Raw genomic sequence first — 52,702 nt, 5'->3', positions numbered from 1 at the left:
AAGCCCGAGAAGGCCGGTGCCGGCAGCGAAATGCCCGACATGGGCGGAATGATGTGAACGGCGGCGTCCCGCGGGCAGGAGCCCCCGGACACCAATCCACGGTGTTAATGAAAACAAACACCGAGCAGTGCTTCAGAAAAAATCGGAACCAGGAGGAATCGGATTGTCCAAAGGTGACAAGCAACGCGGCAACCGTGAAGCGAAGAAGCCCAAGAAGGTGAAGGAAAAGGTCGTTGCAACAGCCGACTTCACGAAGGGCAAAGCCCTGACCAATCTTGGCGAGCAAAGGAAGAAATAGGTGGTGGTAGAATCCTATTCTGTGAACTGAAAGGACGTGACGCAGAGTTGCCCTTTGTCAGCTTTTCTTCACCGCAGCCGCTATCGCATCTCGGGCCGAGCAAGGTAGAATGTCGCTCGGCTGCGGATGAACCATCCTGTCGTGGCAAGCGCGACCTAGCACGAAACAACGCGATCGAAACATGAACATGTGCTGCACACGGGACCATTTAAGCTTCTGAAATTTCAGAGAAATCTCCACCTTCCATCACGGGAGCGTCAATCGCTTCCGGCTTTACCCACCCAACCGCTTCGCCCTCTCCGCTATCCTGATCACTTGCGCGCTAGCGGCCGTTGCTGCGCTCCGCACAGCTGCGGTTGCCTGCACCGCCCCCCGCCCAATAGCTTCTCCTGTTGTCATCGCCCCGATCCTCGCCCTTCCCTGCACGCCGGACGTGTTCACCAAGCCCCGCAGCACCCCTGCTGACCCGCTGACAATCGCAGGTGCCGCAGCCACCATCAGATTCCCCGATATCCCCCGCACGATCAGGGGCGTTGCCGCCACGAAGCCCTTGGCCAGAAACACCATGACGAAGAACGGCACCAGCGAGCCGATGTTGGTCGCGGAGTTCGGGTCGCCGAGCTGCGCCAGAAGCGAATTCGCCATGCCGACGACGGTCGAGAACATGGCGGCGATGACGATGGGGTAGAAGGCGTAGCTGATCGTCGTCGAGACCCATCTGTGGAAGAAATCCTTGGTCGCATCGAAGAGCGACAGCGCAATCATGATCGGCGCAAGGCCAAGCATCAGGGTCAGCATCATCTTGGCGAAGATGAGGACGATGCCGGTCATGAAGCCAAGGAGGCTTAGGAGCACGAGGCCGATGCCGCCGAGGATCGCGCCGGTCATCCAGTTCAGGTTGCTTCCGATGGCATTCAGGTACTGGCTGAACTTTTCGATCAGAATGTCGAATTCTCCCGCGAAATGCGTGGCTCCCGCACCGCCTCCACCGACCGATGACACCAGAGAGCCAGCAATATAGTCGAGGCCGCCGACAATGGCGCTCGCAACGGTGTTGAAGTTCGCCCAGTTAAAGGCAAACAACCCAATCAGGACGAGCTTTATGAGGTACCAGAAGAAGCTGGCCCCATCCATGCTGCGGAACTGGAAGGCCATGTTGATGCAGACGCCGATCAGCGAAAGCGTGACCATCAGCAGGACGATCGTGCCGGTATTGCTCGCCACAGCCCCGAACTGCGACTCGGCGGCATCGGCCAGGAAGCCGTCCGCTGTCCCGACCATCCAGCTGACAACACCCATTACCAGTTGCCTTGTGCTTCGCAGATTTCCCGGACCGGGCTCTCAAGCTGCTTGCGCGTTTCAATCAACTCGCGACGAAGCGCGGAGTGTTCGGCTTGGCTGAGCCCCGCATAGCTTTGTTGGTACTCGGTATTGCTGGCGTCCCAAGACGGGAATCTCACATCGCAGCCACAGTCGCCACTCTCCGTAATCGCTTCCCAAGCGCGGATCTCATAGAGCTCCATCACTGTGTTTGCCTTGTAGGCCTCACGCGGATGGACCTCATCCATCCAGGTCGGCCGTGCGGGCCGGTCGTTGCAGATCCGGTATTGCTGGGGCGACATGGTTACGGTGAGATCATTCGTGACCGGAGGCGAGGTCTGGGCCGCGAGCGGCGCGGCCAGCAGGGCGACAGCTGTGGCGAGGATGGTCTTGCGCATGGAGGTTTCCTTTTGGTTCATTCGGCGGCAACCGCGGGGCGCTTCTTGCCCCCAGTTCCGGCATTGTTCTGATCTGGATGCCTTACCTGTCCCGGCAGGAAGAACTCGGTGATGCCGCGGGCGCCGTCATGGCGGCCTGCCTGGATGATCACGTCGATGGAGCCCTCGATGTAGTCGACCATGTCGGCATAGGTCATCGGCACATCGGTCTTGAGCGCGGCTATGGCGAGACGGCGGACGGCCAGTTGCGGGGTTTCGGCATGCAGCGTTGTGAGCGAGCCGCCGTGGCCGGTGTTGATCGCCTCGAGGAAGGTCATGGCCTCGCGGCCGCGAACTTCGCCCAGCACGATCCGGTCCGGCCGCATCCGCAGGGTCGAGGCCAGAAGCACATCGGCGCTGCGGGCCTCCGTGTCGCGATCAGCAATCAGCGTCACGGCATTCGGCTGCTCGGGCCGCAATTCTGCAGCCTCCTCGATGGTGATGATCCGCTCCTCGGGCGGGATCAGCGAGAGGATCTTGCGCGCCGCGACTGTCTTGCCGGTGGATGTGCCGCCCGAGACGATCATGTTGAGCTTGTTCTCGACGCAGAACCGCAGGGCGGCATCGATGTCGCCGGAGGCCACCACATCGCGCAGCGCGGCGTTCCGTTCGCGCCGCAGCCCTTCGAGACTGCGCTCCTTGCCATAGAGGAACCCGAGCTTGATCGCCTCCAGCGGCAGGGAGGAGAAGAACCGCAGCGAGATCGAGAACCCGCCTTCGACGGCTGGGGGCTGGATGACCTGCGCCCGGATCGGACGATCCCGGTAGAGGATCGAGACCGAGACGATGGGCTTCTTGGTGCTGAGCGTGGTCGAGGCGGCCGAGGCGATCTGATTGCCGAGGTCCTTGATCTCGGTCTGGGTGAGCGGCGTGCCGAGGCCCCGCATGAAATGATCGCCCTGGAACTCGCCCCAGACCTGCCCGTCGGGGTTGATGCAAATCTCGATCGTGTCGTCGCGTTGTGCAGGCGCGCCCAGCCGGTCGAGCGAGGCTTCGAGATAGCTCGCCGCCATGTCAGAAAATCTCCAGGTCGCGGTCGACCATGACCGTGATCCGCGCGCCCTGATCCACATGGATCACCGGGCGGATCGCGAGATAGTCCTGCATGACGCTTTGGGTGCTGTCGCGCAGGTCCGTGCCCACGTCACTCGCGATGTCGGCCGCAGCCTCATCCTCGATTTGTCCGGCGGCGGCCGCAGGCAAGGCCCCGATCAGTGAGATCAGCGCCGCGGAGCCGAAGCGCTGCGCGAAGCGGGTGTCGACAAAGCCGGTGGTGCCGGTGCGACCCAGCTCGTCTCCGCCGAAGGCGCTGATCTCCACAGTCTGATTGTCGGGCAGGATGATGCGATCCCAGGCCACCATGACCCGCGATTGCGCGAGCGCCACATCGGAGCGGTAGCGCCCCACGAGACGCGCGCCGCGCGGGATGAGGACGCGCGTACCGTCGAAGGAATGGACATCCTCCGAGACAATGGCGCGGATTGCCCCCGGCAGCGTGCTGTCGAGGGCCGTCTCGGTCACGGCCTGGATCATCGTGCCCTGCACGACGGTGTTGCCGGGGTTCACGATCATTTCGGCCCGCGTCACGGGTGCGGGCCGCGCACCTGCGCGCACGAAAGCTTCGTCTTCATTCAGGCGCGCAGCCTCGAGGCTGTTCTCTCGGTCGGTCCCTGCCCCCATCCCGGAAAACGCGATCATGGGCGAAGCGATGCGTTCGGCCCGCGCTTCCGCCTCGGCGATCCTGCGGCGTTCAAGTTCGGCGAGTCGCAGCTCTTCCTCGTTCGGTCCGAGGTCCGTGGGAGCCGGTGGGGTCAGCCGCGCAACTTCAAGATCCATGCGCAGCTGGTCAAGCTCGCGGTCGCGTTCGGTCAACTGTCGCTCGAGCGCGCGCTGCGCCTCGGTCGAGGCGGTCTGCAGTGCCGCGATTTGCGCTGTCAGGTCAGCGATGGCCTGGTCTGCCCCGCTATCCGATGCCTCGACGGGCCGCGCGCGCAGGTCTTCGAGTTCCGCGCGCAGCGTGGCGAGGCTCTCCATCAGCGCCAGTTCCGACGCGGTGGGGCTGGTCTCGGCCGGCGGCGGCGGTGCAGGCTCGACCACGGGCATGGGTGCGAGGTCGCCGAAGCCTGATCCTGTGGCCTGGAACTCTTCCGGAGCTGCGGTTGGCAGTGGCGCTTCCGGCGATGGCTGCAGCGCGGCCCAGGCCAGGCCGCCCACGGTCACGATCCCGGCAACGCCAAGGATGGCGGTAAGCGGGGAGGGACGTGCTGCGCCGCGCTTCTTGTCGCCCGTTGCTTCAAGCGCCGCGAGGCGCGCGGCGAGGTCTTCGGTATCCTGGCTCATGATGTGGGCCCACCCATATCCTGAACGCAGACCTCGTCTTCGCCGAGGCGCAGGACCCATTGCCGGTTCACGCCCGAGACCCGAATGATACCATCCTCGAGTGCCGTGCCGTTCACCGCCCGCTCGCCGCCGTTCGCATAGCGGAAGATCGCCGGGACTGGCGCGTTCCGTGCGAAGCGGAAGTAGGTGAATGTGCCATCATCCCAGACGGCAGTCGGTGTGAACTCCTCGCTTGCGCTGACCGCGTAGTTCGCATTCGGCGCATCAGCGGCGACCGCCCGGGTTGGTTGTACGCGGCTTTCGGGATAGCGGAACTGTATGACGTAATGCGGGGTCTCCCGCGCCTCGACCACGTGGAAATAGTAGGAGCGCCGGTTCGTGTAGACCGTGATGTTGGTGGCGACACCAGAGGCGGCAGGCTTGATCGCGAAGGCGCGTCCGCCCGGCACACCGTCGAACTGGAAGCCCACCGTGTCGCCCGCGATGATCGAGCGGATGGTCTCGCCCTCGCCGAATTCGACGGTGGTGACCCGGGTCAGGGTGGTGACGATCCGGTAGACCTGCCCCTCGGTCCAGGTCGCGATCCGGACGCGGTTGTCATGAGCGCCGGGGCGCGGCGTGGTCTCGGCCGAGGCTGCGAGTGAAGTGAGCGCCAGGGCACTGGCGACCAGCAGGGCGTGCACGGAGGTACGGGCGGAAACAGAGGTCATTCGGAACGGTCCGATCGGATGGCATATTGGGTGACGGTGAAGCCGAAGGGGTTTTGCCAAACGTCATCGATCGTGCGGGTCCGTTCGGGTTGGAAGGCGAACATCAGCGTGGCGGTGAAGGATCCGTCCTGCGCCCCTTGCGGGCTGGTCAGGCGCTTTCTGAGGCGGACCTGCGCGCGGTTGTCCCCGATGAGCGTGATCGAGGCGATCTCGACAGCCATCTCTGCCGCGGGGCCATATCGCGTCGGCGGATAGCTGTCCTGCCCGGAGGTCCACATGGCGCGCATGCTGGCCTCGGCAGCACCGCTGGATTGCGCCAATACACGGCGCACGCGAAGATCGTTGTCGAGCTGGTTGTACGCCTCGCGATCCAGAATGTAGCGATAGATCTGCGCTTCGATGATGGCCGGGCGCTCGGCAAGCGAGACCGTTTCCACCGTGGCGTTCGGCAGAGCGAGACCGGTCGCGGGGTCATAGGGCACAACGACTGGCGGGGGCGTCTCGACCATCAGGGCGACGGCCGCGGCTGCAAGGCAGCCCAGAACGCCGAAACCTGCCCCGCCGAGGCCGATCATCCGCCAGAGCTGCTCCCGGCGCAAAGCGCCATGGATCAGTTCCTCCTCGACCAGTTCCCGCGCACTCATGCCTGCAGTCATGTCCGGTGCCTTGCTCATGGCGCGAGGCTCGGCAGGGTGAAGTCCATGTAGCGGCGCTCTTTGGCGACGGTGGCGGCATCCACCACGCCCGCGTTGCCTGCGCCGAGGGTCTGGATCGCCTCAAGCTCCCACATCCGCGTCATCGCGATGGCCAGTTCCGCCGTAACACGGGTGTTGTGGTCCATCGATGCCTTCAGGTCTTCCATCTCCGGGATCATCGCGACGAGCTGTTCGACCCGTTCGAGGGATTGCGCTGCCTCTGCATGACTGTTCTGGGCCGCCGCCGACATCACGGCACCGGTCGTGGCCCGCGTCGCGACACCTTCCGCGCCGGGATTGCCGCTGGTGGCGATCTCGCGCAGCGAGTCCTCGTCGAATCCGGCACTGGCCAGAGCCTGCTCCATCTGCGTGCGCAGGGGCCCCGCGTTGGGGCCGATCAGGCTCGACCAGTCGCCCGCCTGGATGCCGCGGATCAGACCGGGAATGTCTTCGAAGTTGGCCTGCAGGACGCCATCGAGGTCGCCGCCCATGGCGAGACCGAGGATGCTGCGCGGCCCGGTCAGCGAGGCATACATCTCCTCGAGCTGATCGAACTGCTGCTGCAGGAGGTCAAGCTGCGCCAGCGCATTGTCCAGAAGATCGGTCTGGATCCCGAAATCCTGCAGCATCTGTTGAAGCTGGCGGATTTCCTGAGCAATGTTCTGAGTGTCCACCGTGGGCACACCCTGTGCCGCGACAGGTCCGGTGACATTGAGGGCAAGCGCTAGAGCGATGCTACCGACGAAATGGGAACGGGGCAGGCGCAGGTTCAACGCAAATCCTCCTGACTAAAATCCATGTATTGCCGCTCGGCAGCTTGCGCTGCCGCCAAGGCGATCTGCTCGGCGCTGAGTGGCTCGGTTCGGGCGGCCTTGATCCGTGTGCGGATCGCGACCAGCCGGGCCAGTTCGGCGCGCGCATAGGTGTTGAGCGCGATGGCCTCGTGCAGATCTTCGGTCTCGCCGATGCGGGTGATGATATCCTGCACGCGCAAGGCGGCGGCACGGACCGAGACGAGCGAATAGTCGCCATAGACGCCTGCCCCATGGGCCGAGAGGCTGAAGCTCGCATTCGCCAGAAGGACAGGGTCGATCGTGCCGAGCGCATCGATGCCGCCAACGGCGGCGAGGTAGCTGTTGTACTGCTGCGGGATCACCACGACGTAGTGCTGGGTTTCCGCGAAGGGCGGGACGCCGCCGTAGTCCTGCACGTTGCCCGGGCCTGCGTTGTAAGCGGCGAGCGCGTGGATGATGTTGCCATCGAACATGTTCAGCATCATCGCGAGGTATCGCGCGCCGCCGGTGACCTGCAGGTACGGGTCGTCGTAATAGGCCGGGTTGATGCCAAGATCGCTCGCGGTAGCGGGCATGATCTGCGTCAGCCCGAATGCCCCAACGGGGGAGCGTGCCCCGATCTGGAAACGGCTTTCCTGCCAGATCAGCGCCTGCAGCAGGCAGCGCCACTGCACAAGCGACAGCCCCGCGCGGCTGACGCCCGGCAGACTGTGCGTGTCGCGCGCGGCGCGGATGATCAGTTCCTCGATCCCTTCCCGGGCGTCGCCGAACATCCGGGCTGCGGCCGGGTTGTTGTCTTCGGGTGCATATAGGCTGGCTGCAGCACTCTCGACGTCGCCAACAGCCCCCTGCCCCGCCTCCAGCCCGGCTACTGTGCCTGCGACATCGCCGGAGCCGAGGGACATCGCATCCATCAGCCCCTCGAGCGAGGCGAGTTGCTGTCGTTCGATCTCGGCCAGCTCCTCTTCCCGGGTCAGCCGGTCCTGCTGTAGCGCCAGATCCTGATCGGTCTGATCGAGGATTGCCTGCCGCTCTGCGAAGAGGCGCAGGTCGAAAGTCGGCACGCCTTGGGCGTTGGCTGACCCGGCAGCGGGGCCAGCCAGCGCCAGGCTGACCATCGAGAGGGGGAGCCAGCTCCGCATCGGCTTAGTCGCCCGCCCCCAGCATCACGAAATCGCAGGCCGTATCGCGCCGCGTGACTGTGGCGCCCATGGTCGAAATCGTCGTCGTCGCGGTCGCCGACTGCGCGGGTGCGTCGCGAAAGTTGAAGCAGTTGGCCGCTGCGGGGTTATGCTGCGCACAGGCCGTCAGGGTCAGGCCGAGGCCAAGCAGCACGGCGCTGCGCATGATGGTACGGGTCATGTCACTCTCCAGAAATCAGGGCGGTCACGGTAGTTGGGGCCGACAAGGGCCTCTCCCTTCTCCATGCCGCCAAGGATGGTCACGAGGGGGCCGAGCGCGCCCAGATCGGCATCGATCACCACCGCACCGCGGTCATCGCGCACGAGCGCGAGCCGCGAGGTGGAGCCGACGCCCAGAAGCACGTCGAGTTCTTTCTCGCTGAGGCCCAGCATGGCGTAATCTGTAGCAGAGGCGCGGATGTTGGGCAGGAGCACCTGCGTTGGCACGGCTTCCACGATGGTCTTGCCTGTGCGTGTGCGCTCGAGCTGGCTGGCATATTGGGTCATCATCACGACGACGGCGTTCTGTTTGCGCGCGGTCACCAGCCAGTTCGAGAGCCGCTCCGCGAAATACGCGTTGTCCAGCGCCTTCCAGGCCTCGTCGATGACGATGATCGTGGGCTTGCGGTCCTCGATCACGCGCTCGACCCGGCGGAAGAGGTAGGACAGGACCGCCATGCGCTCCCGCTCGCTCTCGGAATCGAGGATCCCGGTCAGGTCGAAGCCTGCGACGTCAGCGTCGGTGTTGCCCCCGATCTGGAACGTGTCGTCCGCGTTCGCCCCGAAGATCCAGCCATAGCGGCCCTCTGCAGTCCATTCCTGCATCCGCTCGAAGAGATCGCCTTCGTCATCGGTCGAGACGAGGAGCGAGGCGAAGTCCGACCAGTTCCTGAGGCCAGCGTTTCCAGCGCTGGCGTTCTGGCGCACGACTTCCTGCAGGCGGTTGGTCTGCACGGGGGTCAGCGGTCGATCGCGCCGTTCGAGGAGGCTTGCCAGCCAATCGGCCAACCATGCCTGCCCGCGGGCATCGATCTCGGTCTGGAGGGGATTGAGCCCCGTGGGCCGTCCGGCTCGCACGGTCGAATAGCTGCCCCCAAGCGCGCGGACGGCCATTTCCATGCCGGCGCGGTAGTCGAAGACGAATAGCCGTGCGCCTGCGCGCCGCGCCATGGTCATGAGGAAAGCCGCCAGCACGGATTTGCCCGACCCGGGGCGGCCGAGGATCAGCGTGTGCCCGCCTGTGGGCTCACGGTCCGGCGCGCCCTGTTCGTGGAAGTTGAAGAGAAAGCCGCTGCGCTCTGGCGTCGGGAAGAGCGTGATCGGCACGCCCCAGGGCACTTCCCAGCCAGTCTTGCCAAGCGGGGTGCGGTGAAAGGTGGCGAGATCCGCGAAGTTGTGGTTCGTGATCGCGGCCTTGCGGCTACGCGCCCCGGTGTTCCCCGGATGCTGCGCCATGAAATGCGCCCGCGCGCCGAAGGCTTCCGAGATCAGGTTGATGCCGGAGGTGGCGGAGATGTTGCGGACTTCGGCCGCGATGTCGTCGAGGGCAGCTTGGCTGCGCGCATAGACCGCCACTGTCATATGGTGCTCGCCAAAGATCAGGCGTTTGGATTCCAGATCGTCCTGTGCGAATTCCAACTCCTGCGCGAGGCTGACAGCCCCGTCATTGGCGGCTTGCATGAGGCGCAGCTGCCGCTTGATCCGGCCCGCCATCATGTTGGCGTTGATCGGGACGAAAGAATGCGTGACCACCATGTCGACGGGCAGGTTCAACTCGTCGAGCATCAGGCTGTCGGTCTTCGCAGGGTAGTTCTTCACCGCGAAGATTGCGCCGAGTTTGTTGCCGACGGCGCCATCGGACAGCGCGATGGTCGTGCCGCGGAAGGTGACGCGGGTATTCGCCACGTCCTCGGCGATCACGCCCAAGCGCGACCGCGGGTAGAGAGGGTGCTCCTCGCCGGTATTGAGCGAGCCGAGGAAGCCCAATAGCTCGCCAGTGCTGGCCGCAATGAGGCGGGGCTTCAGCTCATCGAAGGACGAGAGAAGAAACCCCACGACTTCATCAAGCTTGCGCAGACGCCTGGTCGTGTCCGCCGCGTGCCTTGTGCGCGACGCCCCCAATCCAAACGGCAGGCGGCTGCCGGTCTCGGGGCGTTTCAGAACCGTCAGGGTCAGCGTCTTGTCGCGCAGGCCCGCTCGACCCAGATGGGCCTGCCAGCGTTGGTCAACGGCGGCGGCGAACCCTGCGCCCGGGATGGGCGGCAGGTTCACATCGACCGCTTTCGATACCTTGTGCAGGTAGAAGGAGAACCCCGTCCCGACCTGCGCAACGATGCCCGCCAAGAGCCCGCCGATCCGGTCGAGATGGGTATCCTCGCTCGTGGTGCTGTTGGCCCCTTCGAGCCTGATGCATTGCATCAGCTCGTTGCCGCGCGTCCGGATCGTCCGGTCGGTCACGAGGCTAACATAGGGCAGCATGGACGAAAGCCGCTTCTCGCCCTTGACCCAGGCGGGCAACGCGGTGAGTGGATTGAGCGCCTCCGCCACGTGATCGGCTACTCCATCACGGGGCATAGCTGTCGCCCCCGTGAAGCTTGCGGTTCGTCGTGGGCGGAGTTTCCTGCAAGGTGATCACCAGGACATCGAGGAAGTTCGGATCCCAGTCCGCAGCTTTCCAGAGCGCAGGCCAGGCCAGCCCCGCGAACACAGCCACCACCCAGCTCTGCACCCAGAGGAACAGCAGCGTCGAGCCGAAGAGCCAGACCATGGCGTACATGATCGGCAAGCCCATCAGCTTGGGCGGCCTCAGAAGGCCGATGAATACGCGGGACTGGTCAGACATCGGTTTTTCTCAGGTCGTCCAGATGGCGGCGACGATGGTGGGCGCCGCAGCGATGCCCGCGATCGCGACCACGACCCAAAGCGCCTGACGGAAATCGAGGATTCCGAAGAGCCAGGACAGGAACACACCGATCAGCGCGAGCGTGCCGATCACGATGCCCAAGGGGCCGGTGATCGCGTCGACGATGCCTTGCAGCAGCGTCTGCACGGGTGACAGGTCAATGCTTTGGGCCAGCGCAGGGCCTGCCATCACGATAAGGGCCATCGCACCGAGCGCGACAAAGGAAGATTTGGACGTCACGAAAGGTCTCCTCTCAGCCGCTGGAACACGGCTGTCACACGGGCCACATGGCCTTGGGTTTCTCGAAAGGGGGGAATGCCGCCATGGCGGGTGACCGCATGGGGACCGGCATTGTACGCCGCAAGCGCCAGCTCGGGATCGCCGAACTGCTCAAGCATCATCAGAAGGTAACGCGCCGAGCCGTCGAGGTTCTGGGCGATGTCATGGGGATCAACGCCGAGATCGCGCGCGGTATCGGGCATCAGCTGGCCGAGTCCGATGGCGCCGACGGGGCTGCGCGCGCCGGGATTGTACGCGCTCTCGACCTCGATATTGGCGCGGTAGAACAGCGCCCAATCAGTGACCGACAGGCCCGCCTGACGCAGGGCGTCATGGCTGCCATAGCGCAGCGCCGTGGTCTCAATGGCGTGGAGGATTTCGGGGGAGGCGCGGACGGCGCGCGGGGCGATCGCTGCGGCAGCTGTCACATCGCTCAGGGGAGCATCATTCCCACGGGACTGCGGTGCTGCAAAGAGAAAGAGACGATCTGGAAGGGGCCCATTCTGGGCATCTTCTTCGCCAGTGAACGAGCGCAAGGTGCTCGCAGTCTCGGCGGTGTCGATCAGTCGGCCATCAGGGCTGACCTGGAAGATGAAACCGTCGGCAAGGGCCAAGGGTGCGGAACAAACACCTGTACCCAGTGCAACGACGAGCGCAAACGCGCGGTCAGTTGTCCTTGACCAGAACCGGGCCGGTCCGCGGCTCGGACGTGCGCCCGGGTGCTGCGTGACGTTCGCGGGCGCCTTCAATGAGCGGGATGCTGGCGGTCGTGCAACCCATGTCGGCAAGGAAGCTGACAAGGCCGACGATGGTCTTGAAATCGCGCAGCTTGAGGACGCTTCGGCTGGTGACCAGCATCTTGTCGTCGCGCCCATCCGGTGCAACGGCCCGGATGACCCACGCGCCGTACCAACTGTTGTGGCGCTTCTCGGCCCCTTCCTTGCAGACCACCTCGATGAGGTAGCCTTCGGCAAGCAGGCCGCGCAGTCCGTCTTCTGTAACCACATTCGGGGCTTCTTCTATCATGGCCATCCGCTTCAGGTCCCTTTTCTGCCTGGATGCAGTCTCGGGCCCACGGAGTCGCAACACCGTGGGCGATACAAGACAACATGAACGATAGCAAGACAATTAAAACGACTTGACGAAGATCGCCTTGCTCCGATAACAGTGATACCTGACAAAATCGTGATCTTAAAGGCGGCAAAGGAGTTTTGCCCTGCACATGACCTGTGCGTGCAACATCCCTCTAGCGCTGCTGATCACCGTGCTCGTGGCGGGTGGTCAGGCTCACGCCTGCACCCCGCCGGAGCGCCCGTTCCTGCCTGCGTCACGCGAAGACATGCGCGCCTACGCGGATCTGATCCGGGGGGATTTTGAGGCCTATATCGCCGACGTGCAGGATTATTTCCGCTGCCTCGATGATGAACGCGCCCGCACATTCATGGAGGCTCGCGAGGTCAGCGATGACTATGCCACGTTCCTGAATGCTGTCGAGTAAATGCGCTCCGCTTCTTTCTGAAAGGCATCCAGATCGACGAGCTTTGGCTACGAGCTCCAACCAAGTTTTGGATTTTGTGGGACATACCAAAGGTCTCGAACCTGTGCATCGTCGCTGTTAGGCGTAGGATTAGCGTCCCGAACTCGGAAGGTCGTTGGGATTTTCACTGCGCTCCCAAAAATCAAAGCATGTTGCTTCGGCAGAGATGGAAGCCGCCTCAGAACAGTCTCAGAAATAAATGGCGTCATCTGCTTGATCTGCGAGAGGTCGTCAGGATTTTGAATTCGATGAATGATGAAGTTGTTGCACTGGGAGAGGACCGTCTTTGAGAGCTCGCTCGGTCGTTGCGAAGCCACAATCAAGAAAGCCCCGTATTTCCGGCCCTCTTTGGCAATCCGCTGAAAGGTTATGCCCGCGTCAATGGCAAAGCGGCTCGGGCGCTCAGAGATGTAGCGGTGCGCTTCTTCAAGGATTAGATGGACAGGCATCTTGTTTCGGGGCGTCGAGCGGCGCATCCGGTCGAAGATCAGCCGTGCAACAACGGCAGAGGCTAGTTCGACGATCTCGTCCGAAGCATCGTTCAGGTCGATGATGCAAAGCTGCCGTTCCTTCCGGTAGTTTTCCCCTTGCCTGGCAATTCCCAAAAGCCGATCCACGAAGTGGGTTGGCTCTATATCGTGATCTTCAAGATTCTCGACTGCCGCCCGCAAAAATTCGAAATCAGGGTTATCGGAAACCGACTTCAAGCGCGTCACCATTTGCGAGCAGTAGTCGCGTATCTGCTTGTTTCCGTTTGCCTCCTCGTAGTGAAGCGCAAGATCGAGCGCCGCAAGTAGCCTGTCAAAGGTGAACGGCTTGTTCGCATAGGTTGGTAGGACAGGCTCTTCCTGGACAAAGTTCGACAGAAACTCTGCCAGCCCTTCAGCGTCGGCGAGCTGTCCATAATTCACGCCGACTCGCTGCCTGATAGCTGCGATGCTGATGTCCTGCGTATTGAACGATGCAAGAATCGACAAAATACGGTCTGACTTGCTGGCGCTGCTTGCATCACTTTGTAGGATCGCGAGGACAATTTTGGCAAGGACGTGGTTTCGGATGGCCGCGATCCCGCCGTTGCCCTCAACGACACCATCCTCCTTCCCTGCGAAGAGGGTAGTTAGGCCGAGTGCAGTTCGAAGCGCGGGCTGCTGTGATCGGTCGCTGGCGCGCAAAAGAAGCGCCCACTCATCAACTGTCATGAACCAGTGCGGCAGCCGGAAGCGGCTTATTCCTTCGCTTCCCAAGATGCTCCTCGTTGAATCCTCTATCTCTGCGCCGGGATCCGTGGCTTTGAGATAGCTCGAATGGATCGACAACGGCAGGTTGTCGAGCGCCTGTCGATACTCGCCATTGACATCAAAGATCACAAAAGCCGCGCCAAGTGCTCCGAAGTCGTCTGGCTTCATGAAAACAGACTGAAAAATCGAGGCAACCGTGCAAGATTTTCCGCTTCCAGTATTGCCAAGAATGGCGACGTGCCCCCCGAACAGGGCATCAAGCTGCGCCTTAACAGGGTAGTCTTTGAACACGGCCGAGGTGCCTATTTCGATCGTATGGGGAACCGTTCCCTCCTTTGCAGCGCCATTAGCATCGATCTTTGTCTGTCTATCTGCCGGCTGCTCCACGTTGAAGATGCGGTCTAGGTCTTCATCACGCGCATAGAGGGCGTCTGCATAGAGCGGGGGAAACGTCGAGACACCGAACTTGAAGGAGCCTCCCTGGACAGGCATAGAACCAACGGGGACCACATCGAGGAATTTTGCCGCTGTGGCTTTGTCCATTTCTGGGCCGCTGCCATAGGCTCGCGAAAAATCCTTTTCGTTGAGGCCGATAACCTCCAAGACGACATACTCGGATTGGGTCGGCACCATGAGATATGATCCCAAGGTCGCGACATAGTGGACGTCGTCAAAGCCAACGACCGTGAAGTTATCGCTGCCACGATGTAGCTCGACGACCAAGCGATCCGCTGAAACGCTTACTATCTTGCCTATGGCACGGCTTGCATCATCCCTCGCCATTTTCGCCACCCTGCTGCTTGGATAGCAGCTTCTTGAAGACCTTTTCGATAGCCTGCTCTTCTTTCTGGTCAGCGCTCGTTGGCAACAAGTCCTTCACGATACTGTCGAAGTAGTGCGCCTTCTTGCCAGTCTCTTCGTCGCTACCCCAGATGAAGGAAATCCTTGGGTCGCCTAGGGCTGCGAGCTCTTTAGTCACGGGATTGTTGGCATCGTCAGGGTTGAGGAAAGCGATGAGGCGGAAGCCTGGTAGGGTCAGTCCTTGAAAAATAATGTTATTGATGTGCTCGTCGCCGAAGCTAAACCCCATCACGAAGAGAACGCTTTGGTCCTGGACAATCTGGCGCTGAAACTCCCGAAACATATCCGAGTAGGGCGAGCCAAAACTCGCCGTCTGCTTCGAGGGCGTCGGATAGATCATGACGCGATCCTGCGCAGGGTCGAGCTTTTCGGCAGACTCCCGGATTGGGAAAAGACCCGTCTCCTCTTCCGTCCAGTTTACAGACCCATGGAGCTTGCAGAAGTGGACATATCCATCGACCGCGGCCCACCTCTTGGACGAAATATCTAGCTGCTCGGCCAGTGCGCGGCGGTATGTGGAAGGGTTAAAACGACGCTCGACCGTGCCCGAAAACCCGTTGGAATAGGGGATGGCGGATCGGTCCATCGCCCGCTCGTTGAACAGGTCGTAGTTCGTGGTGAAAACCCAAGGCGGCACTAACCCACGGGATCGAGTCGCCAGCGACTGATAGAAGCGCCGGTATAGCGTCACGACGGTCTCATCGCCGTAGGCAAAACGTCCCTCGGTGCATTTCTGAAGGATGAATTTTTTTACGCCCGCGATGACAGCTTCGACGGTCTCAAGAGCTTCCCGAAACTCAATCTTGGCGCTCGTCTTACAGAATTGCTGCGCTGTCATAAGCACTTCCATCATGCGCTCAAGGTTTTTTTGGAAGTCTTCGTGCGCTAGGTCGATACCAAGCCGGTCCTTGATCGCATCTCGTTGTTCAGCCGTGACAAAGACACCGACGCCGGGGAGACCAGGCATACCCTGAAGCGTTGTCTGGAATTCCGCCGCAAGCGGTCCCATCGTCGGAATGCCAAGCTCATTGCCATCATGCATGTAAGACGAGCAACCGGAGCCAATGAGAAAAGAGAGGTTCTTGGAGCCAAATACCTCTGCCAGATGCCGCCGGATAATATCAGCGCGCTCGAGAAACCCTGCTTCTGGGGGAAGCTTGGCAAACTCGTCTTTGCTTCCTTTTCTGAAATTAATCAATTCTCTACCTCAAATTGCTCTTTGATCGCTATTGGGCCGCACGTCATTCTCTCACCCATCCCGTTCTGGGAACAGCCCCGGCATCCACCGCCCGGCATACTTGGCAGGGAAGGCCAGTCTCAGCGGCGCACGAATCGATGCTGACGAAAGCGCGCCCGCTTCGAGGAGCGCAGATGTCACCCGCCGCGCAGTGCGGTCGCTGGTGCCAAGGATGGTCTCGACCTCCCCACGCTCGATCTGCCCCTGATAGAGCACAGCCTTCAGCACAGTATCCGCTTTTGGTGGCAGCGCTCCAGCACGCATCTCTTCTTCTGCCCAAATCAGTATGCGGTCGCGCAGCCGGTCCGGTCGCATCAGGCTTTCCATGAACTCTATCTGGTCAACGCAGATGCGCAGGAAGAACTGCGCGAAGGAGGCAAGGGCGGCCTCGCTGAGCGTGCCCCGTCCGTCACGATCGCCACGGCGGGGGCCGTCACACGCCGCGAGGTGCTCCTTGTAGGCTGCCTCCTGCCGCGCAAGCCCGCGCGCAACGGACCACAGTCCCCGCGTATCGAGGGTTTTGCGCAGCATTGCGTAGGACATCAGGCGGGCAACGCGACCATTCCCATCAAGGAATGGGTGCACCCAGAGAAGCCTGTGATGAGCACAAGCCGCGGCAAGGATCGGTTCGATCCTGCCGGGAAGGCTGTAGGCTTTGTGCATCCGCTCCAGAAAGCGGGGAACAGCACCAGGGCTGATGGCGACATGGCGCCCGACTTCAACGTATCGGGTGCGCAGTTCGCCGGGTACTACCGGGATCTTTTCACCTGTCTTTGGGCTTTCGACGAAGAGAAGCTCGGGCGGCAAAAGCTCACAAAACCGGCTATGTAGTTCGATAACCGACGCGGGCGCTGTTGGTGGTTCGGCCATGCCATCTTCGTCGATCCATTTCTGAACAGCGATGTGCGCCTTGGCTTCTAGCTGAAGGTTTCGCTTTTTCGGATCGGCGCTGTAGTCGTTCCGCATCGCACGTTCGATGTCGACGGGATGGGTGTCATGCCCTTCGATGAGGTTGCTATAGTAACAGTTCATCGACCGCACGAGATTGGCAAGCGCCTCGGCCATTGAAACAGGCAAGCTGCTGCGGAAGCCGGCGGACTTCTCCGCCAACTCAAGCACGAGATCATTCAAGCCTGCGCGGGCGGGAGAGCCCTCCGAGACCATGAGTGGCTCGAACAGGCCTACCGTCTCTCCATCGTCGCGAACCATCGAATGACCTTCTCCTTGGCCGCTTCACTGGCCGTGCGAACTTCCATCGAGAATGATGTTTATCATAGTATTGCGTGACAAGATACGGAGAACACGCCCGGTAACTTGGCCGGATTACTGGCCGCTTGCGCATGGGCCGTGGGTGCAACTGCCCAATCGGTACGTCGAAGCGAAATCAGGCTTTGGGCGGGCATCTGCGCCACCTTCTGCGGATAACATCGCAGCCGACGCGCTGAAATTACCTTGCTATCGTTCATGTTGTTTTGTATCGCCGCACCATTATAGTGGGAGTCAGCGTCATGAAGCACAGCGTCCGGACCGCGGCGGCGACCGCGGCCATCACCGTATCTAGCCTTGTCGGGTCGGTCGAGCCGGCGCAGGCCTATCAGGTCGACTGCGCCATCTTGCTTTGCCTGGCAGGTGGCTGGCCGGCATCCGCACCCTGTGCCCATGCACGCGCAGTCTTCATCCGTCGGATCACGCCTTGGCCGATCGAACCTCCCTTGCAGATCTGGCGTTGCCCGATGGGGGCGTCGTTCAACGCCCCTGCCCCGCTCTCGCCGATGGAACGGCTTTACGACATCGCCTTCCAGGAGGCGCCTCAGGCCAGCGTACCGCAAGCTCCCCTACCCCTGATCCAAGTCCAGTCAGACGAGCAAGCTGACATCGACATCTCGGGTGATGCCTTCGATTTCGTCCGAAGCATCCGCGTGTTTCACATCCAGTTCAGCCAGCGCCGGAACCGAGACGGCGACTGCATCACCTCGGACTCCACGCGCCTCGGCTCCTACGGGGTCCAGGGCGACTATCACTGGACCCGGTCCAGCGTCGCCCAGGTGCCGCCCGCCTCCGATCTGCCCAACACCGGACACTGCAACTGGGTGAGTTACCGCTCGGTCTTCGTCGACTGGCGCGATCATGAAGGCAACTACGGCTTCGAAGAGGTCCGCTACTGAACCCGGCCGGGCCTACATCGGGCAGGCCCGCCACTAACACACCTTGCACCGGAGACCGTGCACCGAACCCGAAAAGGGAAACGACGCCAGACCGTAAAGCCTGACGCCGCGCTAGAAGAACCCGTGAACAAGGATCTTCTAGCGCACCGTCCGAACCTCTGCAACCAGCAAAGTTGTTTTGCTGGCAAGAATGTTGTTTGCTTTCGGCATGGGGTCGTCTCTCATAGGAGACATCGACCATGGAACCCACGACCGGCCTGATCCTGCGACGGATCACCCAGACAGACTTATCCGTTTCCGCCCACAAGCTAGCAACCATCATCCTCGATGCCATCGCGTGGAAGGAGGGCTACAACGGGCTGCCGCGAGGCACGGCCGCCTTCACCCTCGCTGATCTCGCGTCCAAGATGGGCATCTCACGCCAATACCTGACCGAGCTGCTGGCTGAACTCGAGGCGTCCGAGCTGGAGTTGAGACGAGAGAAGCCAAACGGCAAGTTTGCCCCCTGGCTTTTCCGCTTCACGGCCTTTGATGCCGTGGATGAAAATCAGGATGTTGAGTCAGGCACAGGCGACACATCACTATCTAGAGGAGAAGATAACAAAACTGTATTCTCAGGGCAGATCACCATTAGCGGTGGATCGAACGTCTTCCAGACCTGCTGGGCCGAGCTAATCAAGGCGGCAAAGAAGGCCCTGCCCTGCTGGAACATCGACACGCAGGTGATCTGGGACCGCTTCCTAGCCTTCAACCGGGCGCGCGGGAACGACAGTGTTCCGGCCGGCTTCCTCCTCGGCTTCATGCGCCGTTGGCGCACCTCAGCCGGTACGGTGAGCCGACCGGAGGCAGCGTCTACGCCGGCGAAGCGAGCGCCTGATCCGCGTGAGCGGGAGTTGCACGACCAAATCAAGGCTGCACCCAGTGGCAACCGGCAGTTTCACGCTTCAGACCTGTGTCGGCTCATCGGGCAGGCCGCCTACGACGCGCGCGTCCTCGATGTCATCCGGCAGTTCGGGTGCCCGAGGTTTACGGCGACGCTCGCCGTTCATGGCCGTGCTGTGATGGCAGGCGAGATCGCGCGATGATGACGGGACGACTATGGTTGGCCATCCGCGAGAACATCAAGTCGGCGACGCAAGAAAACCCTGTCTCCGGCTTCAAATGGCGATTGAGAGACCGGAGTTAATGATCACCACACAATGGAACAATCTAGTTCAGGAGGTGTCGCGTTACCCTTGAATTCAAGTTGCCAATTGAACCTGGCCAAGAGCTCAAAAAAACTTAGAAGTTCTCCCAATAGTCGGGATCGTCCCTGTCAGCAAAGCTGAGCGCCTTCATAAGCCGCAACATGGCTGATACATAGCCTGGAATGGTGGGCTCGCCCTCAGCATTCATGAAATGTGCTTCTACCATTTCCATTGCCTCGGGTCCAAGTTCTGGGTGAATATCGAGAAAGATGCAGCCTGGCCCGCCTTCAATCCAGACGGTATTCTCGTCAAATCCCGCACAAAGGCTCCAACCGATCTGCCTCGCATCCAGCCAGTCCGTGATTTCAGAAACATCCGTGTAGATGTCCCTGAAGCCACCGGCCTCGTCGACGAGCGCAAGATAATACACGTCCCGACCGAGGCGCCGGGCAATCCCGTCGATGGTTTCAAGTGCTTCGGCCATTTGGCTCTCCCTCAATGTCGCGTTACATATTGCTGGCGAGGGTAGCGTTGCGACCGCTCACACTTCTCCTGCATTCAGTAGGTATTGAACAGGTCTGGTCGGCTTTCGATAAGTTCTGCCATATGGTCGAAGCGGTGGGATCCACCCTCAAAGGCGACAAAGGGCAGCCGTCCCTTGATAAAATCAAGCGTTGCCTGCGCGTCCAGAATTTCATCACCCATATCGAGAACTACGGTGCCCCGTCCGTCCAAGGGAAAGGTGAGCGCGTCATAAGCCATGACGCAATCTTCCATCAGTTCATATGGGTCTCCGATGTGGTTGACCCCACGACCAACGTAAGCTTGCAGAGTGGTGCTCGGTGCGATTGCGGGGTTGATCGCAATGAACGGACGGTCAAACTCAGCGCCCAGCCAAGCGGCAAAGAAGCCGCCAAGGCTTGTTCCGACGACAAGCGATTCAGGATGACGCTTCAACAGTGCTGCAAACGTCTCGAAGACCAGCTGTGGATGGAGGGTGTAGTCGACGGTAACGCCGTCAACCGGGCCCATCCTGGAAAGGGCACGGATCTTGGCCTTGCCGGGGTCGAAGTGCGAACCCCAACCGTGGCAATAGAAAATGTTGACGCCCTCACTTTTACCCATAGACCTTGACTGACCGAACATTCCTGCGCTCCTGTTTGCTGGACCTATCGTCTCAGAGGTATGCGTCAGATTCGGACAGATTGGCGATCGCTTGCCGGCACAATGGCTTGCGTGGAATCCCGACCTCGGGGTATCGGCCGTGAACTCCTCTTGCGTGAGAATGATGTGATGCAACCAGAATACTTCGAACTGCCAGAGGCCACGGATCCCACCTGCAGTTTCAGGGTCTCCGTGACGCTGCAAGGCGGCGCCATGATAAGCAAGCGGGACATTTGCCTGCCAAGCTTTCTCAAGCTGATGAGCGGTCAGCAGTATGAGATGACCTTTGACGAGCATCCCTATGAAATTACACGATTCGACGTCGATATCTCTAAACGCTCGGTCAAAATCTATGCCAGGCCAATTCATTAATTTTTGAGCCCCACATATCAGCAATTCACCGAGTTATCTTGCCGTTTATCATTCGGCTTCCGCATAGACCTTCATGTCGCTGACACCCCTGCGTGGTGTGCGATTCTTTCCAGCTTGCACACAGGTTAAGTATGATCCGCCACTTGGTATTACGAGCTCCGAGGGGTCATTGCAGTCGGCGTATCGAGTGCCTTGGCTCAGAGCAGCAAACCTCTGTCCATTTCTGACGTGCGATTGAGGCATCTTTGTCTAAACGATGGAGATGGACAATGACCCACGAACAACACCTCGCCCTTGACCTGATCGCCCGGCTGGCCGACCGTTTCGGCCCGGCAAGCCGCATCGCCAAGGAATTGCCCAGCTGGCTGGAATACCTGACCGAAGTGAACTGCCCCGAGCGGCCCCGTACCCGGCCAGGCATCCAGTGGTGGAACAAGGTACGCACCATCGCTCGCGACCTCGTGCCGAGCGCAGGGGGCGGCGAGGGCGAGATCGTGCAGCGCAACGCCTCCCTCTTTGGCGATCACTTCGGGTTGTCCCCGGTCGAGACATCCATGCTGACCTTCGTTGCCCTCTACAAGCTGTTCGACGGCTTCGAACATGTCGTCGATGGGGCGTTGGAAACCAGGGAAGTCACCGTCCCGCTGCTTTTGTCGTGGTTCTGCGCGGCTCCTGAGTCTGAAATCCGGGCCGCGATGCGCGCCTCGGGCCGACTGACGGGATCGGGGCTGGTACAGCGCAGCCGCGGCGGGCGCCACAACCGGATGCAGTTCGATTTGTCGGACCGCTTGATCCTCGCGCTGCTTGCCGACGTGCACAGCATCTCTGACCTGATCGCGCTGATGTTTCCGCCTGCGGCAGCGCCTCAGGCGGAATGGCAGGATTTCGAAGGACTGGGACGAGATGCGGACCTGATGCGTGACCTGCTGTCCCGCGCACTCGCCGAGCGCGAACCGGGCGTGCACATTCTGCTCTACGGCCCTCCCGGCACAGGCAAGACCGAATTCGCCAAGGTGCTGGCGCGCGAGGTTGGCGCGGACCTGCGCGCGGTGGGGGAAACCGATGATGACGGCGGGGAACCGTCACGTCGGGAACGGCTGGCTGAACTGTCGATGGCGTCCCGCATGCTGGGTCAACGATCGGACACCGTGCTTCTGTTCGACGAGATGGAAGACCTATTTGGGGCGGGGGGCTTCCCCTTCATCCGCGAGGCGCCGTCGAAGGTTCATTTCAACCGAGTCCTTGAGACAAACCCGATCCCGGTGATCTGGACCACGAATTCAGTCACTGCCTGTGATCCCGCCTTCCTGCGGCGGATCAGCTATTCGGCGCTGATGCGCCCACCCTCGGGCCGGGTCCGGACGCGGATCTGGCAGCGACTCGAGGACCGGCATGGCGTCGGCATCCCCGATACCGCCCTTCCGCAGATGGCGGAACGACATGATCAGGCGCCAGCCCTGGTGTCTGACGCGATGCGGGTGGCCCGGCTATGCAATGGAGGGGATGCGGTAGTCTCGCAGGTGCTGGATGCGGCCGCTCGTTTGGCAAAGGGCGGGGCGGACAGTGCGCCGCGTCACCATGCCGAGGTGCCCTGGCAACCGGACCTGGCGCGCGCCGATGCGGATCTGGGCCGGATCGAGGCGCGGCTGGCGGCCCCGGGCGCGCCTCGGCGGATCAGTTTCTGTCTGGAAGGTCCGGCAGGGACAGGCAAAAGCGCGTGGGCGCGGCATCTGGCCCGCGTGATAGGGATGCCCGTGATCGAAAAGCGCACGTCGGACCTGATCTCGAAGTGGCTTGGCGAGAGCGAGCAGAACATCGCGCGGGCCTTTTCCGAGGCGCGCGCCGAGGGTGCCATGCTCATCTTCGACGAGGCGGACAGCTTGCTGGCCGACCGCCGCGGCGCTGAGCGCAGCTGGGAAGTGAGCCAGGTCAACGAAATGCTGACCTGGATGGAAAGCCACCCGCTGCCCTTCGTCTGCACAACCAACTTCGTCGAAAAGCTGGACCCCGCGACACATCGCCGGTTCACCTTCCGCATCCGGTTCGACTTTCTTTCAGTCGATCAACTTCCACTGGCCTGGGCTGCACATTTTCCGTGTTCGCCTCCGGCCGAGTTGCGGGCGCTCGATCGACTCGCTCCCGGGGATTTCGCAAACGTCGCCCGCAGGATGCGAGCACTGGGCAATTCGGACCCACAGGCTATCCTGTGCGAGCTGACCCGTGAAGATGCGGCTAAGATGGGGGCGGCGCGGCCGATCGGCTTTGGCCGTTGACGCCATAGTCTCACACCGCAAAGGTGGCTCTGCCTTGCCAGGAGGACCGATGCGCTACGCCCGCCAAGAAGATCTGCAAAAGCTGGCACTTACCATGCAAGGTTCAGCTGAAGGGGTTTCCCTCAGCGATATCGAACGGGAATTCAGCGTATCGCGCCGCACGGCAGAACGTATGCGTGATGCCGTGCGCAACGCATACCCCCAGATAGAGGAGATATCAGGAGAGAGCGGACGAAAATACTGGCGTTTTCCGCCCGGCTCATTGGGCCGCATGGTCGAGCCGACGCTCGATGAGCTGACCGCGGGGCACCGCGCAGCCGCGATCGCACGGCGCGAGGGGGATGAGGTGACGGCAGACACGCTGGAGCGCCTGCTGACAAAGGTACAGGCCATGTTCCGCGAGGATCGCCGCCGGAAGATCGCCGCTGACCTTGAAGCGCAACTGATGGCCGATGGAGTTGCCTTTCGACCTGGACCGCGTGAAAGAATCCCCTCTGAGATTCTCTCTGCACTTCGGGAGGCAATTCTTGCAGGGGTCATGATCTCGGCCGACCACCGCGCTCGTGGCAGCGCAAAACTCTCCCGAAATACCCGGCTCGGCCCGGTTGCGGTGCTATTTGGTCAGGGGCGCCAATATCTATTGGCCTGGAGTGAATACCAGGACGATCTGCGTCTGTTTGCACTGGCTGGTTTCGAACGGATTTCTTTGGAGCCTGATGTCTATGAGCGCCCCAAAGAGTTCGATCTGCAGGAGTGGTTGTCAGAAAGCTTCGGCGTCTGGCGCGAAGAACCGCAGGACGTGGTCTGGCGCTTTCTGCCTGAGGTCGCCGATGAAGCTACTGGATATGTGTTCCATCCGAAACAGAAGACCGAGCGTCTGGAAGACGGATCGCTGATGGTCCGTTTCCGCGCTGGAGGCCGTCAGGAAATGGAATGGTATTTGGTGAGGTGGGGCGATCATGTTGAGGCGCAGTTCTTGGCAGCTTCTGATGACCCAGTTTCTGATACGACCGAAAGTGACGCACCCCAAGAGTAACTTCAGCTCGAATCGACAAAGAAAGTACAGCGCTTGCTTCGTGACAGCACATCCCACCCCCTTCGCATCGACAGCCTGCCTATTGGGAACGGTCATCTCGGTCTGACCCTTTGCCCAGGCAAGAAAGGAGACAGTGTCTTTGGCGCCGGATGGGACCGCGATCTGGATGTTGATCTGGACGTGATCAAGGCCTGGGGGGCGAAAGCTGTCCTGACCTTGATCGAGGATCCCGAGTTCGATCTGCTGTCTGTCACGGGTCTTGGCGATGCGGCAAGGGCACGCGGCATGGACTGGCATCACGTCCCGATTCCCGATCTGGGTGTGCCAGCGCCAAAGGCCATGGCGCGCTGGCGCGAGTTGTCGCCCTGTCTTCATCGCATCCTGGAAAATGGCGGCCGGGTGCTGGTCCATTGCCGGGGCGGGCTGGGACGTGCGGGAACGATTGCCGCCCTTCTGCTGGTTGAGCGCGGGCGTTCAGCGAGCGAGGCCATGACCCGCGTCCGCGCGGCACGGCCCGGGGCCATCGAGACGCAGGTTCAGGAACGCCTTGTGACCGATTACGCCCGACATGACGGGCTGCCGCTGATCCGACTCCATGCGAGTCTTCTGGCTGGGGCCATCGGGGACAGTCTGGGAGCCGAGATCGAGTTCCTCTCGCTCGCTGAAATCCGCCGTCGTTTCCCGGACGGCATTTCGGAGCTGCCCCGGCACATGGGGCTGCACGGCGCCATCACAGACGACACCCAGATGACGCTGTTCACGGTCGAGGGGATCCTGCGCGCGTGGGTTCGCGGCGCTCTGAAGGGTATCTGCCACCCGCCGTCCGTGATCCATCACGCGCTGTTGCGCTGGTACAGAACTCAAGGTGGCAATCCGAAGGTTCAGACCGACGATGTGGGGCTTATCAACGACCCCCGCCTTCGGGTCTGCCGCGCGCCTGGCAATACCTGCCTATCTTCCCTCGCGGCGAGCGCCAATCTTGGGGACCTCGCCCGCAACAACAGCAAAGGTTGCGGGACCATCATGCGGGTGGCCCCCATCGGCTTGATGTTCCCGCGCGACCAGGTGCGCGCGATGGCCATCGAGACATCCGCCCTGACGCATGGCCACCAGACTGGCCAGTTTGCGGCGGCAGCTTGGGCGGAAATGCTTGCCGACGTCGCAGGTGGTGCTGATCTGGAGAAGGCTGCAGCCCAGACGGCAGAGACCTATGCGCGACTGACGGGGGGCGAAGAGACTGCACAGGCAATTCAAGCTGCGCTGCGCGCGCCTCGGGACGGTGCTGGGGAAACAGTCGAATCCTTGGGTGGTGGCTGGACCGCCGAAGAGGCCCTGTCGATCGCGCTCTATGCCTGCCTTGCGGGAAACTCCTTCGAAGAGGCCCTCCTGATTGCAGCCACCCATGGTGGGGACAGCGATTCAACGGCGGCGATTGCCGGCAATATGCTGGGTCTGCTTGATCCTGCGGCTGTGCTTCGACACCGGTGGGCGGAAATCGTCGAAGGTTCGGACATCATCTCGCAACTGGTTCGGGATTACAGGCAGCTTTCATCCGATATCAATGCCGCAGAGGAACTCTTCGAAGTCTATCCGGGAGGGTAATCATAAGGTCAAACATCCGGAAGCGAGCTTGTTGAACGCGCAGAAGAGAGCGGGAATAGTCGTATAAACCATTGAGTCACAATGGCATCCCGTTACAATATACAACTTATGCAGCGAGATCGAAACTCATGTTCTACCCTTTTCTCGTCGTCGATCCTCGCTCGGGCCTGCAGTACCGGCTGACCGATACCGGCCTTGCTGAGCTTTCCCTTGCACCCAAAGCACCGGAATGGGCGCCGGGGCGGGCGATTCTGGAGAACCCTGATCCGGTCTGGCGGGATAGCCTTGCCAATGCGCCGATCGAGACGATCTCGGCCGTCAGTGCGGCGCTGGAGGGTCTGGTGTTGGCCACGGCCGATCTGCGCGCCCCGGCGACCGGGCCGATGGAGGACAGTCGCGCTCGGCGGCATCTGGACGCGCTTGTCGAACTCTGGCGAAAACTGGGTGACGCCTTACCCGAAGGGCTGGCCCCGGTGCGCCATGTGCTGGAGCTGCCGCATGGGCGGTTTCTTGACCCGCTGCCGGTGGTTCAGGGATCGCTCGATCCGCATGCGCCAGCCGCAATGAAGGCCCTTTACGCACGGCTTCAGCAGGAATTCGGGGCTGTAGAGGCCCCCGCCAAGGGGCGCGCGGCGCGTGAAGGGTCGAGGCTGCACGCCCTGCAGGGCGGGGTGGCCGAGGCAGCAATCGAGGCCGGGCCAAAGGATGACAGCCTCGCCTTCTATGGTCTGCGCGATTTGGCGGCCTGCGCTGATTTTGCCGCCGCCCGTGCGCGGGCCCTGATCGAAAGCGGTATTTCGGCGCGCGAGATTGCTGTGCTGGCCTCGGGTGACCCACGCCAGATTGCCCGCGCCTTCGCCGAGCAGGGCGTGCCGATTTCCGGGCTTCCCTCCAGCCTGCCCGAGCGCGACATCATTGGTGAGACAGCCCTTCAGCTGGCACTGGCCAAGCGAACACCCACACCTGCGATGGTCCTGGCCAGCCTCGCCTTGTCACCGTTGATGCCCTGGTCCGCACAGACCGGGCGCGACCTCGCGGAAAACCTGATCGGCGGTGACTTTCGCGGCGATGTCCTGTCGCCCACCCCTGCGCACAAGGACCTCTGGACGGACATTCGCGCCTCGGCTGGCAGCCTTGCGCAACTGCGTTTCCTGATCGACCGTATCTGCGAGCGCATTGCGAACGGGAACGAGGTCCGCGCCCGTCTTTCGATCCCGCCCGGCGAGGGTAGCCCGGACTGGGAAGCGATCCTGCGCGGTATCCAGATTGCTCCCCCGTTAGTTGCCGATCCAGAGCGCAACCTTGAAGGTGTCAGCCTGTGGTCTGCACAGGAAAGCCCGTGGCGGCCCTGCCGGCACCTGATCGTGACGGATTTCACCGATGGTCTGTATCCGACGCGTCCGCGCGCCAATCCGATGTTTCTGGACAGCGAAATCATCACGGTCCGAGCCACGACAGGGCTGCACCTTCGCGGCCGGGCTGAGGGTTTGGCGCAAGGCCTGTCTCTTTTCGATCAACAGCTTCAGGCGGTTACCGACACCGGGACCTTTCTGATCCCGTGGCGCGATCTGGCCGGGGCACGGCAGCAACCCTCCGCCGGGCTTTCCCTGGTCGCGCGGGCGATATCGGGTGTCGAGGATGCGCAGGATCTGATCCTGGACCTGTCGCGATTGCCGCCCGGCGATTGGCCTGTGGCGCACCACCGCCTTCCGCCCCTACCGGAACCGGACGATCTGCCCGAGGCCCTGTCTTTCCCCGGCATCGACCTGCTGGCCCTGCGGCGCAAGGATGATGGAACCACCAAACCTCAGTCGCCCTCTCGGTTGGAAACGCTCCTCGTCAGCCCGCTGGCCTGGCTTCTGGAGGAGGTTGGCGCAGGCGACATGTCCTGGTCCGCAGAGGAACTTGATGTCATGGCCAAGGGCAACATTGCCCATGACGTGTTTGAACATGTATTCCTCAAGGACCAGCCTGTGCCAGAACCTCCGGCACTGACCGCGGCGGTTGCCGAAGCCTATGATCGCGCGCTCACCCGCCACGCGGGGTTTCTGCGCAGCGCATCGTGGGAAATGGAGCGCAGCGGCCTCGAACGCGAGATTCTTCAGGCAGCGCTGCGCTGGCGCGAACATCTGCTGGCGCTTGGCGCAAAGATCATCGGCAACGAGATCTGGCTGGCCGGTGAGGCGCATGGCATCAATCTTCACGGCAAGGCCGATGCGATCCTTGAATTGCCTGACGGTGTGCTGCTTGTCGTCGATCACAAGAAAAGTGGCACATCGGGCCGCCGCAGGCGCATGGAGGCTGGGTGGGATCTGCAGGCAGGGCTTTATCGTGACATGCTCGCCCGTCCCATTCGGCGCGAGGGCGATGGGATGGACCCTCTGATCGGCCGCAAGGTGGGGATTGCCTATCACCTGATGAATGACGGCGGGCTCTTGACGTCCGGCCTTGTGCCTGCAGACGGATCGCCCGCCCGCGACATGGGCGATGCCGTCAATGATGCGGCTGTTGCCATGCTTGCTGAACGGCTGGCCCAGCTTGGCGCCGGACGGGTGGTGCTGAACACCTCTGCCGACGAGGGGTTTTTCAAGAAGGAGGCGGGGTTCACACCTTATGCGCTGACGGATGGCTCGACCCTGGTTACCGCGTTCATTCGCCAGATCGAGGAGGCATGACCATGAACGCAGCAGACTTGGACCGAGGATTGGTCATCGTGCCCGCCGGCGCGGGCGCAGGGAAAACCCATCGAATCAAGACCCAGCTTTCCGACTGGGTGAAGCGCAAGATCGTAAGGCCCGAACGGATCCTTGCCGTGACCTTTACCGAAGCCGCCGCGGGCGAATTGCGCGAACGTATCCGGGCGGGTCTTCTGGCGGACGGGCTGGTGGCCGAGGCCATGGCCGTTGAGCGCGCCTATGTCTCCACCATACATGGTTTGGGACTGCGGCTGTTGACGGAACATGCGCTGGCGGCGGGTGCCTCGCTGCAACCGCGCCATCTTGGCGATGCCGAGCGGGACCTGCTGATCCGGCAGGCGCTGGCGCATGCCAAGGCGCTTGACCCGATCAAGGCCGAACCTGAGCGGTTCGGGTATCAACCGAACTGGCAAAAGGGCGAAACCGTCGAGGATTCCCTGCGCGGCCGCGTTCTGTCGGTGATCGACCTGTTGCGGGGGCTGGGTGACAAAGGCCGTGATCCAGGCCTGATCGCACCCGCGTTGACGCGGCTCGATACGATCTATGGCGAGGTGCTCGCGGACCCCGCCGCCGCCCGGGATGCCTTGGGAAAAGCGGTCTCAACCATGCTTGCCGCCTTTCCCGAAGGCGGCATGGCGGGCATCACCGCCAAGGGCCCGCGCGAGACGCTGGAAAAGAACCTTGCCCTCTTTCGTCGCGTTGACCGCGATCCAACCCTGCTGGACCGGGATTGGAGCCTCTGGCAGTCCCTGCGCAGCCTCTTCACCTCGAACCGGAGTTCAAAAACACCCGACGGCTATGATGACCTTGCCCTTGAGATCATGCAGGCTGCGGAAGCGCTGCCGTCTCACCCCGGTCCATTGGTCGATGCCAAGCTGCACTTTCGCTGCCTAATCGCCTGTGCCCAGGAAGTGATGGAAGCTTACGAGACGCGCAAGAAAGCCCTGGGGCTGATTGACTATGCCGACATGATTGCGGGCGCAGAACGGCTGTTGCGCACCGATCCAACCGTGCGCCAAGCTGTGCTGAATGAGATCGACTGCGTCATCATCGACGAATTCCAGGACACCAATCCGGTGCAGTTCGCCCTGCTGTGGCAGTTGGGTGCTCGCGCGCCTCGGACGCTTCTCGTGGGCGATGTAAAGCAGTCGATCATGGGGTTTCAGGGTGCTGATCCCCGCCTGTCGCAAGCGCTGGCAGCGGCCAACCCCAAGGCGACGCAACCCCTGGATCGCAATTGGCGGTCAACGCCGGCGGTGATGGACTTCGTCAATGCCATGGGCGCCGGGCTGTTTGGCGCGGACTATAATCCGCTGGCCCCGACCCGCGATCCGGTGCCTGGTCCGGCGCTGGAAGTGCTGAACATCGTCAAGGGGCGCGGGGTGAAGAACTCCTCGAAGCCTCAGGAGCACATCGCCGAGCGCATCGCCTGCATCCTAAACGCAGGCGAACCAATCACCGACCGGCACACCAAGGCCACAAGGGCCGTCCGCCCCTCTGATATCGCGCTGCTGGTTTGCCGGCACACGACAGCCGCCCGCTATGCCGAGGAATTGCGCGCGCGCGGCGTTCCTGTCCGCATCGCCGAAGATGGCTGGGCGACGAGTCCGGTTGTTCAAGCGGCGCGTGCGGCGCTCAGTTATGCCGCGAACCCTGCCGATTCCAATTCCGCGTTGGTCTTGCGCACCCTCGGCCCGGATCCGATCAGCCTCCAAGCCGCGATGAGCGCGCAGATTCAGGGGAGTCTGGCGGATGACTCGGTCCTCATGCGGCTGGCGGCCCTGTCTGACCGCCTTGCGCGCGTGCCGATTTCCAAGGCAGTGGACCTTGTGATCGATGCCTCCGGACTGCGGCTTTGGGCTGACCGTCAGCCAGATGCGGCTCAGGCCCGCGCAGACCTTCTGCGGTTTGAAGCGGAAGCGATCGACTTCGAATCCGCGCATCGCGACCTCAAGGCCGCCGCTGGGTTCCATGGCGAGAGCGCCAAGGTTTTCCTGGGCTGGCTCGATGCCCGCGCGGCTGAGCGCGAGTTCGACCGCCGCCCCGACCCTGCTGCCAACAGTGCCGAAGCGGTAGAGATCGTTACCTGGCACGCCTGCAAGGGTCGTGAGTGGCCGATCACGGTGGTGGCGGAGTTTGATCACGGGATCGAAGAATGGCCCGGCAGCACCGCGACCCAGTTCACTGCACTGGACAAGATCGACAATATGGAAGCCGTTCTGGCCTCGGCCGCGCTGATCCATACCCCAGGGTTTGCTGCGCCCGAACCCGAGCGGCGGTTCATCGAGGATCGGCGCGCAGATTTCGAGGCCAATGCGAAGAACCTGCTGTATGTCGCCCTGACACGGGCGCGCGACCGGCTGGTGCTGGAGTGGCCGGGTCTCCTCAAGGAGCGGGACGAGGAAGCCCCGCAAGCCAAGTGCCTGTTCCATGTTTTCGCAGATGCCTGCGCGCCGCAGATCGGTGGTACTACGTTGCGCATCGGCGGGATCGAGTGCCCGGCCATCATCAGGCAATTGCCCGAACACGCAGGCTTCACCGAGTATTCGGCGACTGAGATCACCGATCTCCCACGGCTCGGCGGCGCGACGCCCTTAGCGGCTGTGACCTTGACACCCTGGCGGTTGCAACCATCGCAATCGACAACCGCGCTGCCCGATCCCAAAAGCCAAGGCATCGCCTTGGGCGCACCATGGCCCCACACGGTCAGCGACGCGGCGCGTGGGACCGCGATCCACCTTGCCCTGCGGACCTGCCTGACAAAGCCGGATCTGACATCGGCTCTGACGTCAGCAACCGGCTTGGACGATGCAACCATATCCCTCGTCGCCGCTCGCGCGTCGGCCTTGAAAGCCTGGCTTTTGGCCGATGGCTACACCGATCTGCTTTGCGAAATCCCTTTGCTTGGACACACGATCGAGGGCGCAGAAATCCCCGGCATGATCGACCTGCTGGCCGTCGGGCCGAAAGGATGCCTGCTGATCGACCACAAGACCGGCGGTGCAGGAGAGGGTTTCGGCATCTACTGGCCACAGCTTTCCGCCTATGCCGGCCTTGCGGCAAAACTGTTCCCGCAGCATGCCCTTCAAGGGGTGGCCGTGTTCTGGATAGACCATGGGCGTCTGGAACTGGCGCAGCTATCCATCGCCGAACAGAAAGTTATTCTTGAATGACAATATATTGGGGCATGCTGGCGCCTGAAAACGTCAAGACGTCTCGCAGAAGACTGACACTCGGGCTTGGCAAGACAGTCATGCTCTACAATGAAGCTGCGGTCCCAAGGCTTGGCGGGCTGTGGTTCATACGTCAAGCGGCGCTTGCGCTTCTCGGCATTAGTATCGCGGAAGAGTCCCCACATGCAGGAAGCAAGATAGAAGTCGCCAACGCCATAGAGGCTCTGGCCTGCTGGATCGGCTATCAGGAGAGAGACTGGAGCCGCGGAGACTGGAGACTGCGGGGGTCACGCAAGCTCAAGACACTGCAAGATCGAGGGATGGATTATACCTTTCGCCGGCTGAAGTCACAGGCGTCCTATGTAACACAACCCATGCGCATGGGTTGTGTCGAAGCGCTCCCCGGCCTCGGACTTGTTGATGCGAGCGGATCCAGATTCAACAGCTTTTCAGTCAACGTTCGCGGACAGCAGCTCATCGACGCCGTCTTTGGCGAAAGAGGCCAAGGGCGGCGGTACCTTCCCGATTACCTCCGCGACTGGGTGCTCGATAAGCCGGTAAACTTTACCGCCTCTCTTCGCCAAAAACTCAATCCAACGGCCGATGCGGGAGATGATGCCCGCAGGGCAATGCGTGAGGCGCTGGCGTTCCCCGGAGCAGGCGCCGAGCGTCGTCGGAACGCTCTGGTCTGGATGCGGAGAATCGATGAAGGGGACGATTTTGGCACGATCCCGCACACCGACTGGCGGAATCAACCCGCCGAGATCGACGACAACCACTGGAGGGATCTGCGAGCAGGAGCAGCGCTTCTTCAAACCCGCGACGCCGCTATCGGTGTGCTGGCAAATATCGAACAGGAACTTGTCGCCCATTCACGTCTTGACCTGACCCGAGCGCTTCCTGAAGGCGTGTCAGCCTCGGTGGAAGCGTGGCGCAAGGAAGCGCAGCGCTTTCTGGAACTTGATGGTCACGGGCCGAATGACGCGGCTGCAGCGGCACGCGAGTTTTGTACAGAAGCACTTCAATCCGACGTTCATGCGATCACTATGCTCGTGAACCGCGAGAACCACATGTTGCGGGTGACGGGCAGCGTTGTCGTCCCGACTGCTGCGTGGCGGACAGACGCCGCTCTTCGTGTAGACGACGCTACGCACGAGGGGTCCGATATCGAAACAGACCCCGAGGGCAGAGAGGACGGTGCGCCCATGCGCGCCGAGCGTGATGTCCTGCCCACTTCGATCTCTCCGCGCATAATTTACCTGCGACGCCTGTCACTAGACCTTGATGGACGGCTCGCCACGTTCATCGAAGCGCAGGGGCAGAACTGATGGCCGCTCCACATCTGCCCCTTTCCCTCGTGGAGCATGCTGCACCCCCAACTGACATGACCGGCCATGCAGGATGGATTTGCGGATTTTCTGCCGACGCAGATTTCATGGAGGCGTTCGTCGAGCGTTTCACCGGTCAGGGTCGATCGGCACGCGCTGAACTTGGTCGCACGTTCATCGGGCTCTGCCTGGATCGTTCGCAGGAACAGATCCCTCCAGGCGACGTGCCGGGTGTCTTGCATCTACCCGCCCGCAACGACGCCCCGCCCTATCGCCTCATGCATGCGAAAGTGGCGCTTTTGGCATTTCGCAACCCGACCGATGAAAGCAAATGGGCTCTGCGCTTGCTCGTTACCACGGGCAACTGGACCCGGCAGACCACGGAAGACAGCATCGACCTCGTCTGGCGGCTCGATCTGGCCGCGGGAGATGTTCTTGCGCGGGAATCCGATGACGCGCTTGAGCAACACCGGGCCGACATGGCCGCGGCGCGCGATTTCTGGCGTTGGTTGCGGCAGCAATACCAGTGCCGACTTTTGGAAGGGGGCGCTGGGGCGGGAAAGGCCCAGGAAATTCAAGGTGCGGCATTTGCAGAGTTGGAGCGCTGGACGAACCGGCTAAAACCCCGGCCAAATGCTACGCCACGCTTCATCGATACGAGGCAGCAAGCACTAATCGCCCAACTGGCGAGTCGAGTCAAAACACATGCCGGGTCGCAGCGCCGCAACAACCTCGTCCTTGGGTCTGGATTCTGGGAAGGCGGGCAGACGGCGGGCTTGCCACTTGTTCCCAGCACGATCTCCAAGGCACTGATTGATGCCTCTCTCCTGACACGATCCGCGAAGATCACGCTTGTTGTTGAGAGCGACAAATGCGCAGCACTGGCCGAGGAGCTTGTTTTCAATAGCATGCGCGAGGCGAAATGGTCGCTCCTACGTCCGCTGAAGGCTGATGGCGACATGAGGCGCCTGCACGCCAAATTCCTGTTCTCGGCAAACCGGCAAGCAGGTGGCAAAGGTTGTGCCTCCGCCTGGGTCTATCTGGGTTCGGGCAATCTCACGCCTGCCGGTTTTCTCACTGCGCCAAGCCGTGGCGGCAACCTAGAGGCCGGGGTCATAATGGTGGCAGACGGTTTGAGCTGGGAACCCGCCGGGACCAAGTCTCGCCTGACTCCTGTCGCGCACGTTCTACCGGTCGACTGGGACGCTCACATCACCGACCTTTCAGCCCTGACGGCAGGAGACGGCCCACCCGTCCGAGACACGCGCTTTATCGCCCCGCCTGTCTCCCATCTTGTCTGGAAGCCTGGCGAGATGGCTAATTTCCTTGCAGTGCCTCAAGACGAGGATGCGACAGGAATAGTGATACTGGGGCCGAGCAATCAAGCGCTTACACCGAACGGGTCCGGACATTTCCTATGGGATGGCGAGCAGCCGGCGCATGTAGGCGTGCGTCGCCTCGATCAGAACGACGGTGCATCGACCGTCCTGGTTCCCGTATTGGACCACTACGGACGGCTTGCTGCGCGGCCACTGGAGCCGATAGATCTGGAGCATGCAATCGAGCTTCTAGACAGCTTTCCTGCAGTGCCAGATGAAGGGAACACCGGAGACGACGAGGATCCGTCTGCGCTGCCAGACACCAGAAATCCGCCGGGCGCGGCTGGGCGAGCGTCACCGGACGAGCCTTATGCCATTCGCCGAACCATGAAACTGATCGAGGCCATTGCCGAACGCCAGACAATGGTGCCCAAGGCTGATTGGACGAGTTGGACACAGCGGCTGCAATGTGTGCTGATGCAATTAGGCACCCTGCCCGAACGTGGGAAGCTTGGCCAGAGGCGACACGACGTCAAAGGGCCGACGAAAGGCGCATTGGTCGAGGCTCTGCTTCCGCTAAAGATCAATCCGCTTTCCTGCCTACGGGAACCGCCGTTCCTACCGGACTACGTCAAGCGGGGCAGCACGGAGTTCTTGGCCCTTGACGAAGCGTTGAGTGCCGCTGAGGCCAACTGGGACGTGATCGAATTCTATCGGCTGGAAAGCAGGGTCTCTGATGTCGGCTAAGATGGGCAAGTTCGCGGGATGGGAATCTGTTTCCGCCAACATCAGCGGACCACAGGAATCGCCATTGTTTCCGCAAGGCTATCTCGATGCAGGTCAAATCGACGCGTTGAAAGCCTTGGCGGCATCCTTGAGAAATCACGGTGCCGTGCTCGCCGATGAGGTAGGGATGGGCAAGACGCGGATCGCCGTTGCTCTGGCGCTCGCTGTCAAGCGTAGCGGCGGCCGGGTTGCTTTGGTTGTTCCGCCGGTCGTCGCTCCGCAATGGCGCGACGAGATCACCAAGGCAGGCGAAAGTTCGAAAGATGTTTTGCGCAGTTTCGACGGCTTGATGCGTGAATATGAAACCGATGGCGCGGCAAGAATGGATGATGCCCTCGTGATCCTTTCCCACCGTTTTGGCGATATGCGTGCGCAAACTTCCGGAATACGGTGGCGTGCCGATCTCCTGAAGCTGATCGTTCGAAGGCTAGACAAGAAGATCAGAAACGGGTGCCAGCTCGCACATTGGCGAATGCCAGGCGTCGAACTAGCGGCAAAAGAGATTTTGAAGCGGGCAGAGAGATGTCAACATACGGAGACTTCTGTTGAAACGATCGTCCATGAATTCCGAGACATCGATAAACGCTCTGAGCTTGACGATTTTCAGTCTGACCGCTTTAAGAACCATTCGACCGAGCTCAAGTTGCTCGAGCGCACTCTCGGGCTTGCTCTTGGCCCTTTCGACCTTGTCATCATCGATGAGGCCCATAAGTCTCGTAGCGAACGGGGAAAGCTATCGGCGCTTCTCGATAGCATCCTTTTTCCGCGTGGCAAAACATGCCGCCGTCTGGGTCTAACGGCGACCCCGGTCGAGCTTGACGTGTTGCAGTGGGAAAGCACGCTAAAGCGCGTTTCCATGTCTGACAGCAAATGGATGTCGATCAAACCTGCCGTTTTGGAGTTTCGCGAAGCTGCCGAAGCAGTGCGCAGGAGGTGGCGCACAGACGAAGCAGCGCATCATCGTTACAAGGCCGCCGCGACAAATTTTCAAGAGAGTCTCGAGGCTTGGGTCGTACGCCGGGACAAGCGGCGTGATGAAACCATCATGCTGTTCGACAAGCATGCGCCCAACGGAATGAACTACCGACAAGAGCAGCCGATCGAAGTTCAGCCCGAGGATTTGTCGCCAGGTTGGCGGCGGATCGTCTTTGCCGCCGAGGCACTGTCCGTCATCGGCCAGGCGGCGGCTGATACAAAAGCGGCACGTGCACGGCTGACAATCAGCAATGGGCATGGGGTGGCTGGGATCATCGACAAACTGGCCAGTCAGCGGGCGGACAACAGGCACCCCGAAGATCATGAAGCCGAGCGCCTGCAAGCGAGAGAAGACTGTACCGAAGATGGTGTCGAAGCCAGTGCAGAACTTACCGCGGAGCAATATGGCGCACAAAAGCGAAAGCAACGCGCAGATTGGTGGAAGAACACGCTGACTGCGTCATTCACGGATGGCACTGAAAGTCTTTATGAGCATCCGGTCCTGTTGGCAGTTGTTAAAGAGATTGAAAACTACACGCTCACCGGCGAAAAAGTACTGGTATTCGGACGCTTCACACGGCCCATGCGCGTGCTGACCGATCTTCTCAATGCGCGAGCCCTGTTGCGGGCGGTGCGGGACGGAATGCCATGGCCACAGGAAAAGACGTCAGACTACGATCAAGGTGTATTGCGTGCAGCAGCTAAGCAACTCGAAGTCGAATACGACCGCAAGCGCGTCGATGACATCCTGACCGCTTCCTACAAAACCTTTGAAACGCAACGTCAGACGCTGCGAAACCACATCCTAGCCCTTATTGAGAGCGGGTCGACTGGCCAGCCAACACTGTTGCAGGCCATTGCGAGTGACAAGAATTCGTCTGAAATCGTCACACCACTGGCGCGGGCAGCCGAGCCCTTGCTACGGGAGGAGGCTTCGGGAACCAGAATATCACGCGAAGCGGTAGTGGAAGCGCTCACTCAGGTATTCGATGCCCTCCGCGAACGCGGCGACGGAAACGCGCAGGACGACGAACTAGACGGCATATCTGCAAAGGCGTTGTGGGCACAGCTTCGTGAGAGACTGATAGAAGAGTACAGTTCCCCTCGAGCCTCATTTGCCCGGATGCTTTACGGCCAGACACTGTCTTCCACGCGACGTCTGGTTCAGCTTGCATTCAATCGCTCTGAGAGCGAACCACATGTGCTTATCGCCCAATCCATGGTCGGACGCGAAGGACTCAATCTTCACGAAAGCTGCCGAGTTGTCATTCTACTCCATCTCGAATGGAACCCGGGAGTGGTAGAGCAGCAAATCGGCCGTGTCGACCGCAAGAACAGCTATTGGTCGCATCTCCTGAAGGAGGCGATAGATGCAGGTAGCCAGGACTTACCGCGAATAGAAATTCGGCCCGTGATCTTTCGGGGTACGTATGATGAGCATCATTGGTCAGTGCTGTCACGGCGCTGGGACGAACAACGGTCGCAGCTTCACGGACTTATTGCGTCCGGGGCAGATCGTGAAAATCTTAGCGAAGAGGAGAGCAGGCTTCTACAGTCGCTCGAAGAAAAAAGCCCTGACTTCTGGCCAAAGCCAACGGTGCAGAGCTAAGCTCTCGGTCACCGCTTATCACCGCCGAAGCCGCGCCGAAACGAAGATGCCTCTGGCGGAAACTCCTTCAGGGAGTTCCCCTCTGCCGCCAACCACATCGGCAAAGTCTGCCGCGGCCTTCAGTTCGCGACGCGCCACATCCGATACCGTCCCTGCCCAGTCATCTCTCGAACGAGACCCCGCGCTTCCATCCAAGCTAGGTTGCGCTGGACGGCCGCTCGGCTGGCACCAGTCAGGGCCTCGGCCATCGGAGCAGAGACAAGGGGCCATTCGGTCAGCACAGCACACAAGGCCGGAGGCGTGCGGCCCGATAGCGGGCTCATTGCGGCTTCCGCCCGCGCCGACCACGCCTCAATATCGTCTAGGTGCCGCATCGCGGTCAGACCTGCCGTCTCCATCCCGTCGAGCCACCGCGCGAAACGGTCATCGGGTGAGCCACCGGCGCGCAGCCCCCCTGCCCCGCCCATAGCCAGAGGGGAAAATACAGCACCCTTGCCCTCACTAGCCGCGATACGCGCTGCCGTGACCGCCGCCTCCATCCGGTCGCCGCGCTGACCAAGCCCGGCGAGGCTCCACAGATGAAAGCCCATGCAGGCGCGAGTGATCGGGTGAAGAACGGCGGCTTGCGCCATTAGGTCGAGCCAGCCTCCCGCGCGGTCCGCGAAGGGCTCGGCTTCATCTGCCATGGTCTCAGGATCGCGGCGGTCAAGGAAGGCAGACAGGTCCACCTCTGGGCCTGGCCCCCCTGTCAGACGACGTACCGCCCAACCGACACGCGCGAGTGCGGCGGCGTCGTCTTGCAAGCCGGAACTGCGCATGGAGATCCAGAGCGCCAGCCGATCCGGGCCGATGCGGTCACCCGCGAACCAGCTGAGGTCGGCGGCCTCGATGTCGCGTTGCCTTTAAATCCGGCACACTGCGCGTTGAGCGACGTTTGTTGCCCTTAAACGTGGCATTCAGTCGCCGCTCGTCGGGGTCTTTCCCTGTTTCGCAGTGCGATCCGGTCAACTGCGGCAAGAAGGCGGGGCTCTTTTTCGAACGCACGAAGCAAGGCAACTCTTGCGTACCCATCGAGGCCAGTGCTGAACATTGCCGCTTTGGCCAGTGGACGTGACTGAGCCGCGGCGATGGCGGCAAGGCAAAAGAGTCTCACGTCGGGTCTGGGACTTTGAAGGGCAAAGGCCGTATCGGCGCGAACGGACTTGAGCGCCTTGGCATAGGTGGCCGCCCGCATGGCGCGTCTAAGTTTGTTGGCGCAGTTGGACGTTACCGCACTTTCGAGCAGCCCTGCCCCGCTTCGAGCACGACGAACCAGCTGTTCGGATATTCGGCTGCGATCAGGCTTGATGAGGATCGAAAGGAGTCGGGTGCCGCAGATCTGGCAGTCGAATGCCCATAATTTCCGCCACTGTTTGAGCGCAATGCCACGCCGAGAGCAGTCGGGACATGACTGGAACGCAACCTGCGCCGTCATCAGGGCTTCGGTCTGGGTCATTGTCCCAAAGGTAAGGGATTGCACAGTTTCAGCGGCAACACGGGCCGCAATCGATATCTTTTCTGCTGTGGTCGCGGCCACCTCAACCTCAAAATCCAGCATGGCGACCTGTCGAGTATCGACTCCAATATGCGCCAGGAGCTCGTCGACCTCGCAGTGGTTGGCGACCGCCAGTCGCGTCAGCCATCCAGAAAGCAGTTCATCTGCGAGAGGCGTGACAGTTTTCGGCAACGGGCGCTGTTTCAAGCTCCGGCCTTCTCGAGCCGTCGCTGGGTTTTCGCATGGCGCGACCAAACGGGCGTCCATTTTGCGACTGCATCGTCGGTGATGCATTCTTGGCCCGTGACGATTGCGTCGATGGATAGGTCCTTGACCAAGGAAAATATCCGCGAGGTCACCCCGCCGGTCAGCGCCAATATCTGCTTGAGCGATTTAACCTTCAGATTGGACTTCTTCGCAAGCGGCATGGCCGCGATCAGGGTCTGGATCATGTCCGAGAACTCGGCATCGTCGCGCCAGTTTGGCAGGTGGTGTTCGTCCAGGCGTCGCGCGAGTTGGACATCGCCGCGAATAGCATCGACCGCTTCGCTGACGCCGAAGCAAACCAGCGACGCCTCCAATTCGTTGCTGAGATACCTCAGAACATTGAGGAACCGGCGTTGTTCGCGATGGGTTCCCGCGAGGAGGTTGTGAACTTCGTCGATCATGATCATCCGAAGCCCGAGGTCGCGAAGAAGGCCAACAACGCGGACCTCAAGCGAGGCGACACTTTGCGCCCGCAAGCTTAGCGCCGATGACGGAGCGCCGACGGCAGCGAGGATGTGCATATAGAACCGCCGCTCGTCTGGGGCTGGTGGTGCCTGCAAAAGAAGCAGCGGAGTGCGCGTGATACCTGATTCCGGATCGTATTCCGGCGCGTACCTGCGCGACAGGTTGCGGGCGATCATCGTCTTGCCGATGCCAGATGCCCCATGCACGAGAAGGCCCGGCATTCGAGTCTGCCGTGGCATCTCGATGAGGCCTTGCAGCCGGTCCAGCACTTGTTCGGCCCGCGGAAAGCCGATCCAGATGTCCGATTGAATGAGAGCGATACGACCGTCTTCTATTATTTCTGCCCTCAATTCACCAACGCTCCACTTTAAACATGGGGCGCGATTTATCACCCGTGTCGACCGGTCGCAGCCCCTCCGACGCCCGATCATCGGCGGCCGGACCCTTCATCGAAGAATTCCTTTCACGAAATCGGCGCTCTGCCTTGGTTAGCGCGCGGCTTTCACCCTCGATTTGGCGTTGCTGCCGGATCAATTCGGCGAGGATCAATTCATTCGCCCCCACCTTCCCCATGGCCCGTGCCTTTTGCATGGCCTCGCGGTATTCCCAGAGCGACACCGGCGGGATTTCCAGGTTGCGGTACCGGGCCTCGACACATCTGCCGCCGTCCAGTTCGACCCAGACGGCCGAGAGGTCGCGGGGATCGTAGCGGACGACCACCTTTCCGTCCCGACGACCGACATAGCCCGCGAGGGCGTCGGACCAGTAGCGCAGGTCGAAAAGATGGATGCCGTCACGACGCACCTGCCGCTGCTCACTTGGCAGGAAACTCACCCGAAACGCCTCCATGTCGAAGGGGATGTCGCCGGCCATTTCACCGGCGAGCGCTTCCCACTTGGCGGCAGGTGTGCAGCCAAGGCTCGAATGGATGCTGTTGTTGTAGCGACAGATTTCCAAGGCAAACCATCGATCGAATTCGCCCAAGGTCATCGCAGCCATGCCTTCGGCATCATAGCCGCCCTTGGCCGCGACCGACGACTGCGTTGTTCCCGGCAGGAGATGCACCGCGCCCATCATGGTCCCGATCAGCCGCTCGACATGCCCACCAAAGTGAGGGCTTCCCGGCGGTCGATAGACCAGATTGATCCCCCATTCGGCACAGGCCGATTGAAAGGCGCGTGACCGAAAATCGCGGCCATTATCGACGTGAATGCTGACCGGCTTGCCCTGCGCGGGCCACGAGACATTACACTCGAGGTCAGCCAGAAACTCTGCTTTGGGGGCGACGGCCCGCGTGAGGCACAAGGCCACCGAAAGGCGAGACGGCGCTTCAAAGCTGACGTGGTATCCCGTCACCATGCGCGTGGCGATGTCGATCGCCAAGGTCACCCAAGGTCGACCGATGGGTTTGCGCTCGAAACTGTCGACAAGGATGATGTCCGCTGGTGTGTGATCGATCTGCACAACGTCCAGCGGTCGTTCTGATCTGTTCCTTCCCGTCACCGGCGCAAACCTTTGGCGCGCTGCTTTTGCGCCCTCGCGCGCTTTCATGACTTCGCGGGTATCCATCGCATCAAGCCGCCGCTGAACGGTACGGCGCGTCGGCGGCTGAAGCCCCCGCTCACGGCAGGCGCTGCGGATTTCTGACACAACTCGCGCCAGGCTGGGGCGTTCTCGCCGAAGGTAGTATCGAGTAAGATGCTCTTCGATGATGCCTTCGACATCACCGGGCACCATGACCGACCCGTTGCGTCGCCCGCGTTTGCGGGGAACGAGAGCGCTTGTCCGGCCACCCTCTGCTGCAAGCCGTCGGATCCAGCGCCAGACTGTGGTCCTGCTGACGCCAAGCTCCCAGACTGCATCACGTATACCGCTTTCCAAGCTCCCGGTGCCATTGAGATACGCCTGTACAAGCGGTCGAAGGACCGATGCCCGGCGCAGCGCCTCAGCACCAGCATCGCCACAGTCTTCGTCATTACCTTCCATCGCTACCAACCGCCCAACCCCGTGAACCTTGTGTCAGATTTAACGGCAAGAATGTCGGATTTAAAGGCAAGATACCATGTTTAATGGCAAAGCCGCCGCATTGATTTTGTTGACTTTCGTATACCGCATTTAAGGGCTACGCGACACGTCTCGACCGAGGATCAGACCCCCCTGCCCCAGTCGCAGGCCCTGAAATCCGCGGGCTGCGTCGAGATCCACGAGGAGCAGGCCTCGGGCGGCAACCGCGCACGGCCCGTGTTGGCCCGCGTGCTCGAGCGGATCGGGAAGGGCGATACGCTGGTCGTGGTGCGCATCGACCGTCTGGCGCGGTCACTGTCGCACCTCCTCGAGGTGATTGAACGGCTAGAAGCCAGGGGCGCCTTCTTCCGCTCCCTCATGGACCCGATCGACACGTCCTCCCCGCAGGGCAAGTTCACCCTCCAGGTCCTGGGCGCCGCGGCCGAGTTCGAGCGGGCCCTGATCCGCGAACGGACCAAGGCCGGGCTGGCCAGCGCACGAACCAAAGGCCGGGTTGGCGGGAATCCGGGCCTGCGCGCCCGGGATCCGGCGGCACTGCGAAAGGTGCGGCTTGCGCGACAGGACGGCTATATGGAGCGGCTCAATGAAACCGCGCAGGACTGGGTTCCGCATGTGCGCCGCCTGCGGCCCGACATGGCTTGGGAGGACGTGCTGCGCATCGTCAACGGCCCCCTGCCCCGCGAGCGCCAATGGACGCAAAGCCGCCTTTTGCGCGCGGTCAACGCCTATGTGCGGGACGGCTTCCTACCGCCCACGGTACTGGACCGCGCCGGCCGCCGCGAAACCGACGACCGCCTGCCCGCCATCGTCGCCGCCATCAAGGGCGCGGATCCAACCATCACGCTTCAGGCGATCTGCAACCGACTGGAAGCGATGCGGGAGCGCACACCTCGCGGCCGGACAAGCTGGCAACCCTCCTCAGTGAAGATGCTCCTGGAGCGGGCTGAGAGGCTGGGGCTGCTTGAATGAAGTCGTGGGAATCGGTCGCGCGATTCTGAATATCCGCGTCACGTAGACGCCGACAATACATGTTGTGGCCACGACATCGCGGGCTACGAACTGTTGAAGTGCTCTGCGAACAAGGTTGCCCAAGACGCTGATACTTCACGGTTTTCTCTCGTCAGGAATCAGCCATCTCAACACCTCCAGTCCGCTCAACGGATTGGGCTGGATTTACGCGCCAAAACTGTTAAGGTCTACAAAACAATAAAGACTTGAGGGCAGTGATGAGCGGGATACGGGCCTCTCAAAGATTCGATGTCATGTCCAAGCGGCTCGGGAGCCGGTTGCGTGAACATGCGCAGGAGACGTTCCCACCGGATGCCCAGAAGGGTCTCCGTCGCTTCGCGATGCGGGAAGCCGCCGATCTGCTTCGGATCAACCAGAACACCTTCCGCCATCATGTGTCAAATCTCGAAGGCTTTCCGGAAGGCATCCTCGAGGGTGGCAACCGCCGCAGCTTCTCTGCCGAGGACATGGTCGAAGCCCAACGCGTCCTTCTTGAGACGGGTAGGATCAAGCCCGATGAACACCCTCACAGAAGAGCCGGCGAACCGTGCCAGGTCGTGACGATCTTCAACCTGAAGGGCGGGTCCGCAAAAACGTCGACCGTTGCTCATGTTGGCCAGCTTCTGGGCCTTCGCGGCTATCGGGTCCTGCTTATCGACCTCGACAGCCAGGCAAGTTTGACAAACCTGTTCGGGGTTACCCCCGAGCTCGATCCGGACATGCCGACCTCCTACGATCTGATCCGATCCGAGGGGCCCCTGCCCGCCTCAGATATCATTCGCAAAACGAACTTCCCGACAGTGGATCTGATCCCGGCCTCCATGGACATCATGGAGTACGAGTTCGAGGTCGCTTTGAGCTTCAGACACGGCGCCACCACCTTCCACAGTCGGATCCGTGAAGCGCTTGAGCCCGTCCTGAGCCGATATGATGTGGTGATCTTCGACACCCCGCCGCAGCTGAACTTCTCGGTGATCTCCGCCCTCTTTGCTTCCACTGGGGTCCTGATCCCGCTCAACGCGTCCATGCTTGATGTGATGTCTCTGGCAAGCTTTCTCGGCATGGCGAGCAACCTGATGGGCGTCGTCGAGGCGCATGCTCCCGAGCACGGCCTGAACTTCGTTCGGGTGCTGATCACCCGGTACGAGAACACCGACGGTCCACAGGTCCAGATCTCTTCTCTGCTTCGGACAGTCCTTGGCGATGCGGTCCTCCCGGCCGAGTTCCTGAAGTCGACGGCGGTAGGTGATGCCGCAAACACCCAGCAGAGCATCTTTGAGGTCGAACCTCGCGACGTGAACCGCAGAACATACGAGCGTGCGATCGAGTCCGTTTCACGCGTGACCGACGAAGTTGAGCGCGAAATCCTCAAGGCATGGGGGCGTAGTCATGGCGCGTAAGGTCTTTGGGGACTCACTCAAGAACGCGATGGGTAAAGCGTCAACGTCGGATGAGGATGCGGAGTTCGATCTGAAGCGCACGAGCCCAACTGTTGCTCGAGCGCAAGCATCGGTGTTGGAAGAAGACAAACACGCCACGCGCTTGATCGACCCGAGCACTGTGCGAATGTCCGCGGTCATGGATCGCATCGATCCGAGCGATGGCCTCGAGGAGCTCGTCGCGTCGATCCGTGAGCACGGGCAAAAGGTTCCGGTTCTTGTCCGCCGAACCCAAGACGGGGCACTTGAAATCGTCTATGGACGCCGCAGGCTTCTCGCCTGTCGTGAACTTGGTCAGAAAGTGCGCGCCACGGTCATGGAGATGACCGAAGAGGAAGCACTGATCGCCCAGGGCGTAGAGAACAATGCCCGCCAAGACCCCTCGTTTATCGAGAGGGCCCTGTTCGTCGCTGGGATCATTCGGGAACTTGGTAAAACTGACGAGACACGCAAGAACGCCCAGACCATCGCCTATCGGGCACTTCAGATCGACGAGTCGCTCGTCTCGCGGATGAACCGTATCGCCACCGGCATTCCGATGGAGCTGATCCATGCAATCGGACCTGCACATGGCGTTGGTCGGCGAGTCTGGGAGAAGCTTTTCAGGCTGTGCGAGAAGGACATCGCGAGAGCCAGAGAAGTTGCCCGTGAAATCCCCCGCAACTTGCCAGGCCCAGACCGACTTGACGCAGCGGTTACGCTGCTCACGGCCACCAAGGCAACTACACCCAAGGTTGAGCAAGGTGGGCGCGTGAAGATCGGCCGCAAAGGCAACCGCATCACCATCGATGTGGACGCTGACCTTGCCCCGCGCGTTGAAGACGCCATCCGGCAGCTGATCAGCGAACTTCTTGACCGCGGTCAAGATGGCCCAGAGTGACGACCCCGTGTCTTGACCGCGGTCAAGACATCAAGAGCAACGAGCAGAAAACGAAAGGAGGACCGGCTAGAAAAGGAAAGACCCCCCGAAAGCGGTGCTTCCGAAGGGCCTCAATCAGTCTCGACACCTGATTGATACCCCCAAAACGAATCGAGTTCAACACCGCTCGCGGTGACCGGGGAAGCTTTTTCTTCCGAAACACCATGAGACATGTAATCCAAACACGAACCGCCTTGGCGGAACCGAGAGCTATTGCCTGCCCTACTATCTACGAACTTCTGGGACCGGTACGCGCCCTGCGGAAAGAACTTGGCCTGACGAGCAACGACATCACGGTCTTGACGGCCCTGATCAGCTTTCTTCCACGCGATCGACAAACCACAAATGGTGAGACCCCACCCAAACTTACCGTTGTGTTCCCCTCCAACGCCTCCTTGTCTAAGCGCGCAAACGGCGTCGATGAGAGGACCTTACGTCGCTGCTTGGGCCGTCTTGACGCAGCCGGCCTCATCGACCGGAAGAACTCGGCAAACGGCAAACGCTTCCCCCTGCGGTATGGCGGCATTATCCGCGACGCGTTCGGGATCGACCTGAACCCACTGATACAGAACCACGACACGCTGGCGGCTGAAGCGTTAAAGGTTGCGGAGAAGCGTGAACGCCTTCGCTCCCTCAGGGCAGAAGCACTAGCACTGCGCGCATCCCTCCTTCAGGACCAGCACCTCGACGAAGCGCGGTTGTCCTCACTCGGAGCGATCAGGAACATCCTTCGACGAGCAACCCTCACGGTTGATGCAGTCTTGCAGATCATCGCTGATCTCCGAGAACTCGGAGCCAACGCCGCGCAGAGCTACGGAGAGTGCGAGAGTTCAAGCGCGGCCCTGGACGAAATCCAATCACGCGACCAAGCCCTCACCCATGATTGCGCGCGCGAAATGTCCGCCAGAAACGGACAAAATGACCGGCAGATAGAGTCCATAAAAAAAGAACTTCTTAAGAAAGACGCGCAGGCAAAGCAGACCAGCGCTGACCAAAACATTGGAGGGCCTTCCATGAACCGAGACCCTACAAAAATGTCATGGACAGATTTCACACATGTCTCTGACTTCTTTCCAGACCCACCTCGAACAGGAGAAGCCCTCAACCGCGTTCTCTTCGATATCGGGCGATTGCTTAGAATACGCCAAGAAAAGCTGATGCGTGGCCTCCAGAAAACCGGCGCTGGACGGCTTCTAGTGATCTTAGATTACCTGTTGGGAAAAGGAGAAACGATCAGGCAGCCCGAGGCATACTTTGAAACGATCCTGAGCGCATAGAACATGCAGCTTTGACTTCTTGACCGCGGTCAAGAACGCCGAAGAGAGAGAAAGGCTCGGGGTTTGAGGGGTGACGGGAAGTGAGATCGGGAGAGTGGCTTCCGGCGCCCGTCGTGGAGAAGATCTGATGGCGAAAGCAGCCCAGAAAGTCAGCCTGTCCCCATCGCGGGACATCCCCTTCGACAAGCTCGTGCTGAGCCAGTCCAACGTACGGCGCATCAAGGCTGGCGTCTCGGTCGAGGAACTTGCAGAAGACATCGCCCGGCGCGGCCTGCTGCAGGGCTTGAACGTTCGGCCCGTGCTCGATACCGAAGGGGTCCAGACCGGCATGTTCGAGATCCCGGCCGGTGGTCGGCGCTTCCAGGCGCTGTCGCTGCTGGTGAAGCAGAAGCGGCTGGCGAAGGCCGCGCCGATCCCCTGCATCGTGCGGGATGCCGCGTCTCATATCCTGGCAGAGGACGACTCGCTGGCGGAGAACATGCAGCGCGTGGCACTGCATCCGCTCGACCAGTTCAGGGCGTTTCAAGCCCTGCGCGAGAAAGGTCAGGGCGAGGAGGCGATCGCCGCCGCCTTCTTCGTCACCCCGCAGATCGTGAAACAGCGCCTGAAGCTCGCCTCCGTGGCCCCTGCCCTGCTCGAGGTCTATGCCGAGGATGGGATGACGCTGGAACAGCTGATGGCCTTCACGGTGAACCCGGACCACGCGCGTCAGGTTCAGGTCTGGGAGGCTGTGAAGAACTCCTGGAACAAGGAGCCCTACGCCATCCGGCGCATGCTGACGGAAACTTCGGTCCGGGCGTCGGATCGCCGCACTGTCTTCGTGGGTGTCGATGCCTATGAGGCGGCGGGCGGTGTGGTACTGCGTGATCTCTTCCAGGGCGATGACGGAGGCTGGCTCGAGGACCCCGCCCTGCTCGACCGGCTGGTCTCCGAGAAGCTCCAGGCGGAAGCCGGGGCGCTGACCTCAGAGGGCTGGAAGTGGATCGAGGTGGCGACCGACCTGCCCTACGGCTACAGCCACGGTCTCCGGCGTCTGGCCGGTGATCCTGCACCGATGACCGACGAGGACAGCGCTTCTCACGCGGCGCTGCTCGCCGAGTATCGTGCGCTGGAAGAGGAATATTCCGGCAAGGACGAATACCCCGAGGAGATCGACGCTCGGCTCGGGCAGCTCGAGATGGCAATGGAGGCGCTTGAGCAGCGGCCATTGGTCTACGACCCGGTCGAGGTCGGGCGCGCTGGCGTCTTCGTGACGCTGGATCGGGACGGCAGCCTCGCGGTCTACCGTGGCTATGTCCGGCCCGAGGATGAGCCGCGCGAAGCGACCGCGGTCCAGGCTGACGATACCGCGGGCGTTATGGGGCAGGGGGGTGAAGTCGATGTTTCCAGCTGGAACCCGCCCGCGACCTCCCCCGGAGGCACCGTCATCACCTCGGGCGGCCAGCCGATCGGCGTTGAACCCTCCGACGAGGAAGATGACGGCGCGCTGAAGCCGTTGCCCGAGCGGCTGGTCATGGAACTGACTGCCCACCGGACCCTCGCGCTGCGCGAGGCCATCGGGCGCTCGGCGGACGTCGCACTGACGCTCCTGCTCCTGAAACTGGTGACGGATACGTTCCGCACTTCGTCTGCCTCAGGCAGCTGCCTCGAGGCCTCGGTGCGTCATGTCTACATGTCCGCGCAGGCGCCCGATCTGAAGGACAGCGTCGTCGCCAAGCTGGTCGATGAGCGTCACGCCGCCTGGGAGGCTGATCTACCCCTCGGAGACGATGCGGCGCTCTGGGAGTATCTGACGGTCCTCGACCAGGGCAGCCGTCTGGCTCTGCTGGCGCATTGCCTCAGCTTCGGGATCAACGCGCTCCATGAAAAGGTGAACCCCTATGGCGCGGGCATCTCCGCTAGCGGTCTGACCCGCCGCATGGCCCATGCCGATCTGGTAGCCCGTGCGGTCGATCTTGACATGGTCGAAGCGGGCTGGGAGCCGACGGTCGATGGCTATCTCAACCGTGTGCCGAAGGCCCGGATCCTCGAGGCCGTGCGCGAGGCGAAGGGGCAGGGGACCGCGCAACTCCTCGACCATCTGAAGAAGGGCGAGATGGCCACCGAAGCCGAGCGGCTCCTCAAGGGCAGCGGCTGGCTGCCCGAGGTCCTTCGTCGGGCCGATCTGGCGGCAGGCGACGGCGAGCCGATCACCGAAGGGCAGGGGGAGGACGTGGGCGAACCCGAAGATGTCTATCTCCCGGCTTTCCTGACGGCCGATCTGCCGGAGACCGCTGCGTCGATGATGGCTGCGGAGTGATCTGAGCCATCCGGGGCGGGGAAGCCCGCCCTTTACTTCCATAAAATACAGCAATATCAATATGATGAATGCGAAATCTCGCATTCAGGATGAGGAATCATGTCTGCAACGACCATCATCGACTCAGCCCCCCTCGGGGCGCTTATCCGCTACACCGACGGCAGTCCCAAGCCGCCGGCACGTTTCACCAAGAAGCTCGCCGCTTGGGAGCGTTCGAACGGTGTCGGTCGTCTCGTGAAGAAAGAACCCCCTCGGGTCTATCCGACCTGGACCGCTCCGGCCTCCTTCACGCTGCATGAGGGCAACTTCTCCTCGGACGGGGTGATCCTCGTCACCATCATGCGTAGTCATTCAGCAGACAGCCGTCTGATCTTCGAGGTGGCCGAGGGACCGAAGCCGGGGCAGGTCCGCGTGCTTCTCGACTTCGGTGGCAACACCGAGCTGCTGCATCTTGCAGAGTCCGTCACAGCGGCGGAGCTCTGGATCGTACGGGAGGGCTATCGCAACGCACGGTTTGAGATCGTCGGCGCCGAGGACGGCGATAGGGCAGGGGGCGCGGACCTGGCCGCCTGAGCCCTGCAAAGACGTGAGGGGACTGCTCATTGGCGGGCCTCTCACCGACCACATGAACCTCGCCCCGCGATGCCGCGGGGCACCAAAGGATCCATCCTCCAAGACGGAGGCCTTCAACCAAGAGCCTACCCGGGAGGCTGGTGGCGTTCCGAGCATCAGCGGGACAACCGGCTCCTGACGTTGGGGCACCATCCCCCGCTCGCCATTCCCTTCCTTGCCCCGAATCCCGTCCTCGAGATCAACCCGCGCGGGGTCGGACTACGGGCAAGCCCGTGCCGCCGGGTGGATTCGGACGAGCCGAACGCACCCGGTGATGTCAGCCAGTCTTCGGGCCTGCGGGGTCCTGTCGCGCGGGGGATGGTCCCCCGCCTCCCAGACAGGAGCCAAACAGATGTCCCGCAAAGATGCACACGCCTTCGCAGCCTCCCTCGCCGCCACGCTCATGGTTTCGATCGTCGTCTTCCAGGCAGGGGATGGAACCTTTGGCGCTGTCCCCGCCGATGAAATCGACGGCGACGAGGTTCAAGTGATCGCCGAGGTCGACCCGTGGGCATGATGCCCACGGTTTCTCCCGAGGCTCGGCATCGGGGCAGGGTCCCCGATCCGGGCCTTGCGCCGGTCAACCGTCCCAGTCGAGCGCTCGGAAGTGCCGCCAAGTGGCCGGCGGCGTTTCTCTGGAAGTCGCTTGATCATCGAAAGCGTTCGTCGGAAGCTGAACAAGACGGCGCGGGGTCCGATGAATGCTCTATAAATCTTTGATTTCATTATACGGATCGTCGCTCGCTGGGAAGTCGGCTCCCAAAGACGACTTGATCTGGCACTTCGCACCGTCCGACGACCTGCGGCAGTTCCGAGTTTACGCGCTTGATGCGCTGCAGCAGGCCAAGGTGTTTCTGCTCGATCACCTGGCAGCCGCCTACACTGACACGCTTCACGATGCTGTCTCCAAGCAGGCAGAGGAAGTTGGCGTGCCTGCCATGGCGATCCTCGGTGAGGTGAAGCTTCCCGCTCCCATCGTTTGGGTAGAGTTCGACGATCGCGAGCTGGGCGTTGCACGATTTGAGCGTGCTTCACCTGTGACCAGGCACGATGACAAGCCTTCGGGAACGGGACTGCGCGGCTACCTCCTTGATGACCGCCACGAGGGCCATTTGCGCATTACAATGTTCCACCACCGCGAGAATTCGCGCGTCGTCGATCCGATCTGTGCACTGCTTGTCAACCGGACACCGACAGGACAATTGAACTATGACGACGTTGAAGTTGAACTCAGTCGGTCCGTTGTCGATTTCCGCTTGCGGAGCGGCGATACGATGGAAATGATCCAAGGTCGCCGCACGGTGCACCAGGTTGAAACAGGGTATGACCTGTTCATTCCCTACGCTCTGTTTGCAATGTTGGTCTCACCTGATCTTGGTGGGATTATCCCGACGGAAACTGAAACCTTCACCGCCAAGGACACGAAGACTGCCCGCAAGTTTGGCAAGTCGTGGATCCTTGGCGCCCAGAAATCTCATCTGACGATCCGGATCGGCCCGCAGGCTGCTGCGCATTTGGCGGAGAGAACCGCTCGCCTTGAATTCGAGCGGCAGACAGTTGAGGAGCGGAACGGCCCTGTCCGTCATTGGGTGTCCGAGCATGAGCGGCACTACCGAAGCGGCAAAGTCGTTCTGGTTAAGGGGCATCATCGGGGCCAAGCACCTGACCCCAATCTGCCGACACGGGTGATGGGGCCGAAGCCGGATGCGGCCAGTTTTGAGTTTCCCGCCACCGAGGCGCCAAACTAAGATTGACCCGGCATTTTCTGGCTTCGAACTAAGACCGCGAGCTCGCTCGGGTCTCTGCCCGCATCGATATGATCCGCGAACCATTGCGGTTTCCGGCCACGGCCAGACCAGGTGAGAGCCGCATTCTCAGGGTGACGGTACTTCGCCCCGGCTGGCGCACGGGTTGTTTTCACCTCAACACCGATCAGGTCGGCGAGGGAGTAGCCCATCTCCTTGGCGATGGCTTCCAGCTTGGTGCGGGCTTCGGCCTTGTGACGGTCCTCGTACGAGGAAATCGCCTTGGCGAGGTCCTTCTGCAGTTGCTGCAGTTCCTTGAGCGACATCGCCTCGAGATTGAAATCAGCCATCGGGCCCTCGTGTCCTGTATGAGGCGTCCGGGATAGCCGTCAGGTCGAAACATCGCAACTCCCACGGAAGTCTGCGTGATAGGGCAGGGGGATGAGGTTGGCTTGAGCCGCCGGGTCGATGCTCTCGAAGATGCTTCAAGCCCGTTGCCTTGGCCAGGAAGGCCGAGTTCTGCGAGAGCCCCGGGTCGCCCCTATCCTTGGTGCCATCCCTTCGACTGACAATCCCCTAAGCCTGTTCGGCCTCTGGCGCGCAACCCCGCGTCAGTCCGGGCCGTGTTGCCCCTTCAGGGCTGCCCGCGCCACCCCGGCCCTCTGGAGGTTTCCGGTCGTCGTTCCGTCTCCCGTGCACGCCTCAGCCGACAGGCTTTTTCCGGGTCTTGTCGAAGGGACGGTCCCAGGGACAGGAAACACAGGAGCTTACCATGCAGAACATCGTCATCCTCGCCGGCAACATCGGTCAGAAGCCTGAAGTGCGCTCGACCCAAAGCGGCACGAAGATCACCAACTTCAGCCTCGCCACCTCGCGCCCCCGCCTCTCGGAAGGTCGCGTGCTGCGCGACGAGAGCGGATACCGGGTCATGGACACCGAATGGCACCGCATCACCTGCTTCAACGGTCTCGGCAAGACCGTCGCAGAGCACTGCGAAAAGGGCATGAAGGTCCTCGTCCACGGGCGTATCCACTACACGAAGTGGACCGACGCAACCGGCACCGACCGCTACGGCTGCGAGATCATCGCCGAGAAGGTCGACTTCCTGAGCCGCCCGAAGTCGGCCGAGGGTGAAAGCCCCGATCTGGTCGACCGCGACGACGAGATCCCGTTCTGAGGAACGGGGTCTCCCCCTCGGGCCCGGCGGGGAAGCCCGTCGGGTTCGGGCGATTTCCGCCCAAAGAGGACGATCTGTTTTGCAGAATACTGCTTCGCGGCATTCTCGAAAGCCGCCCTTCAACGGTTGCCGGAGCAGAACAAGGCTAGCCAACCTTGATCCCGAAACGCTTCGCGGGCATTAGTCGGACGGCGGCAAGGCTGCTGGGCGATGTCCGTGATTACTTCGTTTGAGCTTGGATCGCGCCGACTGACGACAAGTCATTTAGAGGTGGAGAATGGGAGGCGACCTTACTAGGCTCCAGACCCATTGATTTCGGGCGGTTCGCGTGATTCAGGCCTCGCAAGGAGACCTGACCGATGAGCAACCTCTACTGGCTGTCCGAGGCGCAAATGGAGCGCCTGAAGCCATTCTTTCCGAA

The 52,702-nt window shown here is 61.5% G+C and carries 45 protein-coding genes and 1 pseudogene; 22 read left to right on the top strand and 24 right to left on the bottom strand.

The genetic code is table 11. The features are described from left to right. Positions 1-163 precede the first annotated feature (163 nt). Positions 164-298, top strand: coding sequence for a hypothetical protein (locus I7S92_RS23400; RefSeq protein WP_277922986.1), 135 nt, complete (start codon positions 164-166; stop codon positions 296-298). 273 nt (positions 299-571) lie between these two features. Here the strand turns inward: I7S92_RS23400 and I7S92_RS20540 are convergent, their stop codons facing one another. Genes I7S92_RS20540 through I7S92_RS20475 form a run of 14 tightly spaced genes read right to left on the bottom strand, consistent with a single transcriptional unit; the run spans position 572 to position 11,988 of the window. Continuing rightward, the gene (locus I7S92_RS20540) at positions 572-1,597 is read right to left on the bottom strand and encodes a TrbL/VirB6 family protein (protein ID WP_197647379.1); all 1,026 of its coding nucleotides are present in this window, start codon (positions 1,595-1,597) and stop codon (positions 572-574) included. After that, the gene (locus I7S92_RS20535) at positions 1,597-2,016 is read right to left on the bottom strand and encodes a hypothetical protein (RefSeq protein WP_197647378.1); all 420 of its coding nucleotides are present in this window, start codon (positions 2,014-2,016) and stop codon (positions 1,597-1,599) included. The genes I7S92_RS20540 and I7S92_RS20535 overlap by 1 nt, the downstream gene beginning before the upstream one ends. Positions 2,017-2,033: 17 nt before the next feature. Continuing rightward, the gene (locus I7S92_RS20530) at positions 2,034-3,068 is read right to left on the bottom strand and encodes an ATPase, T2SS/T4P/T4SS family (protein ID WP_242070316.1); all 1,035 of its coding nucleotides are present in this window, start codon (positions 3,066-3,068) and stop codon (positions 2,034-2,036) included. Position 3,069: 1 nt separating this feature from the next. Further along, on the bottom strand, positions 3,070-4,395 hold the full coding sequence (locus I7S92_RS20525; RefSeq protein ID WP_197647377.1) for a TraB/TrbI/VirB10 family type IV secretion system protein: 1,326 nt from the start codon (positions 4,393-4,395) through the stop codon (positions 3,070-3,072). After that, a complete protein-coding gene (locus tag I7S92_RS20520) occupies positions 4,392-5,105 on the bottom strand; it encodes a TrbG/VirB9 family P-type conjugative transfer protein (protein WP_197647376.1) in 714 nt (237 codons plus the stop codon). Before I7S92_RS20520 ends, I7S92_RS20525 begins: the two co-directional genes overlap by 4 nt. Then, positions 5,102-5,749: a VirB8 family type IV secretion system protein gene (locus tag I7S92_RS20515; protein ID WP_197647383.1), complete on the bottom strand. Its 648-nt coding sequence runs from the start codon at positions 5,747-5,749 to the stop codon at positions 5,102-5,104. Before I7S92_RS20515 ends, I7S92_RS20520 begins: the two co-directional genes overlap by 4 nt. Positions 5,750-5,775: 26 nt before the next feature. Next, positions 5,776-6,573 (bottom strand): type IV secretion system protein, encoded by a 798-nt coding sequence (locus I7S92_RS20510; RefSeq protein ID WP_197647375.1) that lies wholly within the window; start codon positions 6,571-6,573, stop codon positions 5,776-5,778. Continuing rightward, positions 6,570-7,736, bottom strand: a complete 1,167-nt coding sequence (locus I7S92_RS20505) for a lytic transglycosylase domain-containing protein (protein ID WP_197647374.1) — start codon at positions 7,734-7,736, stop codon at positions 6,570-6,572. The genes I7S92_RS20510 and I7S92_RS20505 overlap by 4 nt, the downstream gene beginning before the upstream one ends. Before the next feature lie 4 nt (positions 7,737-7,740). Then, the gene (locus tag I7S92_RS20500) at positions 7,741-7,956 is read right to left on the bottom strand and encodes a hypothetical protein (protein WP_197647373.1); all 216 of its coding nucleotides are present in this window, start codon (positions 7,954-7,956) and stop codon (positions 7,741-7,743) included. Next, positions 7,953-10,349, bottom strand: a complete 2,397-nt coding sequence (locus I7S92_RS20495; protein ID WP_197647372.1) for a VirB4 family type IV secretion/conjugal transfer ATPase — start codon at positions 10,347-10,349, stop codon at positions 7,953-7,955. Before I7S92_RS20495 ends, I7S92_RS20500 begins: the two co-directional genes overlap by 4 nt. Next, positions 10,339-10,617: a VirB3 family type IV secretion system protein gene (locus I7S92_RS20490; protein WP_018065947.1), complete on the bottom strand. Its 279-nt coding sequence runs from the start codon at positions 10,615-10,617 to the stop codon at positions 10,339-10,341. The genes I7S92_RS20495 and I7S92_RS20490 overlap by 11 nt, the downstream gene beginning before the upstream one ends. 9 nt (positions 10,618-10,626) lie before the next feature. After that, entirely contained in the window at positions 10,627-10,917 is a 291-nt protein-coding gene (locus tag I7S92_RS20485; protein ID WP_197647371.1) for a TrbC/VirB2 family protein, read from the bottom strand. Then, complete coding sequence (locus I7S92_RS20480; protein ID WP_386004229.1) at positions 10,914-11,705, bottom strand: lytic transglycosylase domain-containing protein; 792 nt, start codon at positions 11,703-11,705, stop codon at positions 10,914-10,916. The genes I7S92_RS20485 and I7S92_RS20480 overlap by 4 nt, the downstream gene beginning before the upstream one ends. Continuing rightward, positions 11,623-11,988, bottom strand: a complete 366-nt coding sequence (locus I7S92_RS20475; protein ID WP_370692986.1) for a hypothetical protein — start codon at positions 11,986-11,988, stop codon at positions 11,623-11,625. Before I7S92_RS20475 ends, I7S92_RS20480 begins: the two co-directional genes overlap by 83 nt. Before the next feature lie 190 nt (positions 11,989-12,178). Between I7S92_RS20475 and I7S92_RS20470 the strand changes: the two genes are divergently transcribed. Continuing rightward, positions 12,179-12,454 (top strand): hypothetical protein, encoded by a 276-nt coding sequence (locus I7S92_RS20470; protein WP_197647384.1) that lies wholly within the window; start codon positions 12,179-12,181, stop codon positions 12,452-12,454. Positions 12,455-12,501: 47 nt separating this feature from the next. Here I7S92_RS20470 and I7S92_RS20465 read toward each other — a convergent pair whose 3' ends face one another. Genes I7S92_RS20465 through I7S92_RS20455 form a run of 3 tightly spaced genes read right to left on the bottom strand, consistent with a single transcriptional unit; the run spans position 12,502 to position 17,038 of the window. Further along, positions 12,502-14,514, bottom strand: coding sequence for an ATP-binding protein (locus I7S92_RS20465; RefSeq protein ID WP_197647370.1), 2,013 nt, complete (start codon positions 14,512-14,514; stop codon positions 12,502-12,504). Continuing rightward, positions 14,501-15,790 carry an SIR2 family protein gene (locus I7S92_RS20460; RefSeq protein ID WP_242070315.1) on the bottom strand — a complete coding sequence of 430 codons (1,290 nt, stop codon included), beginning with the start codon at positions 15,788-15,790 and terminating at the stop codon, positions 14,501-14,503. The genes I7S92_RS20465 and I7S92_RS20460 overlap by 14 nt, the downstream gene beginning before the upstream one ends. Positions 15,791-15,841: 51 nt before the next feature. Then, on the bottom strand, positions 15,842-17,038 hold the full coding sequence (locus I7S92_RS20455; protein ID WP_197647369.1) for a Fic family protein: 1,197 nt from the start codon (positions 17,036-17,038) through the stop codon (positions 15,842-15,844). 299 nt (positions 17,039-17,337) lie between these two features. Here I7S92_RS20455 and I7S92_RS20450 point away from each other — a divergent pair, with 299 nt between their 5' ends. Both I7S92_RS20450 and I7S92_RS20445 read left to right on the top strand, forming a co-directional pair. Next, a complete protein-coding gene (locus tag I7S92_RS20450; protein ID WP_197647368.1) occupies positions 17,338-17,994 on the top strand; it encodes a hypothetical protein in 657 nt (218 codons plus the stop codon). A gap of 239 nt (positions 17,995-18,233) precedes the next feature. Next, entirely contained in the window at positions 18,234-19,079 is an 846-nt protein-coding gene (locus I7S92_RS20445) for a hypothetical protein (RefSeq protein WP_197647367.1), read from the top strand. 196 nt (positions 19,080-19,275) lie between these two features. On the opposite strand, the gene I7S92_RS20440 is transcribed toward I7S92_RS20445, so the two are convergent. After that, positions 19,276-19,665 (bottom strand): hypothetical protein, encoded by a 390-nt coding sequence (locus tag I7S92_RS20440; RefSeq protein WP_197647366.1) that lies wholly within the window; start codon positions 19,663-19,665, stop codon positions 19,276-19,278. 74 nt (positions 19,666-19,739) lie between these two features. Next, positions 19,740-20,327, bottom strand: a complete 588-nt coding sequence (locus I7S92_RS20435) for a YqiA/YcfP family alpha/beta fold hydrolase (RefSeq protein ID WP_197647365.1) — start codon at positions 20,325-20,327, stop codon at positions 19,740-19,742. 147 nt (positions 20,328-20,474) lie between these two features. On the opposite strand from I7S92_RS20435, the gene I7S92_RS20430 reads away from it, so the two are divergent. The 9 genes from I7S92_RS20430 (at position 20,475) to I7S92_RS20390 (ending at position 37,514) form a co-directional block, all read left to right on the top strand. Continuing rightward, positions 20,475-20,717: a hypothetical protein gene (locus I7S92_RS20430; protein ID WP_197647364.1), complete on the top strand. Its 243-nt coding sequence runs from the start codon at positions 20,475-20,477 to the stop codon at positions 20,715-20,717. Between the two features lie 269 nt (positions 20,718-20,986). After that, positions 20,987-22,990 carry an AAA family ATPase gene (locus tag I7S92_RS20425; RefSeq protein ID WP_197647363.1) on the top strand — a complete coding sequence of 668 codons (2,004 nt, stop codon included), beginning with the start codon at positions 20,987-20,989 and terminating at the stop codon, positions 22,988-22,990. A gap of 49 nt (positions 22,991-23,039) precedes the next feature. Next, the gene (locus I7S92_RS20420) at positions 23,040-24,026 is read left to right on the top strand and encodes a helix-turn-helix transcriptional regulator (protein WP_197647362.1); all 987 of its coding nucleotides are present in this window, start codon (positions 23,040-23,042) and stop codon (positions 24,024-24,026) included. 33 nt (positions 24,027-24,059) lie between these two features. Continuing rightward, positions 24,060-25,628: an ADP-ribosylglycohydrolase family protein gene (locus I7S92_RS20415; RefSeq protein WP_197647361.1), complete on the top strand. Its 1,569-nt coding sequence runs from the start codon at positions 24,060-24,062 to the stop codon at positions 25,626-25,628. Positions 25,629-25,756: 128 nt separating this feature from the next. After that, positions 25,757-28,303, top strand: coding sequence for a PD-(D/E)XK nuclease family protein (locus I7S92_RS20410; RefSeq protein ID WP_197647360.1), 2,547 nt, complete (start codon positions 25,757-25,759; stop codon positions 28,301-28,303). A gap of 2 nt (positions 28,304-28,305) precedes the next feature. Further along, positions 28,306-31,497, top strand: a complete 3,192-nt coding sequence (locus I7S92_RS20405) for a UvrD-helicase domain-containing protein (RefSeq protein ID WP_242070314.1) — start codon at positions 28,306-28,308, stop codon at positions 31,495-31,497. Between the two features lie 14 nt (positions 31,498-31,511). Continuing rightward, positions 31,512-32,825, top strand: coding sequence for a hypothetical protein (locus I7S92_RS20400; RefSeq protein ID WP_197647358.1), 1,314 nt, complete (start codon positions 31,512-31,514; stop codon positions 32,823-32,825). A gap of 56 nt (positions 32,826-32,881) precedes the next feature. Then, positions 32,882-34,891: a phospholipase D-like domain-containing protein gene (locus I7S92_RS20395; RefSeq protein ID WP_197647357.1), complete on the top strand. Its 2,010-nt coding sequence runs from the start codon at positions 32,882-32,884 to the stop codon at positions 34,889-34,891. Position 34,892: 1 nt separating this feature from the next. Continuing rightward, positions 34,893-37,514, top strand: a complete 2,622-nt coding sequence (locus I7S92_RS20390; RefSeq protein ID WP_197647356.1) for a helicase-related protein — start codon at positions 34,893-34,895, stop codon at positions 37,512-37,514. 119 nt (positions 37,515-37,633) lie between these two features. Here the strand turns inward: I7S92_RS20390 and I7S92_RS20385 are convergent. The 4 genes and pseudogenes from I7S92_RS20385 to I7S92_RS20370 form a co-directional block, all read right to left on the bottom strand. After that, positions 37,634-38,404 (bottom strand): annotated as a pseudogene (locus I7S92_RS20385) (helix-turn-helix domain-containing protein); the annotation flags it as partial. A 53-nt stretch (positions 38,405-38,457) separates the two neighbouring features. Next, positions 38,458-39,255 (bottom strand): TniQ family protein, encoded by a 798-nt coding sequence (locus tag I7S92_RS20380; protein ID WP_197647355.1) that lies wholly within the window; start codon positions 39,253-39,255, stop codon positions 38,458-38,460. After that, complete coding sequence (locus I7S92_RS20375) at positions 39,252-40,172, bottom strand: TniB family NTP-binding protein (protein WP_298498590.1); 921 nt, start codon at positions 40,170-40,172, stop codon at positions 39,252-39,254. The genes I7S92_RS20380 and I7S92_RS20375 overlap by 4 nt, the downstream gene beginning before the upstream one ends. After that, positions 40,132-41,517, bottom strand: coding sequence for a TnsB C-terminal domain-containing protein (locus I7S92_RS20370; RefSeq protein ID WP_242070313.1), 1,386 nt, complete (start codon positions 41,515-41,517; stop codon positions 40,132-40,134). Before I7S92_RS20370 ends, I7S92_RS20375 begins: the two co-directional genes overlap by 41 nt. A 369-nt stretch (positions 41,518-41,886) precedes the next feature. Between I7S92_RS20370 and I7S92_RS20365 the strand changes: the two genes are divergently transcribed. From I7S92_RS20365 to I7S92_RS20330, 8 genes are all read left to right on the top strand, one after another. Continuing rightward, entirely contained in the window at positions 41,887-42,774 is an 888-nt protein-coding gene (locus I7S92_RS20365; RefSeq protein ID WP_197647380.1) for a recombinase family protein, read from the top strand. Between the two features lie 293 nt (positions 42,775-43,067). Next, complete coding sequence (repA, locus tag I7S92_RS20360) at positions 43,068-44,213, top strand: plasmid partitioning protein RepA (RefSeq protein WP_164517418.1); 1,146 nt, start codon at positions 43,068-43,070, stop codon at positions 44,211-44,213. After that, positions 44,203-45,132: a ParB/RepB/Spo0J family partition protein gene (locus tag I7S92_RS20355; protein ID WP_197647353.1), complete on the top strand. Its 930-nt coding sequence runs from the start codon at positions 44,203-44,205 to the stop codon at positions 45,130-45,132. Before repA ends, I7S92_RS20355 begins: the two co-directional genes overlap by 11 nt. A gap of 203 nt (positions 45,133-45,335) precedes the next feature. After that, positions 45,336-46,448: a helix-turn-helix domain-containing protein gene (locus I7S92_RS20350; RefSeq protein ID WP_197647352.1), complete on the top strand. Its 1,113-nt coding sequence runs from the start codon at positions 45,336-45,338 to the stop codon at positions 46,446-46,448. A gap of 127 nt (positions 46,449-46,575) precedes the next feature. Then, positions 46,576-48,747 carry a ParB/RepB/Spo0J family partition protein gene (locus tag I7S92_RS20345; RefSeq protein WP_197647351.1) on the top strand — a complete coding sequence of 724 codons (2,172 nt, stop codon included), beginning with the start codon at positions 46,576-46,578 and terminating at the stop codon, positions 48,745-48,747. A 99-nt stretch (positions 48,748-48,846) separates the two neighbouring features. Next, positions 48,847-49,320 carry a UCP036055 family protein gene (locus I7S92_RS20340; protein ID WP_197647350.1) on the top strand — a complete coding sequence of 158 codons (474 nt, stop codon included), beginning with the start codon at positions 48,847-48,849 and terminating at the stop codon, positions 49,318-49,320. A 391-nt stretch (positions 49,321-49,711) separates the two neighbouring features. After that, on the top strand, positions 49,712-49,876 hold the full coding sequence (locus I7S92_RS20335; RefSeq protein WP_167384016.1) for a hypothetical protein: 165 nt from the start codon (positions 49,712-49,714) through the stop codon (positions 49,874-49,876). 184 nt (positions 49,877-50,060) lie between these two features. Further along, entirely contained in the window at positions 50,061-51,107 is a 1,047-nt protein-coding gene (locus I7S92_RS20330) for a hypothetical protein (protein ID WP_197647349.1), read from the top strand. Here the strand turns inward: I7S92_RS20330 and I7S92_RS20325 are convergent. Further along, on the bottom strand, positions 51,104-51,454 hold the full coding sequence (locus I7S92_RS20325; RefSeq protein WP_197647348.1) for an H-NS histone family protein: 351 nt from the start codon (positions 51,452-51,454) through the stop codon (positions 51,104-51,106). The genes I7S92_RS20330 and I7S92_RS20325 overlap by 4 nt on opposite strands. A 422-nt stretch (positions 51,455-51,876) precedes the next feature. On the opposite strand from I7S92_RS20325, the gene I7S92_RS20320 reads away from it, so the two are divergent. Then, positions 51,877-52,281 (top strand): single-stranded DNA-binding protein, encoded by a 405-nt coding sequence (locus I7S92_RS20320; RefSeq protein WP_197647347.1) that lies wholly within the window; start codon positions 51,877-51,879, stop codon positions 52,279-52,281. Positions 52,282-52,702: the final 421 nt, after the last annotated feature.

It is taken from the genome of Tabrizicola soli, assembly GCF_015999335.1.
Taxonomy (GTDB): Bacteria; Pseudomonadota; Alphaproteobacteria; order Rhodobacterales; family Rhodobacteraceae; genus Tabrizicola; species Tabrizicola soli.
Note: the sequence above shows the minus strand (reverse complement) of the source record. Positions and strands in the feature narration are given on the sequence as shown.

Excerpts from the sequence above, each read along its gene's own strand:
- I7S92_RS20540 (WP_197647379.1), bottom strand. The coding sequence starts at position 1,597 with ATGGGTGTTGTCAGCTGGATGGTCGGGACAGCGGACGGCTTCCTGGCC.
- I7S92_RS20535 (WP_197647378.1), bottom strand. The coding sequence starts at position 2,016 with ATGCGCAAGACCATCCTCGCCACAGCTGTCGCCCTGCTGGCCGCGCCG.
- I7S92_RS20530 (WP_242070316.1), bottom strand. The coding sequence starts at position 3,068 with ATGGCGGCGAGCTATCTCGAAGCCTCGCTCGACCGGCTGGGCGCGCCT.
- I7S92_RS20525 (WP_197647377.1), bottom strand. The coding sequence starts at position 4,395 with ATGAGCCAGGATACCGAAGACCTCGCCGCGCGCCTCGCGGCGCTTGAA.
- I7S92_RS20520 (WP_197647376.1), bottom strand. The coding sequence starts at position 5,105 with ATGACCTCTGTTTCCGCCCGTACCTCCGTGCACGCCCTGCTGGTCGCC.
- I7S92_RS20515 (WP_197647383.1), bottom strand. The coding sequence starts at position 5,749 with ATGAGTGCGCGGGAACTGGTCGAGGAGGAACTGATCCATGGCGCTTTG.
- I7S92_RS20505 (WP_197647374.1), bottom strand. The coding sequence starts at position 7,736 with ATGCGGAGCTGGCTCCCCCTCTCGATGGTCAGCCTGGCGCTGGCTGGC.
- I7S92_RS20500 (WP_197647373.1), bottom strand. The coding sequence starts at position 7,956 with ATGACCCGTACCATCATGCGCAGCGCCGTGCTGCTTGGCCTCGGCCTG.
- I7S92_RS20495 (WP_197647372.1), bottom strand. The coding sequence starts at position 10,349 with ATGCCCCGTGATGGAGTAGCCGATCACGTGGCGGAGGCGCTCAATCCA.
- I7S92_RS20490 (WP_018065947.1), bottom strand. The coding sequence starts at position 10,617 with ATGTCTGACCAGTCCCGCGTATTCATCGGCCTTCTGAGGCCGCCCAAG.
- I7S92_RS20475 (WP_370692986.1), bottom strand. The coding sequence starts at position 11,988 with ATGGCCATGATAGAAGAAGCCCCGAATGTGGTTACAGAAGACGGACTG.
- I7S92_RS20470 (WP_197647384.1), top strand. The coding sequence starts at position 12,179 with ATGACCTGTGCGTGCAACATCCCTCTAGCGCTGCTGATCACCGTGCTC.
- I7S92_RS20465 (WP_197647370.1), bottom strand. The coding sequence starts at position 14,514 with ATGGCGAGGGATGATGCAAGCCGTGCCATAGGCAAGATAGTAAGCGTT.
- I7S92_RS20455 (WP_197647369.1), bottom strand. The coding sequence starts at position 17,038 with ATGGTTCGCGACGATGGAGAGACGGTAGGCCTGTTCGAGCCACTCATG.
- I7S92_RS20450 (WP_197647368.1), top strand. The coding sequence starts at position 17,338 with ATGAAGCACAGCGTCCGGACCGCGGCGGCGACCGCGGCCATCACCGTA.
- I7S92_RS20445 (WP_197647367.1), top strand. The coding sequence starts at position 18,234 with ATGGAACCCACGACCGGCCTGATCCTGCGACGGATCACCCAGACAGAC.
- I7S92_RS20440 (WP_197647366.1), bottom strand. The coding sequence starts at position 19,665 with ATGGCCGAAGCACTTGAAACCATCGACGGGATTGCCCGGCGCCTCGGT.
- I7S92_RS20435 (WP_197647365.1), bottom strand. The coding sequence starts at position 20,327 with ATGTTCGGTCAGTCAAGGTCTATGGGTAAAAGTGAGGGCGTCAACATT.
- I7S92_RS20430 (WP_197647364.1), top strand. The coding sequence starts at position 20,475 with ATGCAACCAGAATACTTCGAACTGCCAGAGGCCACGGATCCCACCTGC.
- I7S92_RS20425 (WP_197647363.1), top strand. The coding sequence starts at position 20,987 with ATGACCCACGAACAACACCTCGCCCTTGACCTGATCGCCCGGCTGGCC.
- I7S92_RS20420 (WP_197647362.1), top strand. The coding sequence starts at position 23,040 with ATGCGCTACGCCCGCCAAGAAGATCTGCAAAAGCTGGCACTTACCATG.
- I7S92_RS20410 (WP_197647360.1), top strand. The coding sequence starts at position 25,757 with ATGTTCTACCCTTTTCTCGTCGTCGATCCTCGCTCGGGCCTGCAGTAC.
- I7S92_RS20405 (WP_242070314.1), top strand. The coding sequence starts at position 28,306 with ATGAACGCAGCAGACTTGGACCGAGGATTGGTCATCGTGCCCGCCGGC.
- I7S92_RS20400 (WP_197647358.1), top strand. The coding sequence starts at position 31,512 with ATGCTGGCGCCTGAAAACGTCAAGACGTCTCGCAGAAGACTGACACTC.
- I7S92_RS20395 (WP_197647357.1), top strand. The coding sequence starts at position 32,882 with ATGACCGGCCATGCAGGATGGATTTGCGGATTTTCTGCCGACGCAGAT.
- I7S92_RS20390 (WP_197647356.1), top strand. The coding sequence starts at position 34,893 with ATGGGCAAGTTCGCGGGATGGGAATCTGTTTCCGCCAACATCAGCGGA.
- I7S92_RS20370 (WP_242070313.1), bottom strand. The coding sequence starts at position 41,517 with ATGGTGCCCGGTGATGTCGAAGGCATCATCGAAGAGCATCTTACTCGA.
- repA (WP_164517418.1), top strand. The coding sequence starts at position 43,068 with ATGTCCAAGCGGCTCGGGAGCCGGTTGCGTGAACATGCGCAGGAGACG.
- I7S92_RS20355 (WP_197647353.1), top strand. The coding sequence starts at position 44,203 with ATGGCGCGTAAGGTCTTTGGGGACTCACTCAAGAACGCGATGGGTAAA.
- I7S92_RS20350 (WP_197647352.1), top strand. The coding sequence starts at position 45,336 with ATGAGACATGTAATCCAAACACGAACCGCCTTGGCGGAACCGAGAGCT.
- I7S92_RS20345 (WP_197647351.1), top strand. The coding sequence starts at position 46,576 with ATGGCGAAAGCAGCCCAGAAAGTCAGCCTGTCCCCATCGCGGGACATC.
- I7S92_RS20340 (WP_197647350.1), top strand. The coding sequence starts at position 48,847 with ATGTCTGCAACGACCATCATCGACTCAGCCCCCCTCGGGGCGCTTATC.
- I7S92_RS20335 (WP_167384016.1), top strand. The coding sequence starts at position 49,712 with ATGTCCCGCAAAGATGCACACGCCTTCGCAGCCTCCCTCGCCGCCACG.
- I7S92_RS20330 (WP_197647349.1), top strand. The coding sequence starts at position 50,061 with ATGCTCTATAAATCTTTGATTTCATTATACGGATCGTCGCTCGCTGGG.
- I7S92_RS20325 (WP_197647348.1), bottom strand. The coding sequence starts at position 51,454 with ATGGCTGATTTCAATCTCGAGGCGATGTCGCTCAAGGAACTGCAGCAA.
- I7S92_RS20320 (WP_197647347.1), top strand. The coding sequence starts at position 51,877 with ATGCAGAACATCGTCATCCTCGCCGGCAACATCGGTCAGAAGCCTGAA.